The following is a 57,504-nucleotide window of genomic DNA, read 5'->3' as shown; positions in this document are numbered from 1 at the left end:
TGCTCGATCTGCTCGACCTGGAGCAGATCGAGCAGGACATCTTCCGGGGCACGAGCCGTTCCGCGATCGTGCCCCGGGTCTTCGGCGGCCAGGTCGCGGCCCAGGCACTCGTTGCCGCGGGCCGCACCGTCCCCGCGGACCGCACGGCCCATTCGTTGCACTCCTACTTCCTGCGGATGGGCGACCCGGGCGCACCGATCGTCTACAGCGTCGACCGGATCCGCGACGGCCGCTCCTTCACCACCCGCCGGGTGGTGGCCGTCCAGCACGGGCAGCCGATCTTCCATCTCTCGGCGTCCTTCCAGACGTACGAGGACGGCCTGGAGCACCAGGAGGACATGCCGCCCGCTCCCGACCCGGAGACACTGCCCACGGCGGCGCAGATGCTGCCGCGGTACGCCGACACGTTCACCGACCCGGGTGTCATGGACCGGCTGCTGGAGGCACGGGACGCGGTGGACCTGCGCTATGTCGGCGCCCCGCCGTTCGCCAACGTCGGCACACCGCAGGAGCCCCGCTCCCAGGTGTGGTTCCGCACCAACGGCAAGCTCGCGGACGACCCGCTGCTGCACGTCTGCATGGCCACGTACGTCTCCGACATGACGCTGCTCGACTCGGTGCTGCTCGCGCACGGGCGCGGCGGCTGGATGGTCGGCGACGTGGTCGGCGCGAGCCTGGACCACGCGATGTGGTTCCACCGGCCGTTCCGGGCCGACGAATGGCTGCTGTACGACCAGGCCTCGCCGTCCGCGTCCGGCGGGCGCGGGCTCGGCCAGGCCCGTATCTACACGCAGGACGGCCGGCTGGCGGTCACCGTCATCCAGGAGGGCGTGGTCCGGGTCCCGCGGGACTGAGACCGCCCGGGACTTGAGGGGTGGGACAAGGAGCGGGTCTGGGTACGTGCAGCTGCAAGGCGGAGGATTGAGCCATGGCGGAGCCATGGTGATTGACGACAACGCCGCAGATGTGCGCACCCAGACCCGCGACGCCGCCCCCCAAGTGCCGGGCGGTCTGAGCAGGCCACGGCCCGCCCATTCATGGATACTCCCCACCATGAGCGCCGAGAACAGCACCAGCGGCAGCGCGACCGGTGGGGAGTCCGCGTTCACGGTCGTCGTCGCGGCGATCGCCAACCTCGGTATCGCCGTGGCGAAGGTGATCGCGGGGCTGATCAGCGGATCGAGCGCGATGCTCTCCGAGGCGGCGCACTCGGTCGCCGACACCGTCACCGAGGTCCTGCTGCTCACCGCGCTCAAGCGCAGTGAGAGGCCCGCCGACGAGGAACACCCGCTGGGCTACGGCCCCGAGCGCTACATCTGGGCGCTGCTCGCCTCGGTCGCCACGTTCGTCGGCGGCGCGGTGTTCGCCATCTACGACGGCGTCCACACGCTCGTCCGGGGCGAGGAACTCGGCGACCCGCTGATCTCGTACATCGTGCTGGCCGTCGCGTTCGTTCTGGAGGGCTACTCCCTGCGCACGGGCCTGCGCCAGATCCGCGGTGAGGCCGCCCGTCTGGGCGCACCCACCACCCACTACTTGCGCCACACCCCCGACACCGCGGTCAAGGCGGTCGTGATGGAGGACTCGGCGGCCCTGGTCGGCCTGCTCCTCGCCGCTGGCGGGCTCCTCGGCGGCACGCTCTCCGGCTCGGGCGTCTGGGACGGCATCGCGTCGATCCTGATCGGCGCCCTGCTGGTGTACGTGGCCTGGGTGCTGGGCCGCTCCAACGCCCAGCTGCTGATCGGCCGGCCGCTGCCGAAGGAGATGCGGGACGGGGTTCGCGAGGAAATCCTCTCCGTACCGCACGTCATCGAGGTCCTGGAGCTGACCACCCTGATCCAGGGACCGACGGAGGTCCTCGTCGCCGCGAAGATCGACTTCCGGGACGCGTCGACCGCGGAACAGATCGAGTGGGCGTGCGAGGAGGCGGAGGAGCAGTTGCGGGAGCGGTATCCGTCGATCCGCCGGGTGTATCTGGACCCGACGCCCGGGCTGGGGCTGGGGCAGCGGCGACGGGCCGGCCGGCCGGGGGCGGGGCCGGATACCGGTACAGGGGCCTGATACGGCGGCGGCCCGCACGGCACTGGAGGGCCCGGCGGTGAAGCTGCTCAAGGCCAGGCAAGAACGCGGCTGCGGCCGGCGGGGTCCAGAAAGCCCGGAAACCCCGTCCCACCACCCGATGGCCATGTCCCCGGCGTGGTCGCGAACAGCCGGAACGGCGTCCTGGCTGCGGAGCCACAGCGGAAATTAGGTAAGCCTTACCTAGCTTTTGTGTGGGTCTTGTGCAGGCTCACGTCCGCACTCTCCTCGGAGCCCCTCACATGCTGTCCCCTGCCGCCGCCTCGGTGCCCGCCAGAACGCCGTCCCGTCCTCTCCGCCTGTACGACTCGTGGTGGACCGTGGCGGCAGCCGGCCTGATGGCGATGATCGTGCTGACGGCGGGGCTGTGGTGCTCCCTCCATGTGCACACCGACCAGACGCTGCACACCGCCGTGCTCTTCGTCCACCTCGCCTCGCTGGTGCTCGGCTTCGGCGCGGTGCTCTCCGCCGACTACTACGGCCTGCTGTGGGCCACCGGCCGCTGCCCGCTCGGTGAGGTCATAGCCGCCACGTCCCGGCTCCACGTGCCGATCTGGGCCGGTCTCGGCGGGCTGGTCACCAGCGGGCTCATGCTCCAGCCCGACCTGCACTCCGTGCTGACCCAGACGAAGATCGCGCTGGCCGGCCTGCTCACCCTCAACGGCCTCCAGGCGGGCCTCCTCGGTCGCCGCCTCGCCGAGGCCACCGAGCCGATCGGCCGCGGAATGATGGCCTGGGGAGGCGCCACGGCGCTCCTGTCCCAGGTCTGCTGGTGGGGTGCGGTCGCGATCGGCTTCCTCAACACGAACCGCTGACCGAACCCATCTCAGCGGCTCACCCCTGCCGGCAGCCGCTTCTGCAGGGAGATCACCGGGTACCGGACGGTTGTGATGCCCCGTCCGCCTCTGGGATGTCCGCGGGGCCAAGCACCGTCGGCGGTGACGAGCCGCCCGCGAAGGGAGGTGCTAGAAAGAGAGAATGACCGGGCTCAACGGTCGACCAGCGCACCTCCCGCGCGGCCCTCTGGGAGAGCGCCTCCGTCGGATCCTGAGCGGGCGGAGCATCGCCGCGCAGATGTTCGCCGTACAGGCCGTGTTCGCCCTGCTCCTCATCGTCATCGTGACGGTGGCACTCCTGTTCGACGCCCGCAGCACTGCGGTGAGAGCGGCTGGCGACCGGACGGCCGCCATCGCCCAGACCCTCTCGACGTCTCCCCAGGTCGTGGCGGGCCTCCATTCCCCCCACCCGACCGCTGCGCTCCAGCCGCTGGCCGAACGGACCCGGAAGCTGACAGGCGTCGACTTCATCATCGTGGCGAACACGAAGGGCATCGTCTACACCCACCCGCTGCGGAAGCGCATCGGCAAACCGCTGATCGCCGACTTCCGGCCCGCTCTGAAGGGCAAGGTCGTCACGGAGACCATCCACGGCACCTTCGGCCCCACCGTGGAAGCCATAGCCCCTGTGACCGACAGCAAGGGGTCGGTCGTCGGCCTCGTCACCGCCGGGGTCACGGTCAAGCGCGGGGAGGCCCTGGCGGCCGGCCAGTTGCCGCTCCTCCTGGGGGGCGCGGCCACCGCACTGGTGCTGTCCGCGGGCAGCACGGCGCTGGTGAGCCGGCGACTGCGGCGCCAGACCCGCGGCCTGGACCCGGCGGAGATGACCCGGATGTACGAGCATCACGACGCGGTGCTGCACGCGGTGCGCGAAGGAGTGCTCATCGTCGGGGACGACGGGCGGCTGCTGCTGTCCAACGACGAGGCGCGGCGGCTGCTGGATCTGCCGCCGGACGCCGAGCAGCACCGGGTGACGGAGCTGGGTCTGGAGCCGGGCACGGCTGAACTGCTGGCCTCCGGACGGGCCGCGACCGACGAGGTGCTCTTCGCCGGGGACCGGCTGCTGGCCGTCAACCAGCGGCCCACCGCCCCCTACAGCGGGAGCGTGGCGACGCTGCGGGACACCACCGAGCTGCGGGCGCTGGCGGGCCGGGCGGAGGTCGCGCGGGAGCGGCTGGGGCTGCTGTACGACGCCGGGGTGCGGATCGGCACCACGCTGGACGTGCGGCGCACCGCGGAGGAGCTGGCCGAGGTGGCGGTCCCCCGGTTCGCCGACGTCGTCACGGTCGAGCTGCTGGACCCGGTGCTGCAGGGCGAGGAGCCGCAGGGAGCGGGCAGCGAGATGCGCCGTGTCGCCGTCGTGGGCCTGGAGTCCGACTCTCTTTTCTACCCCGTCGGCGCGCTGATCCCGTTCGTCGCCACCCACCCGGTCGCGGCCGGGATGACCCTCGACCGTGCCGTCCTCGAGGCGGACCTGAGCACCGCCGACGGCTGGCGGGCCCAGGACCCCGAACGCGCTCGGCGCATCCTGGAGCACGGCATTCGCTCTCTGATCTCGGTGCCGCTGCGGGCGAGGGGAGTGGTGCTGGGAACGGCCGACTTCTGGCGCTCCGAGAAAGACCCCTTCGATGAGGAGGACCTGTTCTTCGCCGAGGAGCTGGCCGCCCGGGCTGCGGTGTGCATCGACAACGCCCGCCGCTACACCCTTGAGCACACCGTGGCCGTCACCCTGCAGCGCAGCCTGCTGCCCCGCGCCCTGCCCGAGCAGTCCGCGCTGGAGGTCGCCCACCGCTATCTGCCCGCCCGGGCCGGGGTGGGCGGCGACTGGTTCGACGTCATCCCGCTGCCCGGCACCCGGGTGGCCTTGGTGGTCGGCGACGTCGTCGGCCACGGCCTGCACGCCGCCGCCACCATGGGCCGTCTGCGCACCGCCGTCCGTAACTTCTCGGCCCTCGATCTGCCTCCCGATGAACTCCTGAGCTACCTGGACGAGCTGGTCACCCAGATCGACACCGAAGAGGCCACCGAGGACGACGAGAACCCGGCGGTGACCGGTGCCACCTGCGTGTACGCCGTCTACGACCCGGTCACCGGGGTGTGCACCCTGGCCCGGTCCGGCCACCCGGGGCCCGCCCTGGTCCACCCCGACGGCACCGTGGACTACCCGGACGTGCCGGTCTCCCCGCCGCTGGGCCTGGGCGGCAACCTGCCCTTCGAGACGGCCCGGCTGGAGCTGCCTGAGGGTTCGCTTCTGGTGCTCTTCACCGACGGGCTCGTCGAGGACCGCCGCCGCGACCTCGACACCGGCCTGGGCGCGCTGCGCACCGCTCTGGCCGCCGCCGTGGACCGTACCCCGGAGGAAACCTGCGCTGCGGTGCTGGAGGCCGTGCTGCCCGCCCAGCCCAGCGACGACGTCGCGCTGCTGGTGGCCCGTACCCGCCGGCTGGCCCCCGACCGGGTCGCCGAATGGACGGTCCCCTCCGACCCGGCGGCCGTCGCCCCCGTCCGAGCGGAGTGCATCCTCCGGCTGAACAACTGGGGGCTGGACGAGATCTCCTTCGCCACCGAACTGATCCTCAGCGAGCTGATCACCAACGCCGTCCGGTACGGCACCCAGCCCATCACCGTCCGCATGCTGTACGACCGCACCCTGGTCTGCGAGGTCTCCGACGGGTCCAGCACCTCTCCCCATCTGCGCCGGGCCGCCACCACGGACGAGGGCGGCCGCGGCCTGTTCCTCGTCGCGCAGTTCGCCCGGCGCTGGGGCACCCGCTACACCGCCCGCGGCAAGGTCATCTGGGCCGAGCAAGCCCTCCGCGACGGTGCCGCGGAACCGGGTGTGGACCTCGGCGACCTTCTGCTCGCTCAGTGGGAGGACGTCGAGGGCTGACTGCCCTGAAGAAGCCCCGCCGCGTCCAGCAGATACGCGACCATCGGGTCGTAGAAACGCGGGTCGGTGACATGGTCGTCGAGCGGGACCGTCACCTGAATGGTCCCCTCGGCCTCGCCGATGAAGAGCGCCGGGTCGTTGCAGTCGGCGAAGCCGACCGCGTCGAGGCCGCGCTGCCCCGCGCAGCCCGCCCAGCCGTGGTCGGCGACCACCAGATCGGGCTGCGGTCGGCCCTCGCGCTCCAGGCCGTCGAGGATCGCGGCCATCGGCGCGGGCGAATGCGTGTGCCACAGCGTGGCCCCGCGCTCCAGCACGGCCACGTCGGCGAACTGGAAGACCATGCCCTCGTCCGCCATCAGCCCGGACGGAATCCGTACGATCTCGCACCCGGCGCCGCGCAGCGCGTCCGCGGTCTGCCGGTGCACATCCAGCAGCCCACCCGGATGGCCAGTCGCGAACAACACCCGCTCCGCCCCGGCCGCCGCCTTGCGCAGCCGGGCCGCCATCCGCTCCAGCGCGTCGACGGTCAGCTCCGGGTCGATGGTGTCCTGCCCGTGCCGGTGCTCCGGATCATCACTGACCCCGCAGCGCTCGGCCATCACGGCGAGCACATCCTGCTCATCGGCCCACCGGTTGCCGAGCTCCAGCCCCAGCCAGTAGTGCGTGTCGCCGTTGGCGAGCCTGCGGTAGTGGGTGAGGTTGTTGTCGCGGGGGGTGGCGACGTCTCCGGCGATACGCGTGCGGACGAGGTGCTCGACGAGGGCGGCGCGGCTGGGTATCGGCATGAACCCATTGTGCCGTCAGGTGTGCGCAGTGTGCCGGGTGTCTTGCACGGCGGACGGGGCGGGACGCACCGGACATCGGGTCCGGACCAGAACCGCCCACGGCCTGCCCACCCCATAAGAGGAGGTGGGACGCGGGCCCCAATGATCACCTGGGACACCTGCGCCGTCGTCGCGAACCGCAAGGGCCACGCGACCGTCGGAGCCCTGGCCCCGTCCCCTTGGCTCTTCCCCGGCGGTCCGCCCGCCACAGCGATCGTCCGCCGACGTTGCCGTCAACGGCCTATTAGGCGACGTCGCGCCGACGCTCGGCGTAGGTGAAGGCGATGAACTCCTCCAGCTCCTCGTCGGACTCGAAGGTGTCCGCCTTGAGATCGTCGAGGGAGCGGATCGGCTGGGTGTTCTTCGCGGCCAGCAGTTCCTCGACCGTCAGCCGGGGCCGGATCGGCGGAAGGATCGAACGCTCGGTTTCCGCTGCACTCATGACGAAACCTCCCCGCTGACGCCGGGCACTCCCTGCTGCGGCTCATGATAGGGCCGCAGTCCTGCGGCCGGAGCGGACTTTCTCCGGCGGGGCCGACGCGAAGCCCACTTGGATTCGATATTTCGCGAATCACGACCTGATTCGCCCCATCGCCATTGCTGAGCGTCTTTACGATCCGCCCATCCCTTCCGCGTAAGACCGTGGACGGAAGTGAGCCGCACCGGATCGCGACTGTCGCGACCCGGTGGCCCACGACCCGGTGGGTCAGGACCCGGCCGGTCGCGACGCGGTGCGCCACGCCATCAAATGCCTTTGATCCCCTGGGTAATTACCCTTCCCACCCCACCCCACCTCCCGTCACCCGCAAGGGTGAGGTTTGCCAACTGGGCTGGATTTCGGTCCGGTTGGCAGGCATATGCTCGCCGCAACAACCCCAGACATGCGTCGGCCCCCGGCCGGGACTGCGAATCCCGATCGGGGGCCTGACCACCGAGGAAGTTAGGGCTTCCCGATGGATACCCAGCAGATTACCGCGCCCTCGCGCGCCACGGCAGGCGATCGCCGCCCCGCCACCCCTTCCGGTGTCATTCACATCAACACCCGCCACCCCAACCGCTACACCGTCATCGGCAACCATCTCGCCCAGCACCGAGAGATGTCGCTGGTGGCGATCGGGCTGGCCGTGCACATCCAGTCGCTGCCCGCCGGGGCCAAGATCGGCATCAAGTTCCTCGCCGATCGCTTCCCGGAGAGCGAAACCCGGATCGCCGCCGCCCTGCGCGAGCTGGAGAGCCACGGATATCTGGCCCGTACGCGGGAACGGACGCCCGGCGGTCGGGTCGTCACGCGGACCGTGTCGTACAACCAGCCGGGAGCGGGTGTCGACCGTCCGGTGCCGAGGCCCGCACCCAGGGCCGAACCGGTGGCCCCTGCCCCGGCCTCCCCGCCTGCCCTGCCTGCAGCGCCCACGCCGCTTGCTCCGGCGCCTGTCCCCGAGCAGCGAACCACCTCACCCGAAGCGCCCGCGACCCCACCGCTCCCCGAGCCGCAGACCCATGACCTCGCCCACCACCGCAGCGCCGTCGATCTCCTCGCCGGCCTGCGCCGTCATGATCCCCGGCTGTTGCTCTCCGAGGACGACATCCGCCGACTGACCCCCGCCGTCGCCGCCTGGCTCGAACGCGACGCCCACCCCGACGCCGTACGCCGCACCCTCGTCGCCGACCTCCCCGAACCTCTGAAACGCCCAGCGGGCCTCCTCGCCCACCGACTCGCCACCCTCCTGCCACCCCCGCTCCCCGCCGCCCCGGCCCGGGAAGCCGTACGGCGCCCGAACCCGCTGCAGAACTGCGACGGGTGCGACCGCGCCTTCCGGGCGCCGGAGCCCGGCGAGTGCCACGACTGCCGATCCGACCTGCAGGAGGCCGCCTAGCATGAACGTGACGACCCTTGACCCCGGGTACAGACGACGAGGAGCGAGCACGATGACCATCGCCCCGGACGACGCACGGCGAGACGCCCGCCTGTACCAGGTCATGCGGGACTTCGTCTCATCCATGGACGACACCCTTCCTGGCAAATTCGAGATCACCAAGGAAGGAATCGTCCACGACATGATGGCGCCCGCCGGACCCCATGAGTTGACGACACTGCGCGTCCGGAAGCGCCTGGAGAAGGTGATGCCGGAAGAGCTGGTGGCCCACACGGGGACTCCTGACGTGGAAGATGCGCCGGAGGGCATCATGCGTCACCCCGACGTGATGGTGATCGCCGAGGTGGACATGGAGGTCGAGGGTTCCTTCGCGCCCCGCACGCTCATCGCCGCCGTCGAAGTCGTCTCACGGTCCAACCCGGACAACGACTGGGTAAGCAAGATGCGGGACTATCCGCTTCTGGGCATCCCCCTCTACGTGATCTTCGATCCGCGTACCGGCTCGGGGGCCGTGCTCTCCGACATCCATCCCACGCCGAACGGGCCGCGCTACGCCACCCGCAAGGACTTCCTGTACGGGGAGGACATCACCATCGGCGAGTGGACCATCTCGACCGATAACCTGCCGCGGTACGCGTAGCGCACCGCGACCTGCCCGGTCGGCGCGATCTGCGCAGGTCGGCGTCGAGCGGCCGCTCCCGATCGCCGCTGGTGCCGTGGAGGCACACGTTCACCGGGTTGCTCGGCCTGCAGGCACGCTTTTGTCCTCAATCGCCGGACGGGCTTGCAGATACTGAGGACGAACCGCCCGCCGCAGCGAACGCCCCCAGCGCCAGCCGGTGCAGCAGCGCCGCCGTCGCCGTGCGGCCCGGAAGGGCGCCGGGGCGGCCCAGGTGGGGGGTCGAGTTGAGCAGGCCGAAGACCGCGTGGACGGTGGCGCGGGCCTCGCTCTCGGGGAGGAGCGGGTAGAGGGCGCGGACCACCTCGACCCAGAGCTCCACGTACTGGCGCTGGAGCTGGCGCACGCGCTTGCGGTCGGTGTCCCGGAGGCGGTCCAGCTCGCGGTCGTGCAGGGTGATCAGGGGGCGGTCGTCCAGGGCGAAGTCGATGTGGCCCTCGATGAGCGCGTCCAGGAGGGCTTCCGGGGAGCCGTCGCCGGAGGCCGCGTCCTCCGTGACGCGGAGCCTTCCGCCGGCCAGGAGGCGCTCACTGATGCCGACCAGCAGCTCGGCGAGCATGGCGTCCTTGCCGGGGAAGTGGCGGTAGAGGCCGGGACCGCTGATCCCGACGGCTGCGCCTATCTCGTCGACGCCCACACCGTGGAAGCCGCGCTCGGCGAAGAGGCGGGCAGCCTCCTTGAGGATCTGCTCGCGGCGCGTGGGGGCGTCCGTCCTGGTGGTCATGGATTCGATTCTAGACAGTGGCGTTAGCGAGCGTTAACCTGAAGGGAACGTGTTAACGCTCATTAACCGGATCGGCCGGACCGGTCGACCGGGCAAGGGGGCTCGACGGATGCAGCAGGCACCGGTGCTGGCGAGTGCGGCGGATCCCGCGTCTCAGGGCTGGCTGGCCAACGAGGAGGCGCACCGCGCGCTCGGCGACGAGCTGCGGGCGCGCCTGGCCGCGGCCAGGCTGGGCGGGGGTGAGAAGGCCCGCGCCCGCCATGTGGCGCGCGGGAAGCTGCTGCCCCGGGAGCGGGTGGACACCCTGCTCGATCCGGGGTCGCCCTTCCTGGAACTGGCACCGCTCGCGGCCGAGGGGCTGTACGGGGGCGCCGCTCCGGCGGCCGGAGTGATCGCCGGGATCGGGCGGGTCAGCGGCCGGGAGTGCGTGATCGTCGCCAATGACGCCACGGTCAAGGGCGGCACGTATTACCCCATGACGGTGAAGAAGCACCTGCGGGCGCAGGAGGTGGCGCTGGAGAACCGGCTGCCGTGTCTGTACCTCGTGGACTCCGGTGGCGCGTTTCTGCCGATGCAGGACGAGGTGTTTCCCGACCGGGAGCACTTCGGGCGGATCTTCTACAACCAGGCGCGGATGTCGGGGGCCGGGATTCCGCAGGTCGCTGCCGTGCTGGGGTCCTGTACGGCCGGTGGGGCGTACGTCCCCGCGATGAGCGACGAGGCCGTGATCGTCCGGAACCAGGGGACGATCTTCCTCGGCGGTCCGCCGCTGGTGAAGGCCGCGACCGGTGAGGTCGTCACGGCGGAGGAGCTGGGCGGCGGCGAGGTCCACTCGCGTACGTCGGGCGTCACCGACCATCTCGCGGAGGACGACGCGCACGCGCTGCGGATCGTCCGGAACATCGTGGCGACGCTGCCCGCGCGCGGGGCTCTGCCCTGGTCCGTGGAGGCCGTGGAGGAGCCGAAGGTCGATCCTGCCGGGCTGTACGGGGCCGTACCGGTCGATTCGCGGACGCCGTACGACGTACGGGAGGTCATCGCGCGGGTCGTCGACGGGTCGCGGTTCGCCGAGTTCAAGGCGGAGTACGGGACGACACTGGTCACCGGCTTCGCGCGGATCCACGGGCACCCGGTCGGCATCGTCGCCAACAACGGCATCCTGTTCTCCGAGTCCGCCCAGAAGGGCGCGCACTTCATCGAGCTCTGCGACCAGCGCGGCATCCCGCTGGTCTTCCTGCAGAACATCTCCGGGTTCATGGTCGGGCGCGACTACGAGGCCGGCGGCATCGCCAAGCACGGCGCCAAGATGGTCACGGCCGTCGCCTGCACCCGGGTCCCGAAGCTGACCGTCGTGGTCGGCGGGTCGTACGGGGCGGGGAACTACTCCATGTGCGGGCGGGCCTACTCGCCGCGCTTCCTGTGGATGTGGCCCAACGCCAAGATCTCCGTCATGGGCGGCGAGCAGGCCGCGTCCGTCCTCGCGACGGTCAAGCGCGACCAGCTGGGCGACGACTGGAGCGCCGACGACGAGGAAACCTTCAAGGCGCCGATCCGCGAGCAGTACGAGACGCAGGGCAACGCGTACTACGCCACCGCCCGGCTCTGGGACGACGGGGTGATCGACCCGCTGGAGACCCGGCAGGTGCTGGGGCTCGCTCTGACCGCGTGTGCCAACGCCCCGCTGGGTGAGCCCGGCTTCGGCGTCTTCCGGATGTGAGGGAACAGATGACGATGTTCGACACCGTTCTGGTCGCCAACCGCGGCGAGATCGCGGTCCGGGTGATCCGGACCCTGCGCGAGCTGGGTGTGCGGTCCGTCGCCGTCTTCAGCGACGCGGACGCCGACGCCCGGCATGTACGGGAGGCCGATACGGCGGTGCGGATCGGCCCCGCACCCGCCGCCGAGAGCTATCTCAGCGTGCCCGCGCTGCTGGAGGCCGCCCGGCGCACCGGCGCGCAGGCCGTGCACCCGGGGTACGGATTCCTCGCCGAGAACGCGGGGTTCGCGCACGCGTGCGCGGACGCGGGGCTCGTCTTCATCGGGCCGCCCGCTTCCGCGATCTCGCTGATGGGCGACAAGATCCGGGCCAAGGAGACCGTCGCGGCGGCCGGGGTTCCGGTCGTGCCGGGGTCGTCCGGCAGCGGGCTCAGCGACACACAGCTCGCGGAGGCGGCGCGCGCGATCGGCATGCCGGTACTGCTGAAGCCTTCGGCGGGCGGCGGCGGCAAGGGCATGCGGCTGGTGCGCGACGAGGCGCTGCTCGCCGACGAGATCGCCGCCGCCCGGCGTGAGGCGCGCGGCTCGTTCGGGGACGACACGCTGCTCGTGGAGCGGTGGATCGACCGGCCGCGCCACATCGAGATCCAGGTCCTGGCCGACGGGCACGGGAACGTGGTGCATCTCGGCGAGCGCGAGTGCTCGCTCCAGCGCCGCCACCAGAAGATCATCGAGGAGGCGCCGTCCGTCCTGCTCGACGAGGAGACCCGGGCGGCGATGGGCGAGGCGGCCGTCCAGGCGGCCCGCTCCTGCGGGTATGTCGGCGCGGGCACGGTGGAGTTCATCGTCCCGGGCAACGACCCCGCCTCGTATTACTTCATGGAGATGAACACCCGCCTCCAGGTCGAGCACCCGGTCACCGAACTGATCACCGGCCTGGACCTGGTGGAGTGGCAGCTGCGGGTCGCCTCCGGCGAACAACTCCCGTACAAGCAGCCGGACATCACACTCACCGGACATGCGATCGAGGCCCGTATCTGCGCCGAGGACCCGGCCCGCGGATTTCTGCCGTCCGGCGGTACGGTGCTCTCCCTCGGCGAGCCGAACGGCCCGGGCGTACGGACCGACTCGGGCCTCAGTGAGGGCGTCGGGGTCGGAAGTCTGTACGACCCGATGCTCTCGAAGGTCATCGTCCACGGACCCGACCGGGCCACGGCACTGCGGCGGCTGCGCACCGCCCTGTCGGAGCTGGTGATCCTGGGCGTGCCGACCAACGCCGGGTTCCTGCGCAGGCTGCTCGCCCACCCACAGGTGGTGGCGGGCGATCTCGACACCGGGCTGGTGGAACGCGCGGTGGACGGGCTGGTGCCGGACGGGGTACCGGAGGAGGTGTACGCGGCGGCGGCGCTGCTGCGACAGCCGGCCGCCGGGGCCACCTCGCCCGGGGGCAGCTCCGGTTGGGTCGACCCGTTCTCGGTGGCCGACGGCTGGCGGCTGGGCGGCGCCCCTGCCCGCACGGTCCGCCACTTCCGGCTGCCGGGCCACGACCCGGTACAGGTCGCCGTGCGCTCCTGTCCGGCGGGCACCGAGCTGACGTTCGGTCATGTCGGGGAGGGCGCACTGCCACCGGCGCCCGCGACGGGCACCTGCGGCCCGCTGGCCCCCCTGCCCGGCGGCACGGAGACAGCCAGGGTCATCGACGTCTCCGCGCACCGCCTCATCTTCGAACTCGCCGGTGTCACCCACACGTTCACCCACGCCACCTCCCCGGAGGGGACCTGGCTGGGCCGCGACGGCGACACCTGGCACGTACAGGACCACGACCCCGTGGAGGCGTCCCTCACCGGCGCCGCACACGGCGGCGCGGACACGCTCGCCGCGCCCATGCCGGGCACGGTCACCGTCGTGAAGGTGGCCGTCGGGGACGAGGTCGTCGCCGGGCAGAGCCTGCTCGTCGTGGAGGCGATGAAGATGGAGCACGTCATCTCCGCCCCGCACGCCGGAACCGTCACCGAGCTCGATGTGACGGCCGGTGCCACTGTCGCCATGGACCAGGTGCTGGCCGTGGTGGTTCCGAGCGAGGAGGAAGCATGACCGCCGGCAGGCTGCCCATGACCGTGCCCGCACCGGATCTGCCCGCCCGGGTACGCATCCACGAGGTCGGCGCCCGCGACGGGCTGCAGAACGAGAAGGCGGTCGTCCCGACCGAGGTGAAGGCGGAGTTCATCCACCGCCTCGCCGCGGCCGGCCTGACCACCATCGAGGCGACCAGCTTCGTCCACCCGAAGTGGGTACCTCAACTCGCCGACGCGGAGGACCTGTTCCCCCACCTCGGGGACATCGAGGGGGTCGCGCTCCCGGTGCTCGTACCGAACGAACGCGGGCTGGACCGCGCCCTCGCTCTCGGTGCGCGCCGGATCGCCGTGTTCGGGTCGGCGACCGAGACGTTCGCCGCCCGCAATCTCAACCGCACGGTCGCCGAGTCGCTCGCCATGTTCGAGCCCGTCGTCGCCCGCGCCAAGGCGGACAAGGTGCACGTCCGCGGCTATCTGTCGATGTGCTTCGGCGACCCGTGGGAGGGGCCGGTTCCCGTCCACCAGGTCGTGCGCGTCGCCAAGGCACTGATGGACCTCGGCTGCGACGAGCTCTCCCTCGGCGACACCATCGGCGTCGCCACCCCCGGCCATGTGCAGGACCTGCTCTCCGAGCTGAACGAGGAGGGCGTGCACACCAACACCATCGGGGTGCACTTCCACGACACGTACGGTCAGGCGCTCTCCAACACCCTTGCCGCGCTCCAGCACGGTGTCGCCACCGTGGACGCCTCCGCGGGCGGCCTCGGCGGCTGCCCGTACGCGAAGAGTGCCACCGGAAATCTCGCCACCGAAGACCTCGTGTGGATGCTCGACGGCCTCGGCATCGAAACCGGGGTCGACCTCGACGCGCTCACCGCCACCAGCGTGTGGCTCGCCGAACAACTGGGCCGCCCGAGCCCGTCCCGTACCGTCCGCGCGCTCTCGGTTCAATAAACACAGTCCCACAAGGAGTGACCCCCGCCATGTCCCTGGACCACCGGCTGACCGCCGAACACGAGGAACTGCGCCGCACCGTCGAGGAGTTCGCGCACGACGTGGTCGCCCCGAAAATCGGCGACTTCTACGAGCGCCATGAGTTCCCGTACGAGATCGTGCGCGAGATGGGGCGGATGGGCCTGTTCGGGCTGCCGTTCCCGGAGGAGTACGGCGGCATGGGCGGCGACTATCTCGCCCTCGGGATCGCCCTGGAGGAGCTGGCCCGCGTCGACTCGTCCGTGGCGATCACCCTGGAGGCCGGGGTCTCGCTCGGTGCCATGCCGGTCTACCGGTTCGGCACGGAGGAGCAGAAGCAGCAGTGGCTGCCGAAGCTCTGCTCGGGCGAGGCGCTGGGTGCCTTCGGGCTGACTGAGCCGGACTGCGGGTCGGACGCGGGCGGCACCCGGACGACGGCCGTGCGCGACGGGGACGAGTGGGTGATAAACGGCTCCAAGTGCTTCATCACCAACTCCGGTACGGACATCACGGCGCTGGTCACGGTCACGGCGGTGACCGGACGCAAGGAGAACGGCGCCCCGCTCATCTCGTCGATCATCGTGCCGTCCGGCACCCCCGGCTTCACGGTCGCCGCTCCGTACTCCAAGGTCGGCTGGAACGCGTCGGACACCCGTGAGCTGTCCTTCTCGGACGTCCGGGTCCCGGCGGCGAACCTGCTGGGCGAGGAGGGCCGCGGGTACGCGCAGTTCCTGCGGATCCTCGACGAGGGACGGATCGCGATCTCGGCGCTGGCCACGGGGCTGGCGCAGGGCTGTGTGGACGAGTCGGTGAAGTACGCCAAGGAGCGGCACGCCTTCGGCCGGCCGATCGGCGCCAACCAGGCCATCCAGTTCAAGATCGCGGACATGGAGATGCGGGCGCACATGGCCCGGATCGGCTGGCGGGACGCGGCATCCAGGCTGCTGGCGGGCGAACCGTTCAAGAAGGAGGCGGCGGCCGCCAAGCTGTACTCGTCGACGGTGGCGGTGGACAACGCCCGCGAGGCGACCCAGATCCACGGCGGCTACGGCTTCATGAACGAGTACCCGGTGGCGCGGATGTGGCGCGACTCCAAGATCCTGGAGATCGGCGAGGGTACGAGCGAGGTGCAGCGGATGCTGATCGCCCGGGAGCTGGGGCTGCCGGCCTGAGAGCGTCCGGCAGGACTCCGGCCCCCGCCGTGCGTCGAGCCCCGCCGTGCGTCGAGCCCCGACGCGCGGCGGGACCTGCCGGGATCGGTCGGCCGGGCCGTTGTGACGCGGTCGGTGCGGCACAGCCATCGGAACCCACAGCTCCGCCGCCGCCCCGTAGACCGGCCACGCTTCGGCGCAGGGCATCGCCCGCCGAGAACCGCCGCGGCAGCCCGGACGAGCGGCGCGGTACGGCGTCACACCGCGGGCAATTCGTTCGACAGGGCCGGGCCCGCCCCGGCAGAGTCTGTTCATGGACCACCGGCACTGGCCCCTGTACGGGCTCCGCATCCGCACGCCCCGCCTGGAACTCCGCCTTCCGGACCTGGAGTTGCTCGACGACCTGGCAGGCGTCGCCGCCGACGGGGTGCACGCGCCGGACAGCATGCCGTTCACCGTGCCCTGGACCGACGGCACGCCCGCCGAACGCGGCCGGGCCGTGTACCAGCATGTGCTGTCCACGGTCGCCAACTGGTCCGTACGGGACTGGGTCCTGAGCCTCGTCGTGCTGCGCGAGGGCAAGGTCGTCGGGCGGCAGGACCTGGGGGCGCGCGACTTCGCGGTGACCGGTGAGGTGCACACCGGGTCGTGGCTGGGACTCGCGCACCAGGGCCAGGGCATCGGCACCGAGATGCGGGCCGCCGTGCTGCATCTGGCGTTCGCCGGGCTCGGCGCCCGGAGCGCGATCTCGGCCGCGATGACGGACAACCCGCGTTCGCTGGGCGTCTCGCGCCGGCTCGGCTATCTGCCGGACGGACTGGAGGTGGCCGCGCTGCGGGGCGCCCCCGTCACCCTGCAGCGGCTGCGGATCGACCGCGACCGCTGGGAGGAGCACCGCACCGTCGATGTGCGGATCGCCGGACTCGACGCGTGCCGGAAGGACTTCGGCGGATGACGCTCCTGGTGCACACCTTCGTGCGGGGGAAGAGCGGCACGATGCATCTCCTCGACGACCCCCCGGACGGCCGCGACATGGCGGGCTTCGAGAGCAGCCGGACCAAGCTGTGGGGGTCGGAACCGGTGCGGGCGCTCGGGGCCCGGTTCCTTCCGCAGCTCGCGACCGATGACCTGTATGTAGAGCCGGAGGACGTCGAGGCGTTCCTCGCCGAGTGCGAGTTGCTTCGCCCGCACGCGGCTGCCCTCGGCGAGCACAGCGGTTTCCACGGCGACTACGTGACCGAGCGGCTCGCCAACATCACCGCCGCGGCCCGGCGGGCCCAGGACGTCGGCGGCGGGGTGCTCGTCTGGTAGCCGGTCAGGCAGGCCGCCCCTGGACAGTTAGTGAGGTTAGGCTAACCTACCTTCGAACTCGTCAGCGGGCGCCCACCGGCGCGTACGAAAGCAGTCACACCCATGCCCAAGGTCCGGACCACCCCCCTCTCCCGTCGCGGCCTGCTGGCCGCCGGCGGCGCCGTCGGTCTCGGCGCCGCACTCGCAGCGTGCGGCGGCAACGACTCGAAGGACTCCGGCTCCGGCTCGGGTTCGAGTGCCGAGAAGTCCGGGCCGTGGACGTTCAAGGACGACCGCGGCCAGACCGTGAAGGCCGCAAAGGTCCCGAAGAACATCGTCGCCTTCACCGGTGTCGCCGCCGCCCTCCACGACTACGGCATCGAGGTCAAGGGCGTCTTCGGCCCCACGAAGACCAAGGACGGCAAGGCCGATGTGCAGGCCGGCGACCTCGACATCAGCAAGGTCGAGATCCTCGGCAACGTCTGGGGCGAGTTCAACGTCGAGAAGTACGCGGCGCTCGGCCCGGATCTGCTCGTGACCGCCATGTGGGAGAAGGACGCCCTCTGGTACGTGCCGGACCAGTCCAAGGACAAGATTCTGAAGCTGGCGCCGAGCGTCGCCCTGTGGGCCGCCCACACCACCATCCCCAAGGCGATCCAGCGCCACGAGGATCTCGCCGCCTCCCTCGGCGCCGACGTCAGGGCCGCCGCGGTGACCGACGCCAAGGCCCGCTTCGAGAAGGCCGCGGCCCGGCTGCGCGCTGCCGCCAAGTCCAAGCCGAACGTCAAGGTCATGATCGGCTCGGCCAGCCAGGACCTCTTCTACGTCTCGCTCGCCAAGATGTCCGCGGACACCCTGTACTTCCAGGAGCTGGGTGTGAAGTTCGTCGAGCCGAAGGTCAACGCCGCGGGCTTCTTCGAGGAGCTGAGCTGGGAGAACGTCGACAAGTACGACGCCGACATCATCATGATGGACAACCGCTCCTCGGCCCTGCAGCCCGACGCCCTGACGTCCAAGCCGACCTGGGCGCGACTGCCCGCCGTCAAGGCGGGTCAGGTCATCCCGCGCACCACCGAGCCGATCTACTCCTACGACAAGTGCGCGCCGATCCTCGAGGACCTCGCGAAGGCCATCGAGGGCGCCAAGAAGGTCAGCTGACCGAGTGCCAGGCACCCCCGCCTCCGGCCCGGCCCGGGTTGCCCCCGGCCGGGCCGGGCCGTTTTCCCTCGCTTCCCGGTTCCTGGAAGGAGCCCTCGTATGACGACCGCTGCCGCACCCCCCGTCGCCCCCTTCCGGTTCTTCGGCCTGACGGTCACCCGGACCAGGCGGCTGGGACCCTCCATGCTCCGGATCACCTTCGGCGGTCCGGGGCTCGACGGCTTCGCCGCCGGGGGCCGCGACCAGAGCCTGTCGTTGTTCCTGCCGCACCCCGGCCAGCCGGAACCAGTCGTTCCGGTCGACAAGGACGGCAACTGGTTCGCCGCCTGGCGCGCCCTGCCCGAGGACATACGGGCCGTCATGCGCTCGTACACCGTCCGCGCGCAGCGCCGCAACCCCGACGGATCGACCGAAATCGATATCGACTTCGCGCTGCACGAGGACGGCGGACCCGCCTGCCGCTGGGCCGCCACCGCCGCGCCCGGCAATCTCCTCAAGGCGCTCGGCCCGGCCGTCGAGGACAACACGGCCGTCCGCTTCCGGCCCCCGGAGGGCACCGACTGGGTGCTGATCTGGGCCGACGAGACGGCGCTTCCCGCCGCATCGGCAGCCCTGGAGTGGCTGCCCGCAGGCATGCGGGCCCGCGTCTGGCTCGAGGTTCAGCACACCAAGGACCGCCAGGCGCTGGGCACCGCGGCCCGCGCCCGGATCAGCTGGCTCGTCCGGGACGAGGGCGCACCGTCCGCCGTGGACGCCGTACACGCCGCCGAACTGCCCGAGGGGACCCCGTACGTCTGGATCGCGGGCGAGTCGTCGACCGTACGGGCGCTGCGCCGCCATCTGGTCCAGGAGCGCGGGTTCGACCGCAGGCGGGTGACGTTCGTCGGCTACTGGCGTCGCGGGATGAGTGAGGAGCAGCTGCGCGCAGAAGCGGTCACCGAGGACGCGTAATCCGGACAACTTCGGCGCCCCGTGGGGGCGAGGGAACAACTCGATGTGAAGTTAGGTTAGGCTAACTTTACTTTGACATCGAGCCCTCGCCCCCATTCCTCTGCCCTGAGGGCGCCGATGAAGTTTCCCCGCATCCGGGAGGACCCCTTCATGCGTTCGCACCTGCTCAATGACTCGACTGCGGAGCACTACCGTCGCTCCGTGACCGCAGGGATCGAACGGGTCGCAGCCAAACTCGCCGCCGCCGACCGGCCGTTCACCGGGATCTCCGTCGACGCGCTCTCCCCGGTCGTCGACGCGATCGACCTGGACCTGCCGTTGGGTGATGCGTCCGCCGCCCTCGACGAGCTCGACCGCGTCTATCTCCGGGACGCCGTCTACTTCCACCACCCCCGGTACCTGGGCCACCTCAACTGTCCGGTGGTCATCCCGGCCGTCCTCGGCGAAGCCGTCCTCTCGGCCGTCAACTCCTCGCTGGACACCTGGGACCAGAGCGCGGGCGGCACCCTGATCGAGCGCCGGCTGATCGACTGGACCGCGGCCCGGATCGGCCTCGGCCCCGCCGCCGACGGCATCTTCACCAGCGGCGGCACGCAGTCCAACCTGCAGGCCCTGCTGCTCGCCCGCGAAGAGGCCAAGTCCCGCCCCGGGCAGTTCGACCGGCTGCGGATCTTCACCTCCGAGTGCAGCCACTTCAGCGTCCAGAAGTCGGCGAAACTCCTCGGTCTCGGACCGGACTCCGTCGTCTGCGTCCCCGTCGACCGGAACAAGCGCATGCAGACCGTGGCCCTCGCCCGCGCGCTGGAGCAGTGCGCCGCCGAGGGCGCCGTCCCGATGGCGGTCGTCGCGACCGCGGGCACCACGGACTTCGGCTCGATCGACCCGCTGCCCGAAATCGCCGCGCTCTGCCAGCAGTTCTCCACCTGGATGCATGTCGACGCCGCGTACGGCTGCGGACTGCTCGCCTCCGGCGAGCGCCGCCACCTCCTCGACGGCATCGAGCACGCCGACTCCGTGACCGTGGACTACCACAAGTCCTTCTTCCAGCCGGTGAGTTCCTCGGCCGTCCTGGTACGCGACCGGGCCACACTGCGCCACGCCACGTACCACGCGGAGTACCTCAACCCGCAGCGCATGGCCGCCGAGCGCATCCCCAACCAGGTCGACAAGTCCCTGCAGACCACCCGCAGATTCGACGCCCTCAAACTGTGGATGACCCTGCGCGTCATGGGCGCGGACGGCATCGGCGAGCTCTTCGACGAGGTCTGCGATCTGGCCGCCGAGGGCTGGCAACTTCTCACCGCGGACCCGCGTTTCGACGTCGTCGTCGAGCCGCAGCTCTCCACGCTGGTGTTCCGCTGCGTCCCGGACGCCGTCACCTCACCCGCCGAGATCGACCGCGCCAACCTCTACGCCCGCAAGGCGCTCTTCGCCTCCGGCGAGGCCGTCGTCGCCGGAACGAAGGTCGGCGGCCGCCAGTACCTGAAATTCACCCTGCTCAACCCCGAAACGACCGCACAGGACATCGCCGCGGTCCTCGACCTGATCGCCGGCCACGCCGAGCAGTACCTGGGAGACTCCCTTGACCGCGCTTCCTGACCGTTCCTGAGCAATAAGCGGGAGTGAGTCCGCGCACTGGCACGCCCCGAACGGTCTTGGGCGCACTGGTCCCCGGCGTACTCGACCCCGAGGCAGCGACACGCATCCCGTGCGCGGTCCGATCCCGGGAGGCCAGTTCCCTATGCGACCTGGCCGAGTGGGTGCGGCCAGAGGCGACGGAGAGGCCCTGAACCATCACTCCGGTGGAGCAGGGGCCCCGCACGCTGGCGCCGCACCCGGCGTCCCAGATCGCACAGCGACGTTACCCCGGCTTACACACGGCACCGCAAGCCCACGAGCCGACCATCACACGATCGAGGTAAACCGACGTTATGCACGCTCCCCCGCGACCAATTGCCAACCCCCACGACTTCATCGGGATCGGCCTCGGCCCGTTCAATCTCGGCCTCGCCTGCCTGACCGAACCCATCGACGAACTCAGCGGTGTGTTCCTGGAGTCCAAGCCGGACTTCGAGTGGCATGCCGGAATGTTCCTCGAAGGCGCCCATCTCCAGACGCCGTTCATGTCGGACCTGGTGACGATGGCCGACCCCACCTCGCCGTACTCCTTCCTCAGCTACCTGAAGGAACGCGGGCGGCTGTACTCCTTCTACATCCGGGAGAACTTCTACCCGCTGCGGACCGAGTACAACGACTACTGCCGGTGGGCCGCCGGCCGGCTGAGCAGCGTCCGCTTCAACGAGACCGTCGAGTCGGTCAGGTACGACGAGAGCACCGCTCTCTACACTGCCCGCACCCTCGCCGGAAGCGTCTTCCGCGCCCGGCACCTGGTACTGGGCACGGGAACCCCCCCATACATCCCGGAGGCGTGCCGGGAACTGGGCGGCGACTTTCTGCACAACTCCCGTTACCTGGAGGCAAAGGCGGCCCTCCAGGCCAAGGAGTCCATCACCCTCGTGGGCAGCGGGCAGAGCGCGGCGGAGATCTACTACGACCTGCTCTCCGAGATCGACGCGCACGGCTACCGGCTGAACTGGGTGACGCGCTCACCGCGGTTCTTCCCGCTGGAGTACACCAAGCTGACGCTGGAGATGACCTCCCCGGAGTACGTCGACTACTTCCACACCCTGCCCGAACAGACCCGCTACCGGCTGGAGTCCGGCCAGAAGGGGCTCTTCAAGGGCATCGACGGCGAACTGATCGACGCGATCTTCGACCTGCTCTACCGGAAGAACCTGCGCGGACCCGTCCCCACCCGGCTCCTCACCAACTCCGCGCTGCACAGTGCGCGCTACGAGGAGAGCAGCGGCACGTACACGCTCGACCTGCACCAGGAGGAGCAGGACAAGGAGTACAGCCTCACCACCGAGGGGCTGATCCTCGCCACCGGCTACCGCTACACGCCGCCGGCCTTCCTGGAGCCGATCGCCGGCCGGCTGCGCCACGACAGCCGCGGCCGCTTCGACGTGGCCCGCAACTACTCCATCGACACCACCGGGCGCGGCGTCTTCCTGCAGAACGCGGGCACGCACACCCACTCGATCACCTCGCCCGACCTGGGCATGGGTGCCTACCGCAACGCGTACATCATCGGCGAGCTGCTCGGCCGTGAGTACTACCCGGTCGAGAAGTCCATCGCCTTCCAGGAGTTCGCCGTATGAACACCGCCCTCGGTACCTTCACCGTCCGCGCCCTCGACCCTTCCCCGAGCCCTCACCTGGGTTCGAGCGGGTCAGGCTCCATGTCCGACGCCGAACTGGTGCACAGCTGGGTCACCCACCCCAAGGCGTCCTTCTGGCTGATGGGCGACGCCCGGCTGCAGGACGTCGAGCGGGAGTACGGGGCGATCGCCGCCCACCCGCACCACGACGCGTTCATAGGACTGCACAACGGGGAGCCCGCCTTCCTGATGGAGCGGTACGACCCCGCCGAGGTCGAACTCAAGGGGCTCTACGAGCCCGAACCCGGCGACATCGGGATGCACTTCCTCGTCGCCCCGACGGACACCCCGCTGCACGGCTTCACACACGCGGTGATCACCACTGTGCTGGAGACGCTGTTCGCCGATCCGTCGGTACGCCGGGTCGTCGTCGAACCGGACGTCCGCAACACGGCCGTGCACGCGCTCAACAAGGCCGTGGGCTTCGAGGTCCTCCGCGAGATCGCCAAGCCGGAGAAGACCGCCCTGCTCAGCGCCTGCACCCGGGAACAGTTCCACGCCGCCCGCGAAGGAGACGCCCGATGACCACCACCACCGCCGTCGCGCACCTCACCCCCGAGCGCTGGGCCGCCGCCAACCGGCAGCTCATCCGCAAAGCCCTCGCCGAGTTCAGTCATGAGCGGCTGCTGACCCCCGAGCCGCTCGGCGCCGACCTCTACGTGGTACGCGGCGACGACACGGCGACCGAGTACCGCTTCGCCGCCCGGCGCTTCGCGCTCGACCACTGGCAGGTCGACGCCGCTTCCGTCACCCGCCACCGGCACGGCACCGTACTGCCCCTGGACGCGCTGGAATTCTTCGTCGAACTGCGCGAGACGCTGGGGCTGTCGGCGGAGGTCCTGCCGGTCTACCTGGAGGAGATCTCCTCCACGCTGGCCGGAACCGCGTACAAACTCGCCAAGGAACCGGTGACCTCCGCCGCGCTCGTCGCCGCCGGATTCCAGGCGATCGAGACGGGCATGACGGAGGGCCACCCCTGCTTCGTCGCCAACAACGGGCGGCTCGGCTTCGGCATCGACGAGTACCGCGCGTACGCCCCCGAAGCGGCGAGCGCGATCCGGCTGGTCTGGCTCGCCGCCCGCCGCGACCGCGCCACGTTCACGGCGGGCGCCGGGCTCGACTACGAGACGCTGATCAGCGGCGAACTGAGCGGGGAGACCCGGCAGCGGTTCGCCGGCACGCTGACCGGCCTCGGGCTCGACCCCGACGACTACCTGCTCATCCCCGTCCACCCCTGGCAGTGGTGGAACAAACTGGCTGTCACCTTCGCGGGAGAACTCGCCCAGCACCGTCTGGTCTGCCTCGGCGAGAGCGACGACAGCTACCTCGCCCAGCAGTCCATCCGCACCTTCTTCAACACCGGCAACCCGGAGAAGCACTACGTCAAGACGGCACTGTCGGTCCTGAACATGGGCTTCATGCGCGGGCTCTCCGCCGCGTACATGGAGGCGACGCCCGCGATCAACGACTGGCTGTCCGGGCTCATCGAGCGCGACGAGGTGCTGCGCGCGGCCCGGTTCTCGATCATCCGCGAGCGGGCGGCCATCGGTTACCACCACCGGACGTACGAGGCGGCCACCACCAAGGGCTCCCCGTACCTGAAAATGCTCGCCGCGCTCTGGCGGGAGAGTCCGGTACCCGGCCTGGCGCCGGGCGAACGGGTCGCGACCATGGCATCGCTCGTCCACACCGACCACGAGGGCAACTCCGTCGCGGGCGCACTGATCGCCGAGTCGGGACTGGCCCCCGCCGACTGGCTGCGCCGCTACCTGGACGCCTACCTGGTGCCGGTACTGCACAGCTTCTACGCGTACGACCTCGTGTACATGCCGCACGGCGAGAATGTCATCCTGGTCGTCGAGAACGGCGTCGTCACCCGCACGGTCTTCAAGGACATCGCCGAGGAGATCGCCGTCATGGACCCGGACGCGGTGCTGCCGCCCCAGGTCGAGCGGATCCGCGCCGAGGTCCCGGACGACATGAAACTGCTGTCGGTCCTCACCGACGTCTTCGACTGCTTCCTCCGCTTCCTGGGCGCCGGACTCGCCACCGAGGGGATCCTCGACGAGGAGACGTTCTGGCGGACGGTCGCCGCCTGTGTGTCCGGCTACCAGGAGTCGGTGCCGCAACTCGCGGACAAGTTCACGCAGTACGACATGTTCACGAAGGAATTCGCACTGTCCTGTCTGAACCGGCTCCAGCTGCGCAACAACAAGCAGATGGTCGACCTGACGGACCCGTCGGGAACACTGCAGCTGATCGGCACCTTGAAGAACCCGATCGCGGGCTTCTAGTGGCTTGTCCCGGTCGCCGGGCGGGCCCGGAAGATCAGGCCCGCCCGGCGACCGGGGACAGAGCGTCAACAGGCCGCCCGGTCACCTCACTGCTCAGGCCACGGGACCTGCGCCGACCTGTGGTAGTCGATCCCCAGCGCCGAGAACCTCGGCCCCTGCGCCGCGAGGCGCACCTTGTACGCGTCCCAGTCATGCGTGGACGCCGGCGACCAGCCCAGCTCCGCAACGCCCGGCAGCCGCGGGAACGCCATCTGCTCCACCTCGTCGCTGTTCGTCACCGTCTCCGACCAGATCGGCGCCTCGACCCCGAGGATCGAGCTCTCCGGGGCGCCTTCGAGGTACGTCGCCGGGTTCCAGTCGTACGAACGCTGCACCTCGACATAGCCGGCCCAGGCCAGACCCAGCTTGGTGTCCTTGTTGTATTTCATGTCGAGGTACGTACGGTCCGCAGGGGACAGCACGAGCTGCGTGCCGTTCTTCGCCGCGTCCGCCACCTGCTTGCGCTCGGCGGCGCCCGTCCGGTCGTAACCCCAGTACTGGGCGACCGCGCCCGCGACGGGCGTGGCCCCGGTCAGCTGATGCCAGCCGACCACGGTCTTGCCGTAGGTGCCGACGATGGCCTGCGCCCTGTTCATGAAGGTCACATAGTCGTCGTGGCTGGTGGAGTGCGCCTCGTCGCCGCCGATGTGGAGGTACTTGCCCGGCGTCAGCGCGGCCAGCTCACGGACCACGTCGTCCACGAACGTGTACGTGATCGCCTTCGGCACGCACAACGAGCTGAAACCGACGCTCGTGCCGGTGTAGAGCGGCGGTGCGACCCCGTTGCAGTTCAGCTCGGCGTACGAGGCGAGTGCCGCATTGGTGTGGCCCGGCAGGTCGATCTCCGGCACGACCTCCAGGTAGCGGGAGGAGGCGTACCGGACGATCTCCTTGTAGTCGCTCTTGGTGTAGTAGCCGCCGGCTCCCCCGCCGACCTCGGTCTGCCCGCCGTACGTGGCCAGCCGCGGCCAGGAGTCGATGGCGATGCGCCAGCCCTGGTCGTCAGAGAGATGCAGATGGAGCTTGTTCATCTTGTAGAGGGCGAGCTGGTCGATGTAGCGCTTGACCTCGGCGACGGAGAAGAAGTGCCGGGAGACATCGAGCATCGCGCTGCGGTACGCGTAGCGCGGCGCGTCCGTGACCGTGCCGCCCGCGACCTGCCACGGCCCCGCCTGGCGGCTGTTCTTCTCCACGTCCGCCGGGAGCAGCTGCCGGAGCGTCTGGACGCCGTGGAAGAGGCCCGCCGGGCCGCGCGCGGTGATGGTGACGGATCCGTGGCTCGACTTCAGCGTGTAGCCCTCCGCGCCCAGCTCGCTGTCGTCGGAGCCGAGCCGGAGCCGGATGCCGTCACCGCCGCCGCGGCCGGTGACCGGCAGGGCGTAACCGGTGGAGGGGCGCAGCACGCCCGCCAGGTAGGTGCCGATCCTCCGGGCCTCGCCGGAGTCGTCGTCGACGCGGATCTTCGTTCCCGCGGTGATGGTGTACGGGGAACCGCCCGCCTTCACCTCGGCGGGGGCGGGCACGATCTGCCCGAGCGGACGGGGCGCGCCGGCGGGGGCCTGGCCGCTGTGCGCCGCGGCTCCTCCCGGAGCCGCGCCGACACTGGAGATTCCGGCCGCCGTGACGAGCAGCAGCGAGCCGAGCAGATGGGGAAGTGCGGTGCGCTGTTTCCTGTGCAGTCTCACAAGCCGGGTCCCTTTCGACGGGTTCACACCTGTGGATCTCCTGAGCAACGAACCATCACCATGCGTATCGTGCACCTCACGCGTGGTCAAGGTGTAGACCACTTCCCCGTTCTACGGCCGCCGGAATCACCCGGCATGCGAGGCGCCGGCCGAGGTCGCCGTCCGCGCCGAAGCGCTTCCGAGTGACTTCCGGGCGATTCCGGCCCTGACCCGGGCGCGAAGGAGAGCGTGATCACACTCACCCCTGCCCGATATCGGGCAGAATTGTTGCGTTGGCGCTCCATTCACCGCAATATCGACGAGTGCCTGAACGCCGCTCGTCGCACGACGACCTCATCGATCACCTGGTGCGCTCCACCGCGCTCCAGCGCGGCGAAGCCGCCCGGGTGATCCTCGACGTGCTGGCGTACTTCGACGAGACGACCGACGACTTCGTCCGCCGCCGCCACCGCGAACTGCAGTCCGGCGGCCTGGTGAACACGGAGATCTTCGAACGCATCTCGGCCGAGCTGCCGCACCGGGCGGTCGCGCCGCCGGAGCTCTCGCTCCGCCAGCTGCGCCGCATCGTCTACGGCTGAGCACCAGGCACCACAACGACATCGATGGAGGGGCAGAGACTCTATGTGCGGAATCGTCGGATACATCGGAAAGCGTGATGTGGCACCGCTGCTGCTGGAGGGGCTGCAGCGGCTGGAGTACCGGGGGTACGACTCCGCGGGCATCGTCATCACCGGCAAGGCGGCGGCCGGGAAGCCCGCCGCCCTGAAGATGGTCAAGGCGAAGGGCCGGGTCCGCGAGCTGGAGGCCCGCGTCCCCAAGCGTTTCACCGGCACCACCGGCATCGCCCACACCCGCTGGGCCACCCACGGCGCCCCGAGCGACGAGAACGCCCACCCGCACCTGGACGCCGAGAACAAGGTCGCCGTCGTCCACAACGGCATCATCGACAACGCCTCCGAGCTCCGTGCGAAGCTCGTCGCCGACGGCATCGTCTTCCTCTCCGAGACCGACACCGAGGTGCTGGTCCACCTGATCGCCCGTGCGCAGGCGGACACCCTGGAGGAGAAGGTCCGCGAGGCGCTTCGCTCGGTCGAGGGCACGTACGGCATCGCCGTCATGCACGCCGACTTCAACGACCGCATCGTCGTCGCGCGCAACGGCTCCCCGGTGGTCCTCGGCATCGGCGAGAAGGAGATGTTCGTCGCCTCCGACGTCGCCGCGCTGGTCGCCCACACCCGTCAGGTCGTCACCCTCGACGACGGCGAGATGGCCACCCTCAAGGCCGACGACTTCCGTACGTACACGACGGAGGGCTCGTCCACGACGGCCACGCCGACCACCGTGGAGTGGGAGGCCGAGTCGTACGACATGGGCGGCCACGACACGTACATGCACAAGGAGATCTCCGAGCAGGCCGACGCCGTCGACCGGGTGCTGCGCGGCCGCATCGACGACCGGTTCTCCACGGTGCACCTGGGTGGTCTCAACCTGGACGCCCGTGAGGCGCGCGGGGTCCGCCGGATCAAGATCCTGGGCTGCGGCACCTCGTACCACGCGGGCCAGATCGGCGCCCAGCTCATCGAGGAGCTGGCCCGCATCCCCGCGGACGCCGAGCCCGCCTCCGAGTTCCGCTACCGCAACCCGGTCGTCGACCCCGACACCCTGTACGTCGCGGTCTCCCAGTCCGGTGAGACGTACGACGTGCTGGCCGCCGTCCAGGAGCTCAAGCGCAAGGGCGCACGGGTCCTCGGTGTGGTCAACGTGGTCGGCTCGGCGATCGCCCGGGAGGCCGACGGCGGTACGTACGTCCACGCCGGCCCCGAGGTCTGCGTCGTCTCCACCAAGTGCTTCACGAACACGGTGGTCGCGTTCGCGCTGCTCGCCCTGCACCTGGGCCGCATCCGCGACCTGTCGGTCGCCGACGGCAAGCGGATCATCGAGGGGCTGCGCAAGCTGCCCGCCCAGATCACCGAGATCCTCGAGAACGAGGACGAGATCAAGAAGCTGGCCGCGGAGTACGCGGACGCCAAGTCGATGATGTTCATCGGCCGGGTGCGCGGCTACCCCGTCGCCCGTGAGGCCTCGCTGAAGCTCAAGGAGGTCTCGTACATCCACGCCGAGGCCTACCCGGCGTCCGAGCTGAAGCACGGCCCGCTGGCCCTGATCGAGCCCGCGATGCCGACCGTCGCGATCGTGCCGGACGACGACCTGCTGGAGAAGAACCGCGCCGCGATGGAGGAGATCAAGGCCCGCAGCGGCCGGATCCTCGCGGTCGCGCACCAGGTCCAGGAGAAGGCCGACCACACCATCGTGGTGCCCAAGAACGAGAACGAGCTGGACCCGATCCTGATGGGCATCCCGCTCCAGCTCTTCGCGTACCACACGGCGCTGGCCATGGGCCGCGACATCGACAAGCCGCGGAACCTCGCGAAGTCCGTCACCGTCGAGTAGCCCCCGCCACCCGTACGGCAGGAGAGCGGCCCCGCACCAGGTCAGAGAAGGTGCGGGGCCGCTCTCTCCCGTTGGCCGGTGCCGCCCCAGGTCGCACCGGCCGGTGACTGCCTCAGCCGGCGGCCGTCACACCCCGGTCGGCAGCACGCCCCGGCAGCGCCGTCGGCCACTTGGCCAGCGCCGCCGTCGCTCCGTACCAGGCGGCGAGACCGGCCACCGCGGCCAGCCAGCCGCCGACCTTGCCGAGCCCGTCACTGCCGGCGAACTGCCCGACACCCAGGAGCAGAAGCCCCAGGAAGAGCAGTGCGTACGTCCCCTGCGCAAGCAGACCGCCGCCGGCCGCCCCGAGGGTGAGACTCAGCGCGAACAGCGCCCAGAGCAGCAGGAACAGCCCCGCCGCATGACCGGAGACATGGGCATCGGCACCGGTGCCCCAGGTGAACCAGAACGCGCCGAGCCCGACGAAGGCCGTGCCGGTGAAGGCGCTGCCGCCGCGGAACTCCAGCAGTCCGGCGACGAACAGGGCGATACCGCCGACATACAGTGCGAGCGAGACGGCGTCGGCCGCCGTCACCCCGTCGATGACCCGGGTGTGACCGATACCGAACGCCAACAGGGTGAGTCCCAGGGCGAGATGGCCGAGGGTGGAGGTGCTGCTGCTTCCCGCAGAGACATCATTGTCCACGGCGGGCTCCCTTCAAAGGCAGTGGTGCTGTTTCCCAGTGACCCTTATGTACCCTTCACAAGCGCACAATTCACCTTTACGGGTGAGTAGATTGCCTGTTTTCAAGGACGAGTTGACGCCACGTCGGCCATCCGGTCAGGACGCCCCCGCGCCAGGAAGAAAGAGCCCAAGGACTGCCCCGTGCCCTCTGGTGGGCGCACGACGGCAACTACGGCACCTCGCCCACGTTGCCGGAACGTCCGAAGGCGCCCAGCATGAGGACGCTCCTCCACCGTGCGATGCACCGCATCCGACGCCGCGCGCTGATCCACCGGGGATGACGGGACAGCCCTCAGGGAATGACCACGACCGGGCGCTGGGCGCGCCGCGCCAGCCGCCCCGCCACCGAGCCGAAGATCCGGCCGACGATGCCGTGCGTGGAGCCGACGACGATCGCGTCGGCCGAGTACTCCCGGCCGACCTCCTCCAACTCGTGGCAGATGTCGCCGCCCCTCTCGACGAGCACCCACGGCACCTCGGAGAGGTAGTCCGCGCAGGCGAGCTCCAGACCGAGGACCTCGGTGCGATGATCAGGCACATCGACGAAGACGGGCGGCTCGCAGCCTGCCCAGACCGTGGTCGGAAGCCGATTGGCGACATGGACGATGATCAGGCCGGAACCTGATCTTCGCGCCATCCCGATGGCATAGGCGAGGGCTCGCTCACTGGACGTGGAGCCGTCGAAGCCGACCACGACCCCATGCCGGAAGGCGGGATCGCAGGAGTGGCGTGGTTCTTCGACCGCCAGGGGGTCCGACGATGGGTCGGCTACCTGCTTGCGGTCCGCGGGTTCGGGGATTTCGTGACCGGCCATCGGTGTCTCGGCGAAGAGAGTCCTCGTGGGGAGAGCGGCTTGGGGAAGGCGTATCAGCGGGCGGTGTTGCGGTGTCCGGGAATCATCTTCCCAACCCCTTACCCCCAAGGGTACGGCGCCACTCCTCCACTGCCCAGACCCCCGCAAAGCGCGTGCGACGTTCCACGGAGCATGCCCGAGGCAGCCGCAGATGGCAATGCCGGTTGCGCGGTACACCGGGGCCGGCACCGGGCGACCGGCCGCGGCGGACACTCGTCGGCGACCGAGTCGCATCACAGAGTCACCACCCGCAGGGTGGCCACCGCACCGCATCACCGCGCCGTCCCGGGGCGCGGCGCGGCGCCCGCATCCGCCCGCCCGACCGACCGCGCCCGTCACCACCACCGTCCGGTCCGCGAACGGCGTGGTCCGCCGGGTGGTGTTCAGCCGCCTGCCCGAACCGGCAGTCCTCGTGGCGTACGGAACATCCGCCGGCGATGCCGGCGCCCTCGCTCCCGGCCTCGTGGGGCGGCACCGCCGCTTGCCGCATCCTGCTCCGCCGGTCCGAACGCGTGGCCGCCCACCGGACCGAGGGGGCGCACGGGAGCAGTCACATGGAGAGGGTCGCGCGCCGGTCGAACGACTGAATCCGGCATACGCAACCGTATATTTTCAGCCAACTTCTCGCCCCTGTCGATTCCTTGGCGAATTGGCCGATCAACCCCCTTGCCACCAGGCAAGAAGAGACCACGCGGTACGCTTCCACCTGATAGGGACGGGCCACGAACGGGAGGCGCACTTCCCTGCACGGCCCGGGGGTGGAACGCTTCGTGATCGAATGCTTCCCGCCACGTGGCCATGTCGATATAGCGCTGGTTGGTCAACTTGTCACGACGGCACCACGGGACGCAGTAGATTCGATCTTGGGTGCCGAAGACTGGGGACTCGTGCAAGACCGAGGGGAAATGTGCAGGAGCGACAGGCCCGTAAGGACCAGGAAGACGCGAACACCGAGGGGGGCTTAGCGTCATGAGCCAGGACTCCGCCGCCGCAACGGAGGCTGTACGAAAGCTCGGCGGACGACGACGTCGCGAAGTCGTCGCCGTCCTGCTGTTCAGCGGCGGCCCCATCTTCGAGAGCTCCATCCCGCTCTCCGTGTTCGGGATCGACCGCCAGGACGCGGGAGTTCCGCGCTACCGACTTCTCGTCTGCGGCGGGGAGGAGGGGCCGCTGCGCACCACCGGCGGGCTCGAACTCACCGCACCCTACGGGCTGGAGGCGATCAGCAGGGCAGGCACCGTCGTGGTGCCCGCCTGGCGTTCGATCACCTCGCCGCCGCCCACCGAGGCGCTGGACGCGCTGCGCCGCGCCCATGAGGAAGGGGCCCGCATCGTCGGGCTGTGCACCGGCGCGTTCGTGCTCGCCGCCGCGGGGCTGCTGGACGGCCGTCCCGCGACCACGCACTGGATGTACGCACCGACGCTGGCCAAGCGCTACCCGTCGGTCCACGTCGATCCGCGCGAGCTGTTCGTCGACGACGGCGATGTACTCACCTCCGCCGGGACAGCGGCAGGAATCGACCTCTGTCTGCACATAGTCCGCACGGACCACGGCACCGAGGCCGCCGGGGCACTGGCCCGGCGGCTCGTCGTGCCCCCGCGGCGCAGTGGCGGTCAGGAGCGCTACCTCGACAGGTCTTTACCCGAGGAGATCGGCTCCGACCCGCTCGCCGAGGTCGTGGCCTGGGCGCTGGAGCACCTCCACGAGCAGTTCGACGTGGAGACGCTCGCCGCGCGCGCCTACATGAGCAGGCGGACCTTCGACCGGAGGTTCCGTTCGCTGACGGGCAGCGCACCGCTCCAGTGGCTGATCACCCAGCGCGTGCTGCAGGCGCAGCGGCTGCTGGAGACGTCCGACTACTCGGTCGACGAGGTCGCGGGCCGCTGCGGCTTCCGCTCGCCGGTCGCGTTGCGCGGACACTTCCGGCGCCAGCTGGGCTCCTCCCCCGCCGCGTACCGGGCCGCGTACCGGGCCCGCCGTCCGCAGGGGGGACCCATGGAGCCGGTGGCGACGGCGATCGAGACGGTCGTGCCCGCACAGGACACGTCCGCGAGCCGGAGGGCCGGCCTGATGGCGACCCCGTCGGGCCCTCCGGCCGCAGCCGCCACGGCGGCCGGGCCGGAGCACGGGAAGCCGGGCTCCGACGCATACGCCACCGGGCGCCCGACCCTGCCGGGGCAGCGCAGCGCCCCGTAGGGTGGGACGTATGAACGATCGCATGGTGTGGATCGACTGCGAGATGACCGGGCTCTCGTTGACGGAAGACGCACTCATCGAGGTGGCCGCACTGGTCACCGACTCGGAGTTGAACGTGCTCGGCGAAGGGGTGGACATCGTGATCCGCCCGCCGGACAGGGCCCTGGAGACGATGCCCGAGGTGGTGCGGCAGATGCACACCGCCTCGGGCCTCCTCGACGAGCTGGCCGACGGCACCACGCTCGTCGACGCCGAGGCCCAGGTGCTGGCCTATGTGCGCGAGCACGTGAAGGAGCCGGGCAAGGCACCGCTCTGCGGGAACTCGGTCAGTACCGACCGGGGATTCCTGGCCCGGGACATGGCGGCCCTGGAGAGCTACCTGCACTACCGGATCGTCGATGTGTCCTCGGTCAAGGAGCTGGCCCGCCGCTGGTACCCGAGGGCGTACTTCAACAGTCCGGAGAAGAACGGCAACCACCGGGCGCTCGCGGACATCCGTGACTCCATCACGGAGCTGCGGTACTACCGGGAGGCGATCTTCGTACCGCAGCCCGGGCCGGACTCGGAGCAGGCCAAGGCCATCGCGACACGCCTGACGGCGCCGCCGTCGTAGGACCTCGGGAAGCCGCTGGTCACGGGCGTTTCAAAGTCCGGGATCAGCGGCTGAACAACGGGGGCGCGAGCACCCCCTCGGACCCTGTACACTTTTTCTCGGCCGGTCAGAAAAGACCGGACACGGTGGGTATAGCTCAGATGGTAGAGCACCTGGTTGTGGTCCAGGATGTCGCGGGTTCGAGTCCCGTTACTCACCCTGAATGAAGAAGGCCTGACCTGTGAAAACAGGTCAGGCCTTCTTCACGTTCAGGAACTTGGGAACATCACGGGAACACAACTGTCGGTCCTGCGCCGCATCGTCCCCACACGCCGAGCATCGTGGAGTCGCTGCTCCGTCACACCGAAGCCGCCCGACGCGAACACCCGGCCACCGTCGGCAACCTCATCCAGGACGACGTCACCGACCGGGTGCGCGCCGAGGAGAAGCGGGAGGGGTCGGTTTCGTGCGTCCGGCTTCAGCCGCCGGGGCTGAGATGGAACCCCCCGGATGGCCGCTTCACTGCCTAGTGCTGCCTGCGCTGCGGCGGCGTGTCGATCGGCCGGGTCCGGTGCACGGTGCAGGCTGTTGCGGGAGGCTGCGCCGTTCACTGTCGGGCGGGTTCGTCGGAGTGCTTTCCGGTCGGCGCGGGGATGTTTTGACCGAGGTGGGGTGTGGGTCAGGGGACAGGGCGTAGATCGCGAGTGCCACAGTCGCGTAGCCGGTGCCGAGCAGGCAGGCCGCAGGCCATCCGGCTGCCGTGTAGGTCCATGTCGTGGTCACCGCGCCGAGGGCCGAGCCGAGGGAGTAGAAGGCCATGTAGGCGCCGATCACACTGCTGGTCTGCTGAGGCCGCGCGGTGGTGATGAGGTGCTGGTTGCTGACGTGGACGGCCTGCACCGCGAAGTCGAGCAGGATCACGCCCGCGCAAAGCAGCCAGAGGGATTGCCCGGTCTGGGCGATGAATGCCCACGAGGAGATCAAGGCCGCCAGTGACCAGCCCGTGACCGGGCCGGCGTATCCGCGGTCGGCCCATCGTCCTGCGCGGGCGGCGCCGAGAGCGCCGGCGAGCCCGGCGAAACCGAACAGGCCGATCTGCGCCGGGGTCAGTTGCCAGGGTTCGGCAGCCAACGGAAGCGCCAGACCGCTCCAGAGTGTTCCGAACGAGGCGAACACAAAGAACGCGATGGCCGCTCGGCCGCGGAACATCCGGTCTGTGGTGAGAAGCCGCCCCATGGAGACGATCACCCGCCGGTAGCTGCCGCGTACCCGTTGCCGCGGTCCGTCTGCGGGCAAGGCGACCAGCACGAGGGCGGACAGGAGCACCGACGCGGTGGCCAGTGCGGCGTACACGCTGTGCCAGCCGACCGCATCCGCCAGGAGCCCCGCGACCGCACGGGCACCGAGGATGCCGACCACTACGCCGGAGGTGACCGTGCCGATGTTCCTGCCTCGCTCGTGCGGCGGCGACACGGCTGCCGTGTAAGCGACGGTCGTCTGCACCACCACCGCGAACAGCCCTGCGACCCCGAGGCCCACCAGTGCGAGCGGCACCGTCCGTGAAGCCGCGACGACAGCGCACCCCACCGCGGTCATCACCAGATGGCCTGCGATGAGCCGGCGCCGGTCGAGCACGTCCCCCAGCGGAACGAGTGCGACCAGCCCGACCAGATAGCCGCTCTGGCCGACAGCGACAAGCCACCCCAGGCCGCCCGACGCGAGCCCCAGGTCCGATCCCGCCGCGTCCAGAACGGGCTGCACGGCGTAGATACTCGCCACGGCTGTCGCGCACACCATGGCCAACAGCAGCCTTCGCCCACCACTGAGGACCGTCACCACCGCCACCCTCCAATCAGTAGCACATTGCAACTGTTTTGACGGTAGGGCAGAATGGTCTCGAAACGCAACCGAATGGGGCTCGCATGACGGCAATGCCCGCGCAGAAGACCTCCACGGCCGATCACTGGACCGACCCGAACTGCCCGGTGGCCCGGACCCTCGACCTGGTCGGCGACCGCTGGAGCCTGCTCATCATCCGGGACGCGATGGACGGCGCGTCCGCATTCACCGACTTCCACCACAGGCTCGGGATCGCCCGCAACATCCTCACCGACCGACTGCGCCGCCTCACCGAACACGGCATCCTCGCCCGCGATGTCGCGCCATCGGGCAAACGGCAGACCTACGTACTGACGGAAGCCGGCCGCGACCTGTTCACCGCGGTCCTCGCCCTCCGCCAATGGGGAGAGCGTCACGCCTTCGCCCCCGGCGAGACACACTCGGTGCTGGTCGACCAGCAGGGGCAGGCCGTCCCCGAACTGCGTGCCGTCGACACCGCCGGCGGGTCCCTCACCTCCAGCACGACCCGCGTCGAGAAGCTTCCCGTAACCGCCCCACAGCCGCAGACGACCGCAGACCGAGCGAAATGACATAGGCACTCACCCGGAAGTGGGCCTGGTCTTCGGACCGGGGCCCTTCGCCAGGTGATGCCCCCTCACCAGGGTGGCGAGTGACGGTCGTCACTTCGGCATCCGCCCGGCGGCGGGCGTCACGACGAGTCGCGGACGATCAGCTCGGTGGGGAGCACGATCTGCGGGCGTTCCAGTTCCTCGCCCGCGATCTCCTGGAGCAGCACCCGGGTCATCTCCCGGCCCATCTCCTCGATCGGCTGACGCACGCTGGTGAGCGCGGGGTCCATGTGACGGGCCACGGCCGAGTCGTCGAAGCCGACGAGCGCCACATCGTCCGGGATACGCCGGCCCGCCTCTCGGAGCACCTGACGGGCGCCCGCGGCCATCACGTCGGAGGCGGCGAAGACCGCGTCGACGTCGGGCCGGCGGGCCAGCAGGTCGCGCATGGCGCGGGCGCCGCCCTCCTCGGTGAAGTCGGCGCGGGCGATCAGCCGCTCATCCGGGTCGAGACCAGCCGAGGCGACGGCCTCGCGGTAGCCGTCGAGGCGCCGCTGCGCACCGTACACATCGAGGTGTCCGGTGATCGTGGCGATGGACCGGCGGCCGCGGGAGATCAGATGGTCGACGGCGCTGCGGGCGCCCTCGAAGTTGTCCGAGTCGACCGCGGCGAGCGGTTCGGAGGCGGATCTGCGGCCGCTCATCACGGCCGGCATCCCGAGCTGCTCCAGCAGATCGGGCAGCGGGTCGTCGGCGTGCACGGAGACCAGCAGCACACCGTCGACGCGGTGCGCGGTCAGATACTGGGCCAGCCGTCGGCGCTCGCGGTCGCTGCCCACCAGGGTGAGCAGCAGCTGCATGTCGGTGTCGGCGAGGGCCGCGCCGACACCCCGCACGATGTCGGAGAAGTACGGCTCGGCGAAGAAGCGGCTCTCCGACTCGGGCACGACGAGGGCGATGGCGTCCATGCGGTTCCCGGCCAGGGCGCGGGCCGCGCGATTGGGCACGTAACCCAGCTCGGCGACCGCAGCCTCCACCGCCTCACGGGTGTGCGCGCTGACCCGTGGTGAACCGTTGATGACCCGCGAGGCGGTGCCGCGCCCCACGCCTGCTCGTGCCGCGACTTCTTCGAGCGTGGGCCGCCCACCGCTCCGTACTCGCGCTACCGTCATGGCCGCCTCCCGTTTCGCGGTCAATTTCTCACAGTCGGATAACCGAACCAAGTCCCGATGTGGGATCCCTTGACACTCCACCGGGCCGACCGCCCGCACCGCAGCATCCTTCGGGGAGCGCTCCCACTCTACGTGCGCGGTCAAGGGCCCCGCAGTGTGGAGGGCCCGGAGACTCAACTGCCGGGTGGAAACGGATGAGACCCGGCACAGGGCCGGGTCTCAGGGGTCCGCGCGAGTCAGGAGGCGTCGGCCGGGGGAAGGGCGTGGCGGCGGATCACCTCCGCGTACCAGTGGGCGCTGGCCTTGGGGATGCGGCGCTGGGACGCGTAGTCCACGTACACCGCGCCGAACCGCTTGGAGTACCCGTACGCCCACTCGAAGTTGTCCATCAGCGACCACAGGAAGTAGCCGCGGACGTCCGCGCCGTCGGCGACGGCACGCCGCACGGCGTCGAGATGGCCGCGCAGATACTCGATCCGCTCGGGATCCTCGACCCGGCCCTCGGGCGAGACGTAGTCGTCGAAGGCCGCGCCGTTCTCGGTGACCAACAGCGGCAGCCCGGGGTGGTCACGAGTGACGTCCATCAGCAGGCTGTACAGGCCGTCGGGGTCGATCGACCAGTTCATCGCGGTCCGCGGCTTCCCCTCGGAGAGGTGGAAGGCGACATGTTCGGAGCCGGGCCACGGGGAGTAGTCGCTGGCGCCGTGGCCGTCGTTGCGCGAGTCGCCGACGCCCTCGGCAGGCGTGGAAACCAGCGTCGGCGTGTAGTAGTTGACGCCCAGGACGTCGACGGGGCGGGAGATCGCGGCCAGGTCCCCGTCGTGGACCAACTGCGACCAGTCGACGAGGTGCGAGGTGTCGGCGATCAGGTCCTCGGGGTACTCGCCGCGCAGCATCGGCCCGGTGAACACCCGGTTGCCCACCGCGTCGATCCGGCGGGCGGCGTCCACGTCGGCCGCGCTGTCGGTCAGCGGGCGGACCTGGTGGAGATTGAGGGAGACCGAGGTCTGTGCGCCGGCGGGGAGTTGACCGCGCAGCACCTCGATCGCCCGGCCATGGGCGAGGTTGAGGTGGTGGGCCGCCCGCAGGGCGGACACGGCCTCGGTGCGGCCGGGAGCGTGCACACCGGAGCCGTAACCGAGGAAGGCCGAGCACCACGGCTCGTTGAACGTGGTCCACATGCCGACGCGGTCACCGAGGGCGCCGGCCATGATGGCGGCGTAGTCGGTGAAACGCTCGGCGGTCACCCGCTGCGGCCAGCCGCCCGCGTCCTCCAGCTCCTGGGGAAGGTCCCAGTGATAGAGCGTGGCGACGGGGGTGATGCCGGCTTCGAGCAGCTCGTCGACGAGCCTGCGGTAGAAGTCCAGGCCGCGCTCGACGGCGGGGCCCCGGCCGGTCGGCTGCACCCGGGACCAGGAGATGGAGAAACGGTAGGCCTTCAGCCCCAGTTGCTTCATCAACTGCACGTCGTCGCGGTAGCGGTGGTAGTGGTCGGTGGCGATGTCGCCGGTGTCACCGTTGCGGACCTTGCCCGGTGTGCGGCTAAAAGTGTCCCAGATGGAAGGGGTGCGGCCGCCCTCGGCGGCGGCACCCTCGACCTGGTAGGCGGCGGTGGCCGCCCCCCAGAGGAAACCGGTCGGGAAGTCCGATGCCTCGGGTGCCCGCTGCGGGGCGATGTCGGGTCGTACGGCGGTCATGCGGGAGCGCTCCCAAGAATGGACGAACAGAGTCAGGGAAGGAGTGGGATTCCGGGTCCCGTACGGCCTGTGGTCAGGCGCAGGCCGTACGGGACGCCAGGGAAGGCTCGGGTGACGTCACGTCAGCCCTTGACGGCGCCGGACATGATCCCCCCGACGATCTGCTTGCCGAAGATCACGAACACCACGAGCAGCGGCAGCGTGCTGATCAGCGCACCGGCCATCACGATGCTCTGGTCGGGGGTGTACGAGGCGCTCAGCTGGCCGAGGGCCACCTGGAGCGTGGGGTTCTGCTGGTTCAGCGCCAGGTAGGGCCAGAAGAAGTCGTTCCACGCCTGCACGAAGGTGAGCATCCCGAGCACCATCATCGCGGGACGGGCCACCGGGAGCACGATGCTCAGCACGATACGGAAGTTGTTCGCGCCGTCGACCTTGGCGGCCTCGATGAGCTCGTACGGCAGCGCCTCGGACAGGTACTGACGCATGAAGAACACGCCGAACGCGCTCACCAGCGTCGGGAAGATCACCGACTCCAGATGTCCGCCCCAGCCGATGTCGGACATCATCATGAACAGCGGGACGACGCTGAGCTGCGGCGGGATCGTCAGAGTGGCGATGACCGCGGTCATCAGTCCGCTGCGGCCCCGGAACCGCATCGTGGAGAAGGCGTAACCGGCCAGCGTGCAGAAGAAGAGCGTCGCTGCCGTGATGCAGCCGGAGACGATGACGCTGTTGACGATCGCCTGGCCCAGATGTGCCTGGTTCCAGGCCGCGTCCAGGTTGTGCATGAGCCGGCCGCCCGGCAGGAAGGGCGGTGTGGAGGCCAGCACCTCGTCCTGTGTGTGGGAGGCGGCCACCAGGGTCCAGTACAGCGGCAGGATCGAGCCGATACCGACGACGGCGAGGGCGATATAGGCGAAGGGGCCACCCTGCAGCTGCTTACCTGCGCCCGGCTTGAACCGGCTCGGGCGCAGGCGCGCCCGCTGGGCCGTGTACGGGACGCCGAACTCCGGGGCTTTGGTGGGGCTGGTCATGGTCATTGGATATCGCTCCCGGTCAGACCGCGGATGTGCGTACGAAGCGGCCGATGAGCCAGTTGACCGCGGCGATGATCAGCAGGAGGGCGAGCATCGCCCAGGCCACTGCTGCGGCAGGACCGAGATGCCCGAGGTTCCAGCCGTAGTTGTAGAGGTAGACGCTGAGCGTCTCGTACTGATTTTCGTTGCCGCCCGTGGCGCCGAGCGTGCCGCCCTCCAGCAGCAGGGGCTCACCGAACAGCTGCATGGAGCCGATGGTCGAGATGACGATCGTGAACAGGATCGTGGGCCGCAGCGAGGGGATGGTCACCTTGCGGAACTGCTGCCAGCGCGAGGCACCGTCGAGCGAGGCGGCCTCGTACAGATCGCTCGGCACGGCCTGTATGGCGGCGAGGTAGATCAGCGTGTTGTAACCGGTCCAACGCCAGATCACGATGACGGAGATCGCGATCTTGGACGTCCAGTGCCCGTTGGCCCAGTTGGTGTGGCCGAGGCCGACGAACTCCAGCGCCCAGTTCAGCAGACCGCCGTCCGCCCGGAAGACCAGGGCGAAGACCAGGGCCGCGGAGGCCACGGAGGTGGCGTACGGGGTGAGGATGACCGTCCGCCAGAAGGTGCTGGCGCGCAGCTTGTAGTTCAGCAGGTGGGCCAGGCCCAGCGCGACCAGCAGCTGCGGGACCGTCGACATGACGCCGATGAGGAAGGTGTTGGTGACGGCGGTCCAGAACTCGCTGTCATGCAGGATCTTGTCGAAGTTGTCCCAGCCGACCCACTCCATCCGGTCCAGGCCGGTCATCTCCACCCGGTGCAGGGCGATCCAGCCGGTATAGAGCAGCGGATAGAGCCCGAAGGCGCCGAAGACGAGGAAGAACGGGGCTATGTAGGCGTACGGCGACGCCTTGTCGTCGAACCGCCACAGCCGACGCCGCCATGCCTGCCGGCGGGGGTCGGCCTGCGGCTGCTGGGAGCCGCCGGGTGGCGGGGCATAGGCGTCCCGGGTGGGAGTCGAGGTGGCCACGGGCGGGAGTCCTTCCCTGGTTACTTGGGGTACCCGGTACGGGGGCGCCCCGGTAGGGGCTGGGGTGTGGGCGGTTGCTCACGGTCGTGGATGTCCACGGGGTGGCCGGAGGTGCCCCGGGCCGGGCCGGACCGGACGGGTCCACGGTGCGCCCGGGAGGTACCCCGTGGTGTGTCCGGGCACGCCGTGGAGGGGCCGGGTGGCCGGGAGCGCGCAGGCGCGGGCGGCCCGGTGGCCGCCCGCTGCTGCGACGGTCAGCCGATCGCCTTGTCGATCGCGCCGGTCGCGGCCTTCCACGCGTCGTCCGGGCTGGTGCCGCGCTGCTCCATGTTGTTGATCTGGGTGGAGATGGTGTCCTTGATGACGCCGTCCTTCGGGCCGAGAACGGTCTCAGGGATCGATGTGGCCTCGTCGGCGTAGATCTGGCCGATCGGGGCGTCGTTGAAGTACGGCAGCGTCGCGTTCTTCACGTCCGGCAGCTCGTACGCTCCCTTGTTGGACGGGAAGCTACCGATCGCCTTGAAGACGGCGGCCTGCTGCTCGGGGGCGGTCAGCCACGTGACGAGCTTGGTGGCCTCGTCGACGTTCTTGCCCGACTTGGGCACGGCGAGGAACGAGCCGCCCCAGTTGGCGGCGGTCGCACCGGGCGCGGTGGTGATGTTCCACTTGCCCTTGTTGCCGTCACCGGCGTTGATCGAGATCTGACCGGCCATCCATGCGGGGCAGGCCACGGTGGCGACGGTGCCCTTGCGCAGTGCGGCCTTCCACGGGTCGGTGAACTGGGCGAGGCCCTGGGTCAGCTTCTTCGACGCCGCCTCGGCCGCAAGGTCCCAGCCCTGCTTGACGCTGGGGCTCTCCTTGTAGATCGGCTTGCCGCTCTCGTCGTAGTACTGCTTCGCGTTGGAGCTCACCACGGCGTTGAACATCGCGCTCGCGGAGTCCATGAAGAAGGTGCCCTTGGGGGCCTTCTTCTTGTACTCCTCACCGAGCTTGAGGTAGTCCTCCCAGCCGCCGGCGACCCTCTTGGCGACCTCCTCGCGGTCGGTCGGCAGACCGGCCTGCTTGAAGAGGTCGGTGTTGTAGCAGAGGGACATCGGACCGATGTCGGTGCCCGCGCCGATCACCGCGCCGTCTGCCGTGGTGGCCTGCTTCTCCTTCCAGGAGACCCAGTCATCGACGTTGATCACCTTGCTGAGGTCGGCGAAGGAGGACGCCTTGGTGTCGACGATCTCCTTGATCCGGCCGACCTCGATGCCCTGGACGTCCGCCAGACCGCTGCCCGAGTTCAACTGCTGGAGCAGCTTGGGGTAGTAGACCTTCTCATCGGAGGTGACGTCCTCCTTGACCACGATGTTCGGGTGCAGCTCGTGGTACTTGGCGAAGAGACCGGCTTCCTTGTAGCCGAACTGCCCGAAGTCGGCCACGGTCAGCGTGATCTTCCCATTCGCGCCGGAGCCTGTGCTGTCCGTTGAATCCGAGTCGCTGCTGCAGCCGGTCAGCAACAGGGCCGTGGCTGCCAGGCCTGTGGTGGCCAGAACCGCGGCTCTGCGGCTTCGACCGGCGACGGTGCGGGTGATGCGCATTCCACTACTCCTTGTTCCAGGGTGGGACTGGCGTTCTGACTGCGCGGCATACGCACTGGTGTGTGCGGGTGCCGAGTGGTGCAAGGGGGAGGACACGAGCCGTGCCGTTCGAGCGAGAAAGCCTCAAGCGATGTGGGAGCGCTCCCATGCGCCGATGCCGGAAGGTTCCTGCCTCGAAGGTGTGGGTGTCAAGAGTTGAAGACGCTTCCGTTGCCCGAGTGTGTCCTGCACGTCACGAGACCGTGTCCGGCCGAAGCCTTGCCAAAGGAGGTGCACACCATCTCCGGGCCGGCATGCTCTTGAATTCCAGCAGGTCAAAGGCTTGTTGACGAATGCTCACAGAATCGGCCGGCGGAAGTCCCCGCCGGCGCGGCACAGGCGCCCCGGCTCCGGGAAACGGTTCGCGTCTGACCTCGTTCGCACGGGAGGGCCCGCCGGAAGGTGAACGAAGTGCGGCGCCCGAGGGCGGCTCCGGCCCGCCTGCGCGTTCTTTCCCCGAAGCCGACACCCGGGACATCGCCCGGCAGTACGCGCGGGGGGCGGATGCGGTGCTCTCCGCGGTGAACCGGGGACGCAGGGGGCAGGCCATCGGTACTGTCCCGCACTCCCGCTCCCCCGCAATCGGCCACGCCGTCCGGCACGGTGCGGAGTGACGCGACGACAGCGGCCGGGTCGTCCTCGAGCTCGGCGCCGATGCGGCGCCAAGTCACTGGAACGCGGAGGACGGCGGCGCCGGTGACGGACGGGCGTCCGCATCGCGCACCGCAGCCGCACCGCCGGTGAAGTCGGCGAGTTCCCGGCCGTGTTCGACACGTCCCGGGTGCGGGTCGGTGGCGACCCTGCGGGTCAGTTCGGCGACCTTGAGCGGCAGCCCGGAGGCGAGCAGCACGGCGTTGCCGAAGCGGCGGCCGCGCAGCACCGCCGGGTCGGCGGCGAGGGCCAGTTCGGGGAAGACGGCGGCGGCGGTGGCGATCTGGCCGCGGAGATGGGCCAGCGGCGGGCCGTCGGTGAGATTGGCCACGTACTGCCCGGCGGGCTTCAGCACCCGGCGTACGTCGGTGAGGAACTCGGTGCTGTTGAGGTGAGCGGGGGTGCGGGATCCGCTGAACGCGTCAGCGATGACGAGGTCCGCCCAGTCGTCCGGGATCTTCCCGAGCCCCGCGCGGGCGTCGGTGGAGCGGACCCGGATCCGGGCCTGCGGGTCCAGGGGCAGCTCCCGGCGGACCAGTTGGACGAGCGCCGCGTCCAGCTCGACGATCTGCTGGGTGGAGCGGGGGCGGGTCGCGGCGATGTAGCGGGCGAGGGTGAAGGCGCCGCCGCCCAGGTGCACGACGTGCAGGGGCTGCTGCGCGGGAGCGACAAGATCCGCGATGTGGCCGATCCGGCGCTGGTAGGAGAAGGAGAGGTGCAAGGGGTCGTCGAGGTCGACATGGGACTGAGGGGCGCCGTCGAGGTTCAGCGTCCAGGCACGGGGGCGCTCCCGGTCGGGTATCAGCTCGGCGAGACCACCGTCGACCGCCTCGGCGAGGGTCTCCGGCCTGCGGTCGGAACGCTTCCGGGCGTTCGCGCCACCGCTGGATGCTCCTCGACGTGCCACTGCTGTTTCCCCTGCTCGCTGCTCATCGCTCCGGTGCCGGACCGGCACCGGTGGGGAACACGCCCCCGGCCATTATGAGCTCAGCAGCAGTTGTCGGCCGCCTCGATCAACCGGGCCGCCTGGTCGAGGGCGGCCCGCAGCGCGGCAGGGTCGGTGACCGGTGCGTCGGCGGCGGGCGGCAGCAGCCAGCCGCTGCCGGAGACCGGCGGCTCGGCGGGAATGCGGAGCCCGCGGCCGCTCGTCTGCGTACAGGCACTGCCCGGTACGTCCCAGGCCTCGGCGGTGCCCGGCGGCACCAGGAAGCCGAGGGTGTCGCAGGTGTCGTCGTGCAGGACCGGGCCGACTGCCTCCTGATCGGCGCCGCGGCGCAGGATGTCGACGGCCTCGAGGCCCTGGCGGGCGGGGACGGTCACCAGCTCGCAGGGCCCGGGGGCCAGGAGCGGCAGGGGCTCCGCCACCGCGGGCTCGGAGGCCGGGGGCCGGGGTGTGGCGGGTTCGGGGGTGGCGGGTTCACGCTCCGCAGCCCCGGAACCGGTCGTCGTCGCAGTCGTCCGTGAGCCGGTCTCCGTGCCGAGATGCAACAAGGGACCTCTCCTCTCATCGCCGGGCGGAGCCAGACTCCGTCTCCACATCAACCAACGCGTCGACTACGTCAAGGGCTACGGTGCCACGCCGCCGCAAAGGATGGCAGTTCATGGCGGATCGCGGGCGAGATATCCGTTTTATGGGCAAACACTGTGTGTGTGGTCCGTCACAGCAGGTACCTTCTTGCTCCGCCGGGACACCGGAAACAGGCCCGGCTTGCACCAGAGAGGGCCCAGCCATGGTGTCGACAGGGGCAGTTCCCAACCTCGCCTTCCGGCGGCTGCGCGGACCGCGCTCCGCCGGGGAGTTCGCTGCCGCGGTGCGCAGATCCGCCCGCGAGATCGGCGAGCAGGTCGCGTGCGACGCCCGGTACATCGGACGCGTGGAGTCCGGCGAGATCCGCTGCCCCAACTACGCGTACGAACGAGTCTTCCTGCACATGTTCCCCGGGGCGACTCTGGCGGACCTGGGCTTCTCGTCGCGCGAGACCGTACGCGGCCGAGGGGCGCGCGCCACCGCCGAGATCCCCGACACCCCACTGCCCCCCACGCTCCACAGCGACACCGACGAGGAGAGCGACGTGCTGCGTCGCGTATTCATGACCAGCGGCACCGCCGCGATGGCGGCCGCATCCCTGGGCTTCGGCCTCGGCACCGCCGCCGCTGCCGTACCGGCACAGCGACCCGCACAGCGACGGGTCGGCGAGGCCGAGGTGACCGCCGTCGAGAAGGCGGTACGGCAGATCAGGCTGCTGGACGACCGGCACGGCGGCGACGGCCTCTACCGACGGGCCGCGCAGCCGCTGAGGGCGGCGTACGCGCTGCTGGACGAGGGGACGACCACCCGCCGCTCCACGTCCGACCGGCTGCATGCCGGGGCGGGTGAGCTGGCCATCTCGGTGGGGTGGCTGGCCCACGACTCGGGGCGTTTCGAGGACGCGCGCTCGCACTACGCGGAGGCGCTGGCGACGGCACGGCTGGCCGGTGACGCGGCGCTGGAGGCGCATGCGTTCTGCAACGCGTCGTTCCTGGCGAGGGACACGGGGCGGCCGCGGGAGTCGGTACGGGCGGCGGAGGCCGGGCTGCGGGCGGCGACGCCGCTGGGCTCACCGCGACTGCTGGCGCTGCTCGCACTGCGGGAGGCGGGGGGCCGGGCGGGGCTCGGCGATCGCAGCGGCTGCGAGCAGGCGCTGGGGCGGGCGCACGAGGCCTTCGGACGGGGGACACGCGATGCCGACCCGGAGTGGATGACGTTCTTCCGGGAGGCGGAGCTGGAGATGCTGGAGGCGCAGTGCTGGTCGGCGCTGGGTGACTGGCGGCGGGCGACGCGTCATGCGCGACGGGCCACACAGCTGCAGGACCCGCACTTCACCCGGAACCTGGCGCTGTACCGGGCCGAGCTGACGACGGACCTGGCGCATGCCGGGGCCGTGGCGGAGGCGGCCGCGACGGGGCACCAGGTGCTGGACCTGCTCGACCAGGTGCAGTCGTCCCGGATCCGGGCGATGCTGTCGGGGGCGGTGCGGGTGCTGCAGGCGCAGCGCGGGTCACCGGAGGTGGCGGGGCTTCTGGAGCGGTGCGGAGAGATGGGGGTGTAACGGTCTCCCCCGCGGTAGGGAGTGGGCACCCGGCGAGGCGGGGGCGTCCCGTACCGGTCCGACGGTCGGGTCCGCACCCGCCGAGCAGCCCGTGTCCCCGGCTCCGCCCCCCGCGGAGCGCCCACCACACCTCTGCGCAACGGCGGGACCTACCGGTCCAGGTGACCCGTGTCGTTCCAGCGCTCCAGCGCCGGGGCCCCGTACGCCCACCCCAGGACCGACAGCGACGTCGGGTCCAGCCGGATGCGGGACGCGAACGACACGTCCTCGCCCAGCCACCGCGCCCCCAGCGCCCGCAGGATGTGACCGTGCGCGAAGACCAGCACGTCGCGGTCGGCCGAGCGCGCCCAGGCCACGATCTCGTCCGCGCGGGCGGACAGTTCGGAGAGGGTCTCGCCCTCCGGCACCCCGTCGCGCCAGATGAACCAGCCCGGCCGGATCGCCTGGATCTCGGCCGGGGTCATGCCCTCGTACGCCCCGTAGTCCCACTCCATGAGCGCGTCCCACGGCTGCGCCCGGTCCGCGAAGCCGGCTATCTCGCAGGTCTCCCTGGCTCGGACGAGCGGGCTGGTCCGGACCTCGAGGCCCGGCAGGTCCGCCCACGGTTTCCGGTGCAGCCGCTCGCCCAGCAGCTTGGCGCCCTCGCGGCCCGCGTCGAGCAGCGGGATGTCCGTCCTGCCGGTGTGATTGCCCTTGACCGACCATTCCGTCTGGCCGTGCCGGGCGAGCAGGATACGCGGTGCCATGACGGCTCCCCCTGAGATGTGGATCGGAGAAAACGGCAACAGGGACGGGTCATCCGCCTTTGTTCATCATCGCTCACGTGTCCGGGAGGCAACCTCTGGGGCCGCACCGGCGTCCCTTCCCCCGCGGAGAAGGCTCCGCGCGCACGGGGGCGTCCGCAGGGGACCCCCCGGGGGGATTCGCCACCGACCTGCGCCGTACGGTTGAACGCCCACCGTCGGGCGCATGAACTCATGATGGAGAGCATCCGGATGTCGCTTGCCACCGCCGCGCCCGCGTCGCGGCACCGGCCTCGATGGTGGGCCGAGCTGCCGCTGATCGCGATCGTGTACGCGATCTACTCGGTGGGCCGGCTGCTGGTCCGAAGCGATGTGTCGACCGCCGTCGACCATGGGCTGCGCATACTTCATCTGGAGAAGATGCTCTCCCTCAATGCCGAGCACCCGCTCAACCGCTTGATGACGGCCCATCCGGTGATAGGCATACCCTCCGACTTCATCTACGCCTCACTGCATTACGTGGTCACCCCGGCCGTCCTGGTCTGGATCTACCGGCGGCGCGCGGCCGCGTACCGCGCCGCACGCACCTGGCTGATGACCTCCACGCTGCTCGGTCTGATCGGTTTCGCGCTGATGCCGACCTGCCCGCCGCGGCTGCTCCACGCCACATACGGCTTCGTCGACACCATGGCCCAGTACAGCTCGTACGGCTGGTGGGGCGCCGAGGCGAGTGCGCCGCGCGGTATGGGCTGGATGACCAACCAGTACGCGGCGATGCCGAGCCTGCACGTCGGCTGGGCGCTGTGGTGCGGGATCCTGCTGTGGCGCCACGGCAGGCACCCGCTGCTCCGGGCCGCGGGTGTCGTGTACCCGCTCCTCACCACGTTCGTCGTGATGGGCACGGCCAACCACTACTTCCTCGACGCGGTCGCGGGCGCCGCGGTGATGGGCGTCGGGGCGCTGCTCACCAGGCCGGTGATGCGGCTCGCCGACCGGATCAGGGCAGCGGCAGGGGCCGGCACCACTGTGGCCGTCCCGGTCACGAAGTCCCCTGTTGTCAGTGCCGGATGCAAGACTTCCGCGGGTGAGCGAATCCCCGTCCAGCGGACCTCCTCCGCAGACTCCATCGATGTCGCGGCATCGACCGACGCAGCAGGCGACGACACTCCGGCAGCGGCTCGCTGAACTGCGCGGTCCCGCCGTCGCGCCGCATCCGCTCGATGCCCGCGCGCTGGCCGCCCTCGCCGCCAACCCCGGCTGCAAGCGGCGCGCCCTGCTGGACGGCGCCGGGGTGGACAAGGCCGCGCTGGCGGCCGCGCTCGGCTCTCCCGCCGCGTTCGGTCAGTCGCAGTTCGCTTTCATGCGGGGCAACGCGTTCGAGGCGAGGGTCAAGGCCGACGGTGGCACGGAGCTGATGCGCCTGCTGTACGAGCGGCTCGGCGGGGGCGGCGAGGCGCCGCGCGAGGTCCGGCTGCCGGATCTGGCGGCGGCGGGTCCCGAGGGCCGTGCGGCGCGTACGGCCCTGGCGCTGCGGGAGGCGACCGAGGCGGGTGGCTGGGCTCTGCTCGATCACCCGATGCTGGCCCTGGAGGTGGCGGGCTCGCCCGCCTATCTGGAGCCGGACGCGGTGGTGGTGCACCCCGACGGCCGGTGGACGGTCGTGGAGATCAAGTCGTTTCCCATGATCGACAGTTCGGCGGACGCGGCGAAGGTCGGCGCGGCGGCCCGGCAGTCGGCGGTGTACGTGCTGGCGCTGGAGCGCGTCGCGGCGGTCACGGCGGGGGCGGAGGTCGGCCACCGGGTGCTGCTGGTCTGTCCGAAGGACTTCTCCAACCTGCCGACGGCGTCGGTCGTCGACGTGCGCAAGCAGCGCGCGGTCACCCGCCGCCAGCTGACCCGGCTGACCCGGGTCGAGGACATCGCGGCAGCCCTGCCCGAAGGCACCACTTTCGACCCGGAGTGCTCCGCGCAGGAGCTGACGGCCGCGGTCGACGCGGTCACGGCGGCGTACGCACCGGAGTGCCTGGCCGCGTGCGAACTGGCCTTCCACTGCCGGGCGAAGGCGCGTGCGGCCGGTGCGATCGAGGCGCTGGGGCGGAGCGTGCGGGGTGAGCTCGGCGGTCTGACGACGGTGGGCGCGGTACTGGCCGCGGCGGCGGGCAAGGAAGGCGATCCGGCCGACCCCACGGTCGCCGCCCTGCGCCGCGCCGCGGTCCTGCGCGCGGAGGCGCTGGAGCACCGGGGCGCGCCCCTGGAAGGAAGCCCGGCATGTCGCTGATCAGCACCCTGGCCCGGCTGGAGGCCGTGGAAAGTGGGCGGGCGCAGCCGATGGCCACCGTCCGGCACCGTCATCTCACCGGTGCGCCGCTCGTTCTCGTACCGCTGACCACCGCCGGTGAGGCGGGCGCCCCGCTCGGCGCCCTCGTCGGAACGGACCGGGACGCGCCCCGGCTGCTCGTCGTGGCCCAGCCGCGCGACCGCGATCTGCGGTTCGCTTTCCTCGCCGAGCTGGCCGAGGTGGTCCTGCCGCACATCGAGACGTACACGGACGTGGTGGAGCCCGCCGAGCGGGGCGAGACCGATCCCGAGACCGGAAAGAAGGTCAAGGTCGAGGTCGAGTTGTGCACGGACGCGCCGCAGTTGATCGTGCCGAGCCGGGCGGGTCTCGACTTCGTACGGCTGCTGGGCCGGTCCATGCGGTTCCGGCGCACCGCCGAAGACGACCCGGACACCCCGTATCCGGCGCCGGCCAGGGTCCCGCTGCTGGGCCGCTGGCTCACGCATTACGGAGAGCGGGCCCGGGTGCCGGGTTCCTCGCTGCTCCTGGCCATGACCGATCTGCTGAACCGGCACTGGGCGACCGGGCAGTCCACGCTGGAGGACCAGCATCTGGGGGCGCTGCTCGCCTGGATCGACCCTGCGGCGGGCGAGTCCGGTGCGGAGGCCGCGCTCCGGGCCGAGCTGCAGCGGGACGCCGGTGGCCAGCTGCTCTGCCCGCCCGCCGGTCCGGCGACGGACCCGGCGTTCGACAACCGGCTGCTCGCGCCCGCGATCGAGAAGTACGACCGGGCGCGCACGTCGCTCGCGGCGGCCGAGGACGGTCTCGCGGCCGACGCCCGGCTCGCCGCACTGACCGCCGCCGAGCGGGAGATCAGGTCGCTGCTGGCCGGGGTGGCGCGGCCGACCTGGGACGCGGTGTGGCGGGGGCTCGACCTGATGCGGGAGCTGCCGGCCGGGTCCAGGACCGAGGACCGGTGGACCCGGGACCGGTGGTCGTTCACCGGCCACCGGGACCGGGTGCGGGCAGGGGAGCCGCCGCAGCCGCGCCGGGACGACGCGGTGACGGCGGCGGCAAAGCTGGCTTCGCGGGAGACGGCGCAGGCGCAGTTGGAGGCGCAGGAGGCCCTGGACGACCCGCTGGTGCTCGCCGGGCGCCGGCTGGCCGGTGAGGCGTTCGTCGGGGAGGTGGCCGAGGTGGTGATGGCGTACAGCGAGTCGAAGCGGCCCTCGCCGCGTCCGCTGGTCACGGTCCGGACGGGCGAGCGCCCTCATCTCGGTGAGCGCACGAAGGTCTACCGCACCCTGGACGGCAAGCCGCAGACCGCCGAGTTCGTGGCGTACGCCTCCGAGGATCTCCCGGAAGCGGAGGAGCGGCTGCTGGTGCTGCGGATCACCGACCGGATGGGCCGGGGCAAGGAACCGGCCCCCGGGTCGCTGCCGGAGCCGGGCGACCGGATCGTCTGGACCCTGTTCGAGCACGACCAGCGCAGCGGCCCGAAGCTGCCGGACCCGGAGGAGACGCCGTGGACGCACGGCGGCCCGCCGGGCGCCGCCGGACATTCCGAGAACCCCGACCCCGTGACCCCGGAGGACCTGTTGTGACGGCCGTATTCGATCCGGGCGCCGAGGCGGGGCGGGCCACCGCCCAGATCCTGGACGACACGCTGAACGGCACGGCCCGCGGCATCGTGGTGGACTCCCCGCCGGGTGCGGGAAAGTCGACGCTGGTGGTGCGCGCCGCGCTCGAACTCGCGTCGGCAGGCCGCCCGTTGATGGTGGTCGCGCAGACCAACGCCCAGGTCGACGACCTGGTGGTGCGGCTGGCCGACAAGGACCCGGGGCTGCCGGTCGGGCGCTTGCACAGCAACGACGCGGACCCGTACGACAAGGTGCTGGACGGCCTGGCCAACGTACGGAAGTCGGCGAAGGCCGGAGATCTGGCCGGACTCGATGTCGTCATCTCGACGGCCGCCAAGTGGGCTCATGTGAAGAACGTCGAGCCGTGGGGGCACGCGATCGTCGACGAGGCGTACCAGATGCGCTCGGACGCGCTGCTGGCCGTCGCGGGGCTCTTCGAAAGGGCGCTGTTCGTCGGCGATCCGGGCCAGCTGGACCCGTTCTCCATCGTCGGCGCGGACCAGTGGGCGGGGCTGTCGTACGACCCGTCGGCCAGCGCGGTCTCGACGCTGCTGGCGCACAACCCCGAGCTGCCGCAGCGCCGGCTGCCGGTGTCGTGGCGGCTGCCCGCGTCGGCCGCGCGGCTGGTCTCGGACGCGTTCTACCCGTACACCCCGTTCCGCAGCGGTACGGATCACGGCGACCGGCGGCTGGCGTTCGGGGTCCCGTCGGACGGCTCCGCCCCGGACCGGGTGCTGGACGAGGCTGCGGAGTCCGGCTGGGGCCTGCTCGAACTCCCGGCCCGGCACACCCCGCGCACGGACCCTGAGGCGGTGCGGGCGGTGGCCCTGGTGGTCCGCCGTCTGCTGGACCGGGGTGGCGCGGCGACGAGCGAACGCTCCCCCGACCCGGCCCCGGTGACGGCGGACCGGGTCGCGGTCGGCACGGCCCACCGGGACCAGGCGGCGGCGGTACGGGCGGCGCTCGCCGAGCTCGGTGTGACGGGTGTGGCGGTGGACACGGCGAACCGGCTCCAGGGCCGCGAGTTCGATGTGACGGTGGTCCTGCACCCGCTGTCCGGGCGCCCGGACGCCACGGCGTTCCATCTGGAGACGGGCCGACTGTGCGTCCTGGCGTCGCGCCACCGTCACGCCTGCATCGTGGTCTGCCGTGCCGGCGTCGCGGACCTGCTGGACGAGCACCCGTCGACGGAACCGGTCCAGCTCGGCGTCACGGTCAAGTTTCCTGACGGGTGGGAGGCGAACCACGCGGTCCTGGCCCACCTCGCGGAACACCGCGTCCCGTGGCGCCCGTAACGGCCTCCCCTGCGAGGGGGAGCGGATCGGCGAGCGGCGTCGTGCGGCTTCGACGGCAAGGCGGAGGACGGAGTCGACGCGAAGGGGGTCCCCCCATGCCTTTCGGGCTATGGCGGAGTCGGTGACCGACGACAACGCCGCAGGGGCCCCTCCCTGCTCGAGCGAAGCCGAGAGCTCGGGGGAACAGCCGCAGGGCGTCGGGAGCCCACTCCCTGCCGCGGGGGCGGCCGTAACACTGCCGGATCACGGGCGATGGGCCGTCGGGGGCGTGCGCCGTGCCGGGCGGTGTCCCGGTGCGCCCCCGCGCACCGCCCCCGAAGCCCACTTGCGGGCGGTTGGACAATGGAGGGTGGCCGTCGGGCCCACCGAAGGAGGAACACCACATGGCACAACCCGAGCGGAAAGAGCAGCAGCGGCTGCGCCCCGCGCCCCTGCTCTTCGAGCCGACGGCGGCGGTCGCCGACCCCGAGCACTTCTTCGACCTGGAGTCGATGGACGACCCGGAGGAGCTGCTGGCCCGCGCCACCGAGCTGACGCTGGCCTTCCGCGCCGCCACCGACAGGGCGGTCGAGTACCAGGCGATCGCCGCGGCGCAGCTGGCCGATCCGAGCCGGTTCGACCGGCTCACCACGGCGGACATCGCGCAGCGCGCGGAGTGGACCGAGGACTACGCGAAGAAGATGGTCGAGTTCGGCTGGAGTCTGCTGGGCGGCGCGCGGCCGTGACGCCGGAGCGTCCGGCCCCTGGCCGCCTCCGGGTCCGGGTCCGTATCCGGCGACGGGGACTCCGGGTCCGGCGCCGGCTCTCGCTCCGGATCTGACTCCGGGCACAGCCGGTGGCATATGCCCGCGCGCAAGATACTCCTCCCCGCCTCACCCTGTCCGGGTTTCCGACAATTCTTGCAATCCACAGTGTCACCACCGGTAAACCGGTAGTCATGAGCGCATGGCTGCCAGACGAGACCACCCTGCATCCCGGCATCGGAACCTGGGCCGGGCCCCGCGCCGGCACCCGCCACGGTGCCGATGTCTTCGCGGTCCTGCGGGACCGAGCCGGTGACCAGGCCGCTCAGGTCACCGCGGCCGGAGCGGCCTGGCTGGCCGGTGCCGCCGCGTATCCGCGCTCCACGCTCGCCCAGTGGCAGGCCCACCCCGGTTCCCCCGGCGTGCTGCCGTGCGGATCGGCGTTCGACGTGGTCAATGTGCCGACGCTCTTCGGGCGGCGGATGCTGGAGCACCTGTGGGCCGACGGCCCGGGTTCTGGCCCGGTCGCCACGCACCGCGGGCGGATGCTGCTGTTCGCCGCCCCCGGCACCGCCCAGCGGCTGCCGTCGCTGCTCGAGTGGGAGGAGTGGGGCACCGGCCACGAGCAGGCGGCGGAGCACGGCCCCGAGGCGCCCTGGGAGAGGGAGGACCGCGAGGGCAGGGTCCCGCCGCTGCTCTGCCACGGCACCGGTGACGCGGTGACCGTCCCGCCCCTGGCCTGCGACTCCTCCTCGTCAGGGCCCCGCTGGGTGGTCGCCCCCGACACCCGTGCCCCTTGGCTGCCGGGCCCCGACGTACTGCTCTGGGCCTGTGTGCGCGTGGCCCGCTCCGCGCCCACCGGGTCGGCTCGGATTTCGATTTTTCCTCCCGCCGATCAGGGTGCTAATGTCTACGACGTCAGCAGGCGCCGCTAGCTCAGTTGGTTAGAGCAGCTGACTCTTAATCAGCGGGTCCGGGGTTCGAGTCCCTGGCGGCGCACAGACGGAAGAAGCCCCTCGCGGAAGCGAGGGGCTTCTTCGTTTACCGGAACGGCAGCGTTACGTGCCCGTCGCGATACGGACTGTCCACGCACCCGACGGCGTCCGGTCCGCGACCTCGATCCGGGTGTGCTCACCGGGAACGGAGTACGTCTCGCCGACCCGCAGCGGAGCGTCCGCGAGCGGCGGGTAGACCGACCGGTCCCAGCAGGCGTCGGTATGGGGGTGGGTGTCGATGACCTGGATCGGCCCGCCGCCGGAAGGTGTCTCGTTGCGGACCCGGTAGATCAGCACCCCCTCGCTGCACGTCTCCCGGTCGTTGCCGGTGGCACTGCGGGCCTCCAGCGCCACGGCACTGCCCTCACCGGTCCTGATCACCGCGAGCCGCGTGCCGATGGAGGCGCCGGGCGCCGGCACGGCGGCCATCGGCTCCAGGGTGATGTCCTGGTTGTGCTGGATACATGCCACTTGCCTGCGGTCCAGCCAGCCCAGCTTCCACTTGTGCCAGCCGAACAGGTCCGGCGCGAGACCGAACTGGCTGCCCATCACGTCCCAGTCGCCGACGTACGTGTCCCAGTCGCCCTTGCCGTCCGACGGCCGGTGATAGAGGTCCGGCAGGTCGAAGACGTGCCCGGTCTCGTGGGCCAGCACGTTCCGGTCCGGCGGATGCTGCTCGAAGACGGTGACGACGCGCCTGATGTCCGTGCCGTCGGCGTGCAGCGGCTGGTCGAAGTTGACGACCTTGGTCGCGTCGGAGTCGACGCCGGGCGCGTCCGGGTCGGCGACCAGATAGACGATGTCGTACTTCGAGAAGTCGACCTGATCGTCGGCCGCGGCGATCGCGTCGCGCAGATAGGAACTGCGCTGCTTGTCGCCCCAGTCGCGCTTCATGCCGTACGACGTGGAGGTGTGGGGCATCTGGACCCACTGGTGCTGCGGGTGCGGGCGCAGGGTGAACTTCCCGTACGAGGCGCGCCGGAAGAACTGCGTGGTGGCGGGAAAGTAGTCGGCGGCGAGCTCGTCGGGGGTGGTGACGGGGCGGGCGTCGGGGAACGAGAGAAAGATCATGACCGCATCGAGGGTGTGGTCGGGGCGCGGGTATGCGCCGTCCCACTCGTCCAGGCCGAGCGAGTGATGCGCCCCCGTCCTGGGCAGGGCGCAGGGGCCGGCTTCACCCGTGGCCGCCACGGCCGGACCCGCGACGAGAGAGGTGGAGGCAAGCGCCAGGAGAGAGATCAGACCGGCCACCACACCACGCGGACTCGGTCTCTCCCATCCCCCGAGCCTGCGCTGAGGCGGCACATCGACCTCCGGGTGCGGGATGCGGATACACGCAATCCACCCTGTGTCGGTTCGTAGGCATTCGCCCTGTTGTGCTGCCCCACTCGGGTCAGCAGTCAGCCGCTCGGAGCCCTTTCACGGACAGTCACAAATGATCACTACGGCAAAGCGAAGCAGACTCAAGATCGACGTGAGGGAACGGAGCCGCGCAGAAATAATCAGTCATGGGCAAACCGGAAAGACGCGCGAATGACCCATGCGGGGTGCTCCCCGGGGTCACAACGGACGGGAAGCTGGAACGGGTCAGACAACAGCATCTATGCTTCACCACGCTTTCCTGCGTGGTTCCCGCCTCAGACAACGGCGCTCCGCGCGGCGGGCCAGTCCGACCACGACTGTTCAGGACAGAACTGCACGGCGGGAGCGAGCGGTGAGCGGAACCTCCGAAGGGCCGAGGCCCGCGGCAGGCACAGCGCCCTCTACCGTGCGACCATCCGTCACGGAGCGTCACGTGGAGCCGGTCGGTCCGGAAGCGGTCGACTCCCGTCCGGCCGATTACCGCGCCGCCTTCCTGGGCGCCATGCTGCCGATGGCCGTCGTCGACCACGAAGGCCTGGTCCTGTGCGCCAACGACGCTCTCGGCGGGCTGCTCGGCGCCGACTCCGCGGCGCTGACCGCCCAGTCCGCGTCCGATCTGCTCGACCTCTCCGCCGACGTCCGGACCTGGCATGCGTACCGCGAGGTGCTACGCGGCCGGCGATCCCGGTTCCGTTGCACCCGCAGGCTCAAGCACCCCGACGGACGCTCGATGTGGGCCGAGATCACCGTCGTGCCGATGCCGGAGACCGGGGCAACAGGCGCGAGGACGGACGCAGGGACGGAGCCGGAGGCCGGGAGGGGCGCGGAGATCGGAACAGGGATCACTCCGGGCGCCTCCCCGGTGCTGCTCTCCGTCGCCGACATCAGCGACCGCCACGAACTGCAGAAGCGGCTGCGCCACCTCCGAACGCACGACCCGGTGACCCGGCTGCCCAACCGGACACTGTTCTTCGAGCGGCTCTCCGCCGCCCTGGAGACTCCGCCGTACCAGGACGACAGCCTCCCGCGGCACGGCCGGATCGGGCTCTGCTACCTCGACCTGGACGGCTTCAAGGCCGTCAACGACACGATGGGGCACCGGATCGGCGACCGGCTGCTCGCCGCCGTCGCCGCCCGGCTCACCGACTGCGCCGAACAGGAGAGCCTGCACCGCACCGGCGGCACACTCGTGGCGCGCCTCGGCGGCGACGAGTTCGCGATCCTGGTCGAGGAGTCCGCCGGGACGCAGCAACTCACCGATCTCGCCCGCGCGGTGCTCGCCACCCTCCAGAAGCCGTTCGACCTGGCCGGGACACGGCTGGCCGTGTCGGCGTCGATCGGGGTGGTGGAGCGGAGCGTCGCCGGGACCTCGGCCACCGGTCTGATGCAGGCCGCCGACACCACGCTGTACTGGGCGAAGGCGGACGGCAAAGCACGCTGGACCCTCTTCGACCCCGAGCGCAACGCGCACCGGATGACACGGCAGGCGCTCTCCTCCACGCTCCGGCCGGCCGTCGAGCGCGGCGAGTTCACCATCGAGTACCAGCCGCTTGTCGGGATGGCCGACGGAGTCGTACGAGGGGTGGAGGCTCTGGTCCGCTGGAACCACCCGCAGTTCGGCATGCTCTCACCGAACCGGTTCGTCGCGATCGCCGAGGAGGACGGCTCGATCGTCCAGCTCGGCCGCTGGGTGCTCCGGTCGGCCTGCCGTCAGGCCCGGCGCTGGCAGCTGGACCATCCGGCCGAGCCGCCGCTCTTCATCAGCGTCAATGTCGCCGTGCGGCAGGTCTGGGACTCCGACCTGGTCACCGATGTCGCCGAGATCCTCGCCGAGACCGGTCTGGCCCCCGGACTGCTGCAGCTGGAACTGACCGAGTCAGCGGTGATGGGCCCGGCGGGCCGCCCGCTGGAGGCGCTCCAGGCGCTCAGCGACATGGGCGTCCGGATCGCCATCGACGACTTCGGGACCGGCTACTCGAACCTCGCCTATCTGAGCCGGCTGCCGGTCTCCGTACTGAAACTGGACGGATCGTTCGTACGCGGCTTCCGGTACGAGGACGGGGCGCATCCCAGCCCGGCCGACGAGACGATCGTCGAGGCGATGGTGCAGCTGGCGCACCGGCTGGGGCTGACCGTCACCGCGGAGTGTGTGGAGACCGTGAGCCAGGCGGAACGGCTCCGGCGGATAGGCTGCGACACGGGGCAGGGCTGGCTCTACTCCCGGGCGGTGGCCCCGGAGCGCATCGCGGAACTCATCGGGACGAGCCCCCTGGGGCTCTGAGAGGGCCGCGACCCGGAACACGAAGCCGACCGTGCCTTCAAGCGCCGGGCGGGCCTGTGTTCAGCCGAACAGGACGACCAGGACGAACAGCGGAATCCACGCCTCGATCGCGCCTACCCCCTCCGAGCCGATCAGCGAGG

Annotated in this window: 48 protein-coding genes and 2 tRNA genes (1 of these 50 only partly in view); 34 read left to right on the top strand and 16 right to left on the bottom strand. The window is 70.6% G+C overall.

Annotated features, from left to right (window positions below; genetic code table 11):
* The 4 genes from tesB to AB0915_RS01915 form a co-directional block, all read left to right on the top strand.
* Positions 1-854 carry the 3' portion of an acyl-CoA thioesterase II gene (tesB, locus tag AB0915_RS01930; RefSeq protein ID WP_366689214.1) on the top strand. The gene continues 22 nt to the left of window position 1, outside the view, so the window shows 854 of its 876 coding nt (coding positions 23-876); its start codon lies beyond the left edge, outside the window; the stop codon is at positions 852-854.
* Positions 855-1,053: 199 nt separating this feature from the next.
* The gene (locus tag AB0915_RS01925) at positions 1,054-2,061 is read left to right on the top strand and encodes a cation diffusion facilitator family transporter (protein WP_366689302.1); all 1,008 of its coding nucleotides are present in this window, start codon (positions 1,054-1,056) and stop codon (positions 2,059-2,061) included.
* 260 nt (positions 2,062-2,321) lie between these two features.
* Positions 2,322-2,894, top strand: coding sequence for a hypothetical protein (locus AB0915_RS01920; protein ID WP_366689213.1), 573 nt, complete (start codon positions 2,322-2,324; stop codon positions 2,892-2,894).
* Between the two features lie 259 nt (positions 2,895-3,153).
* A complete protein-coding gene (locus tag AB0915_RS01915; RefSeq protein WP_366689212.1) occupies positions 3,154-5,805 on the top strand; it encodes a SpoIIE family protein phosphatase in 2,652 nt (883 codons plus the stop codon).
* Here the strand turns inward: AB0915_RS01915 and AB0915_RS01910 are convergent.
* Both AB0915_RS01910 and AB0915_RS01905 read right to left on the bottom strand, forming a co-directional pair.
* Complete coding sequence (locus tag AB0915_RS01910; protein WP_366689211.1) at positions 5,781-6,590, bottom strand: phosphatase; 810 nt, start codon at positions 6,588-6,590, stop codon at positions 5,781-5,783. The genes AB0915_RS01915 and AB0915_RS01910 overlap by 25 nt on opposite strands.
* A gap of 283 nt (positions 6,591-6,873) precedes the next feature.
* Positions 6,874-7,071 (bottom strand): hypothetical protein, encoded by a 198-nt coding sequence (locus tag AB0915_RS01905; RefSeq protein WP_366689210.1) that lies wholly within the window; start codon positions 7,069-7,071, stop codon positions 6,874-6,876.
* A gap of 511 nt (positions 7,072-7,582) precedes the next feature.
* Between AB0915_RS01905 and AB0915_RS01900 the strand changes: the two genes are divergently transcribed.
* Together AB0915_RS01900 and AB0915_RS01895 are read left to right on the top strand one after the other, a co-directional pair.
* A complete protein-coding gene (locus AB0915_RS01900) occupies positions 7,583-8,503 on the top strand; it encodes a helix-turn-helix domain-containing protein (protein WP_366689209.1) in 921 nt (306 codons plus the stop codon).
* Between the two features lie 52 nt (positions 8,504-8,555).
* Positions 8,556-9,143, top strand: coding sequence for a Uma2 family endonuclease (locus AB0915_RS01895; protein WP_366689208.1), 588 nt, complete (start codon positions 8,556-8,558; stop codon positions 9,141-9,143).
* Between the two features lie 127 nt (positions 9,144-9,270).
* Here AB0915_RS01895 and AB0915_RS01890 read toward each other — a convergent pair whose 3' ends face one another.
* The gene (locus tag AB0915_RS01890) at positions 9,271-9,906 is read right to left on the bottom strand and encodes a TetR/AcrR family transcriptional regulator (protein ID WP_366689207.1); all 636 of its coding nucleotides are present in this window, start codon (positions 9,904-9,906) and stop codon (positions 9,271-9,273) included.
* A 109-nt stretch (positions 9,907-10,015) separates the two neighbouring features.
* Between AB0915_RS01890 and AB0915_RS01885 the strand changes: the two genes are divergently transcribed.
* The 12 genes from AB0915_RS01885 (at position 10,016) to AB0915_RS01830 (ending at position 24,793) form a co-directional block, all read left to right on the top strand.
* Positions 10,016-11,623 (top strand): carboxyl transferase domain-containing protein, encoded by a 1,608-nt coding sequence (locus tag AB0915_RS01885; protein WP_366689206.1) that lies wholly within the window; start codon positions 10,016-10,018, stop codon positions 11,621-11,623.
* Positions 11,624-11,637: 14 nt separating this feature from the next.
* Positions 11,638-13,716, top strand: coding sequence for an acetyl/propionyl/methylcrotonyl-CoA carboxylase subunit alpha (locus tag AB0915_RS01880; RefSeq protein ID WP_366689301.1), 2,079 nt, complete (start codon positions 11,638-11,640; stop codon positions 13,714-13,716).
* Positions 13,713-14,651 carry a hydroxymethylglutaryl-CoA lyase gene (locus AB0915_RS01875; RefSeq protein WP_366689205.1) on the top strand — a complete coding sequence of 313 codons (939 nt, stop codon included), beginning with the start codon at positions 13,713-13,715 and terminating at the stop codon, positions 14,649-14,651. Before AB0915_RS01880 ends, AB0915_RS01875 begins: the two co-directional genes overlap by 4 nt.
* Before the next feature lie 29 nt (positions 14,652-14,680).
* Positions 14,681-15,841, top strand: coding sequence for an acyl-CoA dehydrogenase family protein (locus AB0915_RS01870; protein WP_366689204.1), 1,161 nt, complete (start codon positions 14,681-14,683; stop codon positions 15,839-15,841).
* A gap of 292 nt (positions 15,842-16,133) precedes the next feature.
* Complete coding sequence (locus AB0915_RS01865) at positions 16,134-16,775, top strand: GNAT family N-acetyltransferase (protein WP_366689203.1); 642 nt, start codon at positions 16,134-16,136, stop codon at positions 16,773-16,775.
* Positions 16,772-17,131 carry a hypothetical protein gene (locus AB0915_RS01860; protein ID WP_366689202.1) on the top strand — a complete coding sequence of 120 codons (360 nt, stop codon included), beginning with the start codon at positions 16,772-16,774 and terminating at the stop codon, positions 17,129-17,131. The genes AB0915_RS01865 and AB0915_RS01860 overlap by 4 nt, the downstream gene beginning before the upstream one ends.
* Before the next feature lie 102 nt (positions 17,132-17,233).
* The gene (locus tag AB0915_RS01855) at positions 17,234-18,268 is read left to right on the top strand and encodes an ABC transporter substrate-binding protein (protein ID WP_366689201.1); all 1,035 of its coding nucleotides are present in this window, start codon (positions 17,234-17,236) and stop codon (positions 18,266-18,268) included.
* A 99-nt stretch (positions 18,269-18,367) separates the two neighbouring features.
* Positions 18,368-19,219: a siderophore-interacting protein gene (locus AB0915_RS01850; RefSeq protein WP_366689200.1), complete on the top strand. Its 852-nt coding sequence runs from the start codon at positions 18,368-18,370 to the stop codon at positions 19,217-19,219.
* Positions 19,220-19,369: 150 nt separating this feature from the next.
* The gene (locus AB0915_RS01845; RefSeq protein ID WP_366689199.1) at positions 19,370-20,818 is read left to right on the top strand and encodes an aspartate aminotransferase family protein; all 1,449 of its coding nucleotides are present in this window, start codon (positions 19,370-19,372) and stop codon (positions 20,816-20,818) included.
* Between the two features lie 332 nt (positions 20,819-21,150).
* Positions 21,151-22,440, top strand: a complete 1,290-nt coding sequence (locus AB0915_RS01840; RefSeq protein ID WP_366689198.1) for a lysine N(6)-hydroxylase/L-ornithine N(5)-oxygenase family protein — start codon at positions 21,151-21,153, stop codon at positions 22,438-22,440.
* Positions 22,437-23,024 carry a GNAT family N-acetyltransferase gene (locus AB0915_RS01835; RefSeq protein ID WP_366689197.1) on the top strand — a complete coding sequence of 196 codons (588 nt, stop codon included), beginning with the start codon at positions 22,437-22,439 and terminating at the stop codon, positions 23,022-23,024. The genes AB0915_RS01840 and AB0915_RS01835 overlap by 4 nt, the downstream gene beginning before the upstream one ends.
* Positions 23,021-24,793 (top strand): IucA/IucC family siderophore biosynthesis protein, encoded by a 1,773-nt coding sequence (locus tag AB0915_RS01830; RefSeq protein ID WP_366689196.1) that lies wholly within the window; start codon positions 23,021-23,023, stop codon positions 24,791-24,793. Before AB0915_RS01835 ends, AB0915_RS01830 begins: the two co-directional genes overlap by 4 nt.
* An 86-nt stretch (positions 24,794-24,879) precedes the next feature.
* Here AB0915_RS01830 and AB0915_RS01825 read toward each other — a convergent pair whose 3' ends face one another.
* Positions 24,880-26,517 carry a beta-N-acetylhexosaminidase gene (locus tag AB0915_RS01825; RefSeq protein ID WP_366689195.1) on the bottom strand — a complete coding sequence of 546 codons (1,638 nt, stop codon included), beginning with the start codon at positions 26,515-26,517 and terminating at the stop codon, positions 24,880-24,882.
* Between the two features lie 302 nt (positions 26,518-26,819).
* On the opposite strand from AB0915_RS01825, the gene AB0915_RS01820 reads away from it, so the two are divergent.
* Positions 26,820-27,095: a hypothetical protein gene (locus AB0915_RS01820; RefSeq protein WP_366689194.1), complete on the top strand. Its 276-nt coding sequence runs from the start codon at positions 26,820-26,822 to the stop codon at positions 27,093-27,095.
* A 43-nt stretch (positions 27,096-27,138) separates the two neighbouring features.
* Positions 27,139-28,968, top strand: coding sequence for a glutamine--fructose-6-phosphate transaminase (isomerizing) (gene glmS / locus AB0915_RS01815; RefSeq protein ID WP_366689193.1), 1,830 nt, complete (start codon positions 27,139-27,141; stop codon positions 28,966-28,968).
* A gap of 112 nt (positions 28,969-29,080) precedes the next feature.
* On the opposite strand, the gene AB0915_RS01810 is transcribed toward glmS, so the two are convergent.
* Together AB0915_RS01810 and AB0915_RS01805 are read right to left on the bottom strand one after the other, a co-directional pair.
* Positions 29,081-29,653, bottom strand: a complete 573-nt coding sequence (locus AB0915_RS01810) for an acetate uptake transporter (protein WP_366689192.1) — start codon at positions 29,651-29,653, stop codon at positions 29,081-29,083.
* Between the two features lie 331 nt (positions 29,654-29,984).
* Positions 29,985-30,506 (bottom strand): universal stress protein, encoded by a 522-nt coding sequence (locus AB0915_RS01805; protein ID WP_358862478.1) that lies wholly within the window; start codon positions 30,504-30,506, stop codon positions 29,985-29,987.
* 1,008 nt (positions 30,507-31,514) lie between these two features.
* On the opposite strand from AB0915_RS01805, the gene AB0915_RS01800 reads away from it, so the two are divergent.
* The 4 genes from AB0915_RS01800 (at position 31,515) to AB0915_RS01785 (ending at position 33,863) form a co-directional block, all read left to right on the top strand.
* Positions 31,515-32,741: a helix-turn-helix domain-containing protein gene (locus AB0915_RS01800; RefSeq protein ID WP_366689191.1), complete on the top strand. Its 1,227-nt coding sequence runs from the start codon at positions 31,515-31,517 to the stop codon at positions 32,739-32,741.
* Positions 32,742-32,751: 10 nt separating this feature from the next.
* Positions 32,752-33,354 carry an oligoribonuclease gene (orn, locus tag AB0915_RS01795; protein WP_366689190.1) on the top strand — a complete coding sequence of 201 codons (603 nt, stop codon included), beginning with the start codon at positions 32,752-32,754 and terminating at the stop codon, positions 33,352-33,354.
* Between the two features lie 125 nt (positions 33,355-33,479).
* Positions 33,480-33,552, top strand: a tRNA-His gene (locus AB0915_RS01790).
* Positions 33,553-33,674: 122 nt separating this feature from the next.
* Positions 33,675-33,863, top strand: a complete 189-nt coding sequence (locus AB0915_RS01785) for a hypothetical protein (RefSeq protein WP_366689189.1) — start codon at positions 33,675-33,677, stop codon at positions 33,861-33,863.
* Here AB0915_RS01785 and AB0915_RS01780 read toward each other — a convergent pair.
* On the bottom strand, positions 33,853-35,130 hold the full coding sequence (locus AB0915_RS01780) for an MFS transporter (protein ID WP_366689300.1): 1,278 nt from the start codon (positions 35,128-35,130) through the stop codon (positions 33,853-33,855). The two genes, AB0915_RS01785 and AB0915_RS01780, sit on opposite strands and share 11 nt — an antisense overlap.
* 134 nt (positions 35,131-35,264) lie before the next feature.
* Between AB0915_RS01780 and AB0915_RS01775 the strand changes: the two genes are divergently transcribed.
* A complete protein-coding gene (locus AB0915_RS01775; protein WP_366689299.1) occupies positions 35,265-35,762 on the top strand; it encodes a helix-turn-helix domain-containing protein in 498 nt (165 codons plus the stop codon).
* Positions 35,763-35,881: 119 nt separating this feature from the next.
* Here the strand turns inward: AB0915_RS01775 and AB0915_RS01770 are convergent, their stop codons facing one another.
* The 7 genes from AB0915_RS01770 to AB0915_RS01740 all read right to left on the bottom strand — a co-directional run bounded on the left by AB0915_RS01770 (position 35,882) and on the right by AB0915_RS01740 (position 44,429).
* Positions 35,882-36,913 (bottom strand): LacI family DNA-binding transcriptional regulator, encoded by a 1,032-nt coding sequence (locus AB0915_RS01770; protein ID WP_366689188.1) that lies wholly within the window; start codon positions 36,911-36,913, stop codon positions 35,882-35,884.
* 236 nt (positions 36,914-37,149) lie between these two features.
* On the bottom strand, positions 37,150-38,610 hold the full coding sequence (locus AB0915_RS01765) for a GH1 family beta-glucosidase (RefSeq protein WP_366689187.1): 1,461 nt from the start codon (positions 38,608-38,610) through the stop codon (positions 37,150-37,152).
* Positions 38,611-38,732: 122 nt separating this feature from the next.
* Positions 38,733-39,650 carry a carbohydrate ABC transporter permease gene (locus tag AB0915_RS01760; RefSeq protein WP_366689186.1) on the bottom strand — a complete coding sequence of 306 codons (918 nt, stop codon included), beginning with the start codon at positions 39,648-39,650 and terminating at the stop codon, positions 38,733-38,735.
* A gap of 16 nt (positions 39,651-39,666) precedes the next feature.
* Positions 39,667-40,665 (bottom strand): sugar ABC transporter permease, encoded by a 999-nt coding sequence (locus AB0915_RS01755; protein ID WP_366689185.1) that lies wholly within the window; start codon positions 40,663-40,665, stop codon positions 39,667-39,669.
* 254 nt (positions 40,666-40,919) lie between these two features.
* Entirely contained in the window at positions 40,920-42,248 is a 1,329-nt protein-coding gene (locus tag AB0915_RS01750) for an extracellular solute-binding protein (RefSeq protein WP_366689184.1), read from the bottom strand.
* Between the two features lie 706 nt (positions 42,249-42,954).
* Positions 42,955-43,845 (bottom strand): fused MFS/spermidine synthase, encoded by an 891-nt coding sequence (locus AB0915_RS01745; RefSeq protein ID WP_366689183.1) that lies wholly within the window; start codon positions 43,843-43,845, stop codon positions 42,955-42,957.
* A gap of 80 nt (positions 43,846-43,925) precedes the next feature.
* Positions 43,926-44,429 carry a hypothetical protein gene (locus AB0915_RS01740; protein ID WP_366689182.1) on the bottom strand — a complete coding sequence of 168 codons (504 nt, stop codon included), beginning with the start codon at positions 44,427-44,429 and terminating at the stop codon, positions 43,926-43,928.
* A 239-nt stretch (positions 44,430-44,668) separates the two neighbouring features.
* On the opposite strand from AB0915_RS01740, the gene AB0915_RS01735 reads away from it, so the two are divergent.
* The gene (locus AB0915_RS01735; RefSeq protein WP_366689181.1) at positions 44,669-46,027 is read left to right on the top strand and encodes a tetratricopeptide repeat protein; all 1,359 of its coding nucleotides are present in this window, start codon (positions 44,669-44,671) and stop codon (positions 46,025-46,027) included.
* A gap of 149 nt (positions 46,028-46,176) precedes the next feature.
* On the opposite strand, the gene AB0915_RS01730 is transcribed toward AB0915_RS01735, so the two are convergent.
* Positions 46,177-46,773 (bottom strand): histidine phosphatase family protein, encoded by a 597-nt coding sequence (locus AB0915_RS01730; RefSeq protein WP_266985341.1) that lies wholly within the window; start codon positions 46,771-46,773, stop codon positions 46,177-46,179.
* 249 nt (positions 46,774-47,022) lie between these two features.
* Between AB0915_RS01730 and AB0915_RS01725 the strand changes: the two genes are divergently transcribed.
* The 7 genes from AB0915_RS01725 (at position 47,023) to AB0915_RS01695 (ending at position 53,725) form a co-directional block, all read left to right on the top strand.
* Positions 47,023-47,955, top strand: coding sequence for a phosphatase PAP2 family protein (locus AB0915_RS01725; RefSeq protein WP_366689180.1), 933 nt, complete (start codon positions 47,023-47,025; stop codon positions 47,953-47,955).
* A complete protein-coding gene (locus tag AB0915_RS01720) occupies positions 47,900-49,048 on the top strand; it encodes a hypothetical protein (protein WP_366689179.1) in 1,149 nt (382 codons plus the stop codon). Before AB0915_RS01725 ends, AB0915_RS01720 begins: the two co-directional genes overlap by 56 nt.
* Positions 49,039-50,652, top strand: a complete 1,614-nt coding sequence (locus tag AB0915_RS01715; protein WP_366689178.1) for a hypothetical protein — start codon at positions 49,039-49,041, stop codon at positions 50,650-50,652. The genes AB0915_RS01720 and AB0915_RS01715 overlap by 10 nt, the downstream gene beginning before the upstream one ends.
* Positions 50,649-51,983: an AAA domain-containing protein gene (locus AB0915_RS01710; RefSeq protein WP_366689177.1), complete on the top strand. Its 1,335-nt coding sequence runs from the start codon at positions 50,649-50,651 to the stop codon at positions 51,981-51,983. Before AB0915_RS01715 ends, AB0915_RS01710 begins: the two co-directional genes overlap by 4 nt.
* Positions 51,984-52,366: 383 nt before the next feature.
* On the top strand, positions 52,367-52,708 hold the full coding sequence (locus AB0915_RS01705; RefSeq protein ID WP_358862460.1) for a hypothetical protein: 342 nt from the start codon (positions 52,367-52,369) through the stop codon (positions 52,706-52,708).
* 212 nt (positions 52,709-52,920) lie between these two features.
* The gene (locus AB0915_RS01700; protein WP_366689176.1) at positions 52,921-53,661 is read left to right on the top strand and encodes a hypothetical protein; all 741 of its coding nucleotides are present in this window, start codon (positions 52,921-52,923) and stop codon (positions 53,659-53,661) included.
* Positions 53,652-53,725: transfer RNA gene (locus tag AB0915_RS01695), tRNA-Lys, on the top strand. Before AB0915_RS01700 ends, AB0915_RS01695 begins: the two co-directional genes overlap by 10 nt.
* A 59-nt stretch (positions 53,726-53,784) precedes the next feature.
* On the opposite strand, the gene AB0915_RS01690 is transcribed toward AB0915_RS01695, so the two are convergent.
* Complete coding sequence (locus tag AB0915_RS01690) at positions 53,785-54,972, bottom strand: M6 family metalloprotease domain-containing protein (protein WP_366689175.1); 1,188 nt, start codon at positions 54,970-54,972, stop codon at positions 53,785-53,787.
* Between the two features lie 463 nt (positions 54,973-55,435).
* Here AB0915_RS01690 and AB0915_RS01685 point away from each other — a divergent pair, with 463 nt between their 5' ends.
* Complete coding sequence (locus tag AB0915_RS01685) at positions 55,436-57,364, top strand: EAL domain-containing protein (RefSeq protein WP_366689174.1); 1,929 nt, start codon at positions 55,436-55,438, stop codon at positions 57,362-57,364.
* Positions 57,365-57,504: the final 140 nt, after the last annotated feature.

Origin of the sequence: Streptomyces sp. NPDC048411, from assembly GCF_040704695.1 — a bacterium.
Classification (GTDB): domain Bacteria; phylum Actinomycetota; class Actinomycetes; order Streptomycetales; family Streptomycetaceae; genus Streptomyces.
Note: the sequence above shows the minus strand (reverse complement) of the source record. Positions and strands in the feature narration are given on the sequence as shown.

Bases quoted from the DNA above. Each gene is read 5' to 3' on its own strand.
- AB0915_RS01925 (WP_366689302.1), top strand. From the start codon at position 1,054: ATGAGCGCCGAGAACAGCACCAGCGGCAGCGCGACCGGTGGGGAGTCC.
- AB0915_RS01920 (WP_366689213.1), top strand. From the start codon at position 2,322: ATGCTGTCCCCTGCCGCCGCCTCGGTGCCCGCCAGAACGCCGTCCCGT.
- AB0915_RS01915 (WP_366689212.1), top strand. From the start codon at position 3,154: ATGTTCGCCGTACAGGCCGTGTTCGCCCTGCTCCTCATCGTCATCGTG.
- AB0915_RS01910 (WP_366689211.1), bottom strand. From the start codon at position 6,590: ATGCCGATACCCAGCCGCGCCGCCCTCGTCGAGCACCTCGTCCGCACG.
- AB0915_RS01905 (WP_366689210.1), bottom strand. From the start codon at position 7,071: ATGAGTGCAGCGGAAACCGAGCGTTCGATCCTTCCGCCGATCCGGCCC.
- AB0915_RS01900 (WP_366689209.1), top strand. From the start codon at position 7,583: ATGGATACCCAGCAGATTACCGCGCCCTCGCGCGCCACGGCAGGCGAT.
- AB0915_RS01895 (WP_366689208.1), top strand. From the start codon at position 8,556: ATGACCATCGCCCCGGACGACGCACGGCGAGACGCCCGCCTGTACCAG.
- AB0915_RS01890 (WP_366689207.1), bottom strand. From the start codon at position 9,906: ATGACCACCAGGACGGACGCCCCCACGCGCCGCGAGCAGATCCTCAAG.
- AB0915_RS01885 (WP_366689206.1), top strand. From the start codon at position 10,016: ATGCAGCAGGCACCGGTGCTGGCGAGTGCGGCGGATCCCGCGTCTCAG.
- AB0915_RS01880 (WP_366689301.1), top strand. From the start codon at position 11,638: ATGTTCGACACCGTTCTGGTCGCCAACCGCGGCGAGATCGCGGTCCGG.
- AB0915_RS01875 (WP_366689205.1), top strand. From the start codon at position 13,713: ATGACCGCCGGCAGGCTGCCCATGACCGTGCCCGCACCGGATCTGCCC.
- AB0915_RS01870 (WP_366689204.1), top strand. From the start codon at position 14,681: ATGTCCCTGGACCACCGGCTGACCGCCGAACACGAGGAACTGCGCCGC.
- AB0915_RS01865 (WP_366689203.1), top strand. From the start codon at position 16,134: ATGGACCACCGGCACTGGCCCCTGTACGGGCTCCGCATCCGCACGCCC.
- AB0915_RS01860 (WP_366689202.1), top strand. From the start codon at position 16,772: ATGACGCTCCTGGTGCACACCTTCGTGCGGGGGAAGAGCGGCACGATG.
- AB0915_RS01855 (WP_366689201.1), top strand. From the start codon at position 17,234: ATGCCCAAGGTCCGGACCACCCCCCTCTCCCGTCGCGGCCTGCTGGCC.
- AB0915_RS01850 (WP_366689200.1), top strand. From the start codon at position 18,368: ATGACGACCGCTGCCGCACCCCCCGTCGCCCCCTTCCGGTTCTTCGGC.
- AB0915_RS01845 (WP_366689199.1), top strand. From the start codon at position 19,370: ATGCGTTCGCACCTGCTCAATGACTCGACTGCGGAGCACTACCGTCGC.
- AB0915_RS01840 (WP_366689198.1), top strand. From the start codon at position 21,151: ATGCACGCTCCCCCGCGACCAATTGCCAACCCCCACGACTTCATCGGG.
- AB0915_RS01835 (WP_366689197.1), top strand. From the start codon at position 22,437: ATGAACACCGCCCTCGGTACCTTCACCGTCCGCGCCCTCGACCCTTCC.
- AB0915_RS01830 (WP_366689196.1), top strand. From the start codon at position 23,021: ATGACCACCACCACCGCCGTCGCGCACCTCACCCCCGAGCGCTGGGCC.
- glmS (WP_366689193.1), top strand. From the start codon at position 27,139: ATGTGCGGAATCGTCGGATACATCGGAAAGCGTGATGTGGCACCGCTG.
- AB0915_RS01805 (WP_358862478.1), bottom strand. From the start codon at position 30,506: ATGGCCGGTCACGAAATCCCCGAACCCGCGGACCGCAAGCAGGTAGCC.
- AB0915_RS01800 (WP_366689191.1), top strand. From the start codon at position 31,515: ATGAGCCAGGACTCCGCCGCCGCAACGGAGGCTGTACGAAAGCTCGGC.
- orn (WP_366689190.1), top strand. From the start codon at position 32,752: ATGAACGATCGCATGGTGTGGATCGACTGCGAGATGACCGGGCTCTCG.
- AB0915_RS01780 (WP_366689300.1), bottom strand. From the start codon at position 35,130: ATGGTGTGCGCGACAGCCGTGGCGAGTATCTACGCCGTGCAGCCCGTT.
- AB0915_RS01775 (WP_366689299.1), top strand. From the start codon at position 35,265: ATGCCCGCGCAGAAGACCTCCACGGCCGATCACTGGACCGACCCGAAC.
- AB0915_RS01770 (WP_366689188.1), bottom strand. From the start codon at position 36,913: ATGACGGTAGCGCGAGTACGGAGCGGTGGGCGGCCCACGCTCGAAGAA.
- AB0915_RS01765 (WP_366689187.1), bottom strand. From the start codon at position 38,610: ATGACCGCCGTACGACCCGACATCGCCCCGCAGCGGGCACCCGAGGCA.
- AB0915_RS01760 (WP_366689186.1), bottom strand. From the start codon at position 39,650: ATGACCATGACCAGCCCCACCAAAGCCCCGGAGTTCGGCGTCCCGTAC.
- AB0915_RS01750 (WP_366689184.1), bottom strand. From the start codon at position 42,248: ATGCGCATCACCCGCACCGTCGCCGGTCGAAGCCGCAGAGCCGCGGTT.
- AB0915_RS01735 (WP_366689181.1), top strand. From the start codon at position 44,669: ATGGTGTCGACAGGGGCAGTTCCCAACCTCGCCTTCCGGCGGCTGCGC.
- AB0915_RS01730 (WP_266985341.1), bottom strand. From the start codon at position 46,773: ATGGCACCGCGTATCCTGCTCGCCCGGCACGGCCAGACGGAATGGTCG.
- AB0915_RS01725 (WP_366689180.1), top strand. From the start codon at position 47,023: ATGTCGCTTGCCACCGCCGCGCCCGCGTCGCGGCACCGGCCTCGATGG.
- AB0915_RS01720 (WP_366689179.1), top strand. From the start codon at position 47,900: ATGTCGCGGCATCGACCGACGCAGCAGGCGACGACACTCCGGCAGCGG.
- AB0915_RS01715 (WP_366689178.1), top strand. From the start codon at position 49,039: ATGTCGCTGATCAGCACCCTGGCCCGGCTGGAGGCCGTGGAAAGTGGG.
- AB0915_RS01705 (WP_358862460.1), top strand. From the start codon at position 52,367: ATGGCACAACCCGAGCGGAAAGAGCAGCAGCGGCTGCGCCCCGCGCCC.
- AB0915_RS01700 (WP_366689176.1), top strand. From the start codon at position 52,921: ATGAGCGCATGGCTGCCAGACGAGACCACCCTGCATCCCGGCATCGGA.